Source organism: Bifidobacterium sp. ESL0682 (assembly GCF_029392815.1).
Classification (GTDB): domain Bacteria; phylum Actinomycetota; class Actinomycetes; order Actinomycetales; family Bifidobacteriaceae; genus Bifidobacterium.
On record NZ_CP113942.1, the window covers coordinates 57672 to 115342 of the forward strand.

Annotated in this window: 33 protein-coding genes, 1 tRNA gene and 11 pseudogenes (2 of these 45 cut by a window edge); 13 read left to right on the top strand and 32 right to left on the bottom strand. The window is 56.3% G+C overall.

Features of this window, described 5'->3' with window-relative positions; genetic code table 11:
- A protein-coding gene (locus OZX57_RS00205; protein ID WP_277163010.1) for a threonine/serine exporter family protein crosses the window boundary here: on the top strand, nt 1–1053 show its 3' portion. Its footprint begins 771 nt before the window's first position; 1053 of the gene's 1824 nt are visible here — the last part of the coding sequence; its start codon lies off the left edge, out of view; its stop codon occupies nt 1051–1053.
- 76 nt (nt 1054–1129) lie between these two features.
- Complete coding sequence (locus OZX57_RS00210) at nt 1130–1693, top strand: hypothetical protein (protein ID WP_277162243.1); 564 nt, start codon at nt 1130–1132, stop codon at nt 1691–1693.
- Between the two features lie 66 nt (nt 1694–1759).
- On the opposite strand, the gene trpS is transcribed toward OZX57_RS00210, so the two are convergent.
- Nucleotides 1760–2869: a tryptophan--tRNA ligase gene (gene trpS, locus OZX57_RS00215; protein ID WP_277162244.1), complete on the bottom strand. Its 1110-nt coding sequence runs from the start codon at nt 2867–2869 to the stop codon at nt 1760–1762.
- Nucleotides 2870–3023: 154 nt separating this feature from the next.
- Here trpS and OZX57_RS00220 point away from each other — a divergent pair, with 154 nt between their 5' ends.
- Nucleotides 3024–3428 (top strand): DUF3073 domain-containing protein, encoded by a 405-nt coding sequence (locus tag OZX57_RS00220; RefSeq protein ID WP_277162245.1) that lies wholly within the window; start codon nt 3024–3026, stop codon nt 3426–3428.
- A 7-nt stretch (nt 3429–3435) separates the two neighbouring features.
- Here the strand turns inward: OZX57_RS00220 and OZX57_RS00225 are convergent, their stop codons facing one another.
- Entirely contained in the window at nt 3436–3855 is a 420-nt protein-coding gene (locus tag OZX57_RS00225) for a sterol carrier family protein (RefSeq protein ID WP_277162246.1), read from the bottom strand.
- A 99-nt stretch (nt 3856–3954) separates the two neighbouring features.
- The gene (locus OZX57_RS00230; protein WP_277162247.1) at nt 3955–4170 is read right to left on the bottom strand and encodes a hypothetical protein; all 216 of its coding nucleotides are present in this window, start codon (nt 4168–4170) and stop codon (nt 3955–3957) included.
- Nucleotides 4171–4393: 223 nt separating this feature from the next.
- Here OZX57_RS00230 and OZX57_RS00235 point away from each other — a divergent pair, with 223 nt between their 5' ends.
- Nucleotides 4394–5161, top strand: a complete 768-nt coding sequence (locus OZX57_RS00235) for a rhomboid family intramembrane serine protease (RefSeq protein ID WP_277162248.1) — start codon at nt 4394–4396, stop codon at nt 5159–5161.
- Nucleotides 5162–5264: 103 nt separating this feature from the next.
- Here OZX57_RS00235 and OZX57_RS00240 read toward each other — a convergent pair whose 3' ends face one another.
- The 9 genes and pseudogenes from OZX57_RS00240 to OZX57_RS00280 form a co-directional block, all read right to left on the bottom strand.
- Nucleotides 5265–6368: a D-alanine--D-alanine ligase gene (locus OZX57_RS00240; protein WP_277162249.1), complete on the bottom strand. Its 1104-nt coding sequence runs from the start codon at nt 6366–6368 to the stop codon at nt 5265–5267.
- A gap of 65 nt (nt 6369–6433) precedes the next feature.
- Nucleotides 6434–7828, bottom strand: coding sequence for a PLP-dependent aminotransferase family protein (locus OZX57_RS00245; RefSeq protein ID WP_277162250.1), 1395 nt, complete (start codon nt 7826–7828; stop codon nt 6434–6436).
- A gap of 202 nt (nt 7829–8030) precedes the next feature.
- A complete protein-coding gene (locus OZX57_RS00250) occupies nt 8031–8339 on the bottom strand; it encodes a type II toxin-antitoxin system YafQ family toxin (RefSeq protein ID WP_277162251.1) in 309 nt (102 codons plus the stop codon).
- A complete protein-coding gene (locus OZX57_RS00255) occupies nt 8326–8640 on the bottom strand; it encodes a type II toxin-antitoxin system RelB/DinJ family antitoxin (protein WP_277162252.1) in 315 nt (104 codons plus the stop codon). Before OZX57_RS00255 ends, OZX57_RS00250 begins: the two co-directional genes overlap by 14 nt.
- Before the next feature lie 444 nt (nt 8641–9084).
- Nucleotides 9085–12234: a BspA family leucine-rich repeat surface protein gene (locus tag OZX57_RS00260; RefSeq protein ID WP_277162253.1), complete on the bottom strand. Its 3150-nt coding sequence runs from the start codon at nt 12232–12234 to the stop codon at nt 9085–9087.
- Nucleotides 12235–13247: 1013 nt separating this feature from the next.
- Nucleotides 13248–15854, bottom strand: coding sequence for a hypothetical protein (locus OZX57_RS00265; protein ID WP_277162254.1), 2607 nt, complete (start codon nt 15852–15854; stop codon nt 13248–13250).
- 169 nt (nt 15855–16023) lie between these two features.
- Nucleotides 16024–17960: pseudogene (locus OZX57_RS00270) on the bottom strand (lipid II flippase MurJ).
- Entirely contained in the window at nt 17957–20842 is a 2886-nt protein-coding gene (locus OZX57_RS00275) for a DUF6049 family protein (RefSeq protein WP_277162255.1), read from the bottom strand. Before OZX57_RS00275 ends, OZX57_RS00270 begins: the two are co-directional and overlap by 4 nt.
- A complete protein-coding gene (locus tag OZX57_RS00280) occupies nt 20800–21456 on the bottom strand; it encodes an NUDIX hydrolase (RefSeq protein WP_277162256.1) in 657 nt (218 codons plus the stop codon). The genes OZX57_RS00275 and OZX57_RS00280 overlap by 43 nt, the downstream gene beginning before the upstream one ends.
- Before the next feature lie 524 nt (nt 21457–21980).
- On the opposite strand from OZX57_RS00280, the pseudogene OZX57_RS00285 reads away from it, so the two are divergent.
- Nucleotides 21981–23407: pseudogene (locus OZX57_RS00285) on the top strand (CCA tRNA nucleotidyltransferase).
- Nucleotides 23408–23591: 184 nt separating this feature from the next.
- Here OZX57_RS00285 and OZX57_RS00290 read toward each other — a convergent pair.
- The 7 genes and pseudogenes from OZX57_RS00290 to OZX57_RS00320 form a co-directional block, all read right to left on the bottom strand.
- Nucleotides 23592–24221, bottom strand: coding sequence for a LytR C-terminal domain-containing protein (locus OZX57_RS00290; RefSeq protein ID WP_277162257.1), 630 nt, complete (start codon nt 24219–24221; stop codon nt 23592–23594).
- A 253-nt stretch (nt 24222–24474) separates the two neighbouring features.
- Nucleotides 24475–24973, bottom strand: a pseudogene (locus OZX57_RS00295) (rRNA adenine dimethyltransferase family protein); the annotation flags it as partial.
- A gap of 114 nt (nt 24974–25087) precedes the next feature.
- Nucleotides 25088–25492: pseudogene (locus OZX57_RS00300) on the bottom strand (rRNA adenine N-6-methyltransferase family protein); the annotation flags it as partial.
- A gap of 112 nt (nt 25493–25604) precedes the next feature.
- A pseudogene (locus tag OZX57_RS00305) lies at nt 25605–27145 on the bottom strand (G5 domain-containing protein).
- 546 nt (nt 27146–27691) lie between these two features.
- A tRNA-Thr gene (locus OZX57_RS00310) sits at nt 27692–27765 on the bottom strand.
- A gap of 183 nt (nt 27766–27948) precedes the next feature.
- Nucleotides 27949–28560, bottom strand: coding sequence for a thioredoxin domain-containing protein (locus tag OZX57_RS00315; protein WP_277162258.1), 612 nt, complete (start codon nt 28558–28560; stop codon nt 27949–27951).
- On the bottom strand, nt 28455–28919 hold the full coding sequence (locus OZX57_RS00320) for a hypothetical protein (protein WP_277162259.1): 465 nt from the start codon (nt 28917–28919) through the stop codon (nt 28455–28457). Before OZX57_RS00320 ends, OZX57_RS00315 begins: the two co-directional genes overlap by 106 nt.
- Before the next feature lie 294 nt (nt 28920–29213).
- Here OZX57_RS00320 and OZX57_RS00325 point away from each other — a divergent pair, with 294 nt between their 5' ends.
- Together OZX57_RS00325 and OZX57_RS00330 are read left to right on the top strand one after the other, a co-directional pair.
- On the top strand, nt 29214–29474 hold the full coding sequence (locus OZX57_RS00325) for a hypothetical protein (RefSeq protein ID WP_277162260.1): 261 nt from the start codon (nt 29214–29216) through the stop codon (nt 29472–29474).
- Between the two features lie 168 nt (nt 29475–29642).
- Nucleotides 29643–29819 (top strand): hypothetical protein, encoded by a 177-nt coding sequence (locus tag OZX57_RS00330; protein WP_277162261.1) that lies wholly within the window; start codon nt 29643–29645, stop codon nt 29817–29819.
- 362 nt (nt 29820–30181) lie between these two features.
- Here the strand turns inward: OZX57_RS00330 and OZX57_RS08600 are convergent.
- Both OZX57_RS08600 and OZX57_RS08605 read right to left on the bottom strand, forming a co-directional pair.
- Nucleotides 30182–30994: pseudogene (locus tag OZX57_RS08600) on the bottom strand (serine/threonine-protein kinase); the annotation flags it as partial.
- Nucleotides 30922–31350: a hypothetical protein gene (locus OZX57_RS08605; protein ID WP_348637173.1), complete on the bottom strand. Its 429-nt coding sequence runs from the start codon at nt 31348–31350 to the stop codon at nt 30922–30924. The pseudogene OZX57_RS08600 and the gene OZX57_RS08605, both read right to left, overlap by 73 nt.
- 317 nt (nt 31351–31667) lie before the next feature.
- On the opposite strand from OZX57_RS08605, the pseudogene OZX57_RS00340 reads away from it, so the two are divergent.
- Nucleotides 31668–34614, top strand: a pseudogene (locus OZX57_RS00340) (glycoside hydrolase family 3 N-terminal domain-containing protein).
- 205 nt (nt 34615–34819) lie between these two features.
- On the opposite strand, the gene OZX57_RS00345 reads toward OZX57_RS00340, so the two are convergent.
- The 6 genes from OZX57_RS00345 to OZX57_RS00370 all read right to left on the bottom strand — a co-directional run bounded on the left by OZX57_RS00345 (nt 34820) and on the right by OZX57_RS00370 (nt 41448).
- Nucleotides 34820–36901: a glycoside hydrolase family 2 TIM barrel-domain containing protein gene (locus OZX57_RS00345; RefSeq protein ID WP_277162262.1), complete on the bottom strand. Its 2082-nt coding sequence runs from the start codon at nt 36899–36901 to the stop codon at nt 34820–34822.
- Entirely contained in the window at nt 36898–37590 is a 693-nt protein-coding gene (locus tag OZX57_RS00350) for a sugar-binding domain-containing protein (protein WP_277162263.1), read from the bottom strand. Before OZX57_RS00350 ends, OZX57_RS00345 begins: the two co-directional genes overlap by 4 nt.
- A 66-nt stretch (nt 37591–37656) precedes the next feature.
- Nucleotides 37657–39219 (bottom strand): MFS transporter, encoded by a 1563-nt coding sequence (locus OZX57_RS00355; RefSeq protein ID WP_277162264.1) that lies wholly within the window; start codon nt 39217–39219, stop codon nt 37657–37659.
- Nucleotides 39220–39384: 165 nt separating this feature from the next.
- On the bottom strand, nt 39385–40044 hold the full coding sequence (locus OZX57_RS00360) for an ATP-binding protein (protein ID WP_277162265.1): 660 nt from the start codon (nt 40042–40044) through the stop codon (nt 39385–39387).
- A gap of 47 nt (nt 40045–40091) precedes the next feature.
- Nucleotides 40092–40733 carry a hypothetical protein gene (locus OZX57_RS00365; protein WP_277162266.1) on the bottom strand — a complete coding sequence of 214 codons (642 nt, stop codon included), beginning with the start codon at nt 40731–40733 and terminating at the stop codon, nt 40092–40094.
- Nucleotides 40723–41448, bottom strand: a complete 726-nt coding sequence (locus tag OZX57_RS00370) for a LytTR family DNA-binding domain-containing protein (RefSeq protein ID WP_277162267.1) — start codon at nt 41446–41448, stop codon at nt 40723–40725. Before OZX57_RS00370 ends, OZX57_RS00365 begins: the two co-directional genes overlap by 11 nt.
- Before the next feature lie 264 nt (nt 41449–41712).
- Between OZX57_RS00370 and OZX57_RS00375 the strand changes: the two genes are divergently transcribed.
- Nucleotides 41713–45000 (top strand): glycoside hydrolase family 3 C-terminal domain-containing protein, encoded by a 3288-nt coding sequence (locus OZX57_RS00375; protein WP_277162268.1) that lies wholly within the window; start codon nt 41713–41715, stop codon nt 44998–45000.
- A gap of 3 nt (nt 45001–45003) precedes the next feature.
- On the top strand, nt 45004–45489 hold the full coding sequence (locus OZX57_RS00380; protein WP_277162269.1) for a hypothetical protein: 486 nt from the start codon (nt 45004–45006) through the stop codon (nt 45487–45489).
- Between the two features lie 344 nt (nt 45490–45833).
- Here OZX57_RS00380 and OZX57_RS00385 read toward each other — a convergent pair whose 3' ends face one another.
- The 3 genes and pseudogenes from OZX57_RS00385 to OZX57_RS08610 form a co-directional block, all read right to left on the bottom strand.
- On the bottom strand, nt 45834–46448 hold the full coding sequence (locus tag OZX57_RS00385) for a glycoside hydrolase family 3 N-terminal domain-containing protein (RefSeq protein ID WP_277162270.1): 615 nt from the start codon (nt 46446–46448) through the stop codon (nt 45834–45836).
- Nucleotides 46376–47932: a glycoside hydrolase family 3 C-terminal domain-containing protein gene (locus OZX57_RS00390; protein ID WP_277162271.1), complete on the bottom strand. Its 1557-nt coding sequence runs from the start codon at nt 47930–47932 to the stop codon at nt 46376–46378. Before OZX57_RS00390 ends, OZX57_RS00385 begins: the two co-directional genes overlap by 73 nt.
- Before the next feature lie 112 nt (nt 47933–48044).
- A pseudogene (locus tag OZX57_RS08610) lies at nt 48045–48839 on the bottom strand (glycoside hydrolase family 3 C-terminal domain-containing protein); the annotation flags it as partial.
- Nucleotides 48840–49327: 488 nt separating this feature from the next.
- Between OZX57_RS08610 and OZX57_RS00400 the strand changes: the two are divergent.
- From OZX57_RS00400 to OZX57_RS00410, 3 pseudogenes are all read left to right on the top strand, one after another.
- Nucleotides 49328–52245, top strand: a pseudogene (locus OZX57_RS00400) (glycoside hydrolase family 3 N-terminal domain-containing protein).
- 319 nt (nt 52246–52564) lie between these two features.
- Nucleotides 52565–55013: pseudogene (locus tag OZX57_RS00405) on the top strand (glycoside hydrolase family 3 C-terminal domain-containing protein).
- Nucleotides 55010–55586: pseudogene (locus OZX57_RS00410) on the top strand (PTS cellobiose transporter subunit IIC). Before OZX57_RS00405 ends, OZX57_RS00410 begins: the two co-directional pseudogenes overlap by 4 nt.
- 117 nt (nt 55587–55703) lie before the next feature.
- On the opposite strand, the gene OZX57_RS00415 reads toward OZX57_RS00410, so the two are convergent.
- Together OZX57_RS00415 and OZX57_RS00420 are read right to left on the bottom strand one after the other, a co-directional pair.
- On the bottom strand, nt 55704–57041 hold the full coding sequence (locus tag OZX57_RS00415; RefSeq protein WP_277162272.1) for a GHKL domain-containing protein: 1338 nt from the start codon (nt 57039–57041) through the stop codon (nt 55704–55706).
- Between the two features lie 184 nt (nt 57042–57225).
- A protein-coding gene (locus OZX57_RS00420; RefSeq protein ID WP_277162273.1) for a LytTR family DNA-binding domain-containing protein crosses the window boundary here: on the bottom strand, nt 57226–57671 show its 3' portion. 277 nt of this gene lie beyond the right edge of the window; 446 of the gene's 723 nt are visible here — the last part of the coding sequence; its start codon lies beyond the right edge, outside the window; the stop codon is at nt 57226–57228.

Below are 57671 nucleotides of genomic sequence, written 5' to 3' on the forward strand. Positions count from 1 at the left end.
AACCCTTCTGCCGCAACGCAATCTGCTGCAACAAAGGCAAGCGATTCAAAGCCGTCGGTCAACCACGGCATCACCGTGCGGCAGGCGCACGAGCGTCTGAGCCTCATCCAGCACCGCAAGCCGCTTTACGCTCCGTGGTTCTCCGGATTCGCGGCGGCCGTGGCGTGTGCATGCTTCGTCTTCCTGCTGGGCGGTGGCCCGTTCGACATGATTGGCGCATTCGTGGGTGCGGGTATCGGCCAGTGGGTTCGCCGTCGGATGTTCGCCCACCATCTCAACCAGTTCTTCGTCACGTTCGTCGCCGTCGCCGCAGCCGCGTTCGCCTGTATTGGCACATTGCGGCTGATAGGGTTCATCAATCCGGTCGCGCTGCGCCACGACACCGCCTACATCGGTGCAATGCTCTTCGTCATCCCTGGTTTTCCGCTGATTACCGGCGGTCTTGACATCGCCAAATTGGATCTGCCGAGCGGTATTCAGCGCCTGGTCTACACGTTGTCGCTCATCTTGATGGCCACGCTCGCCGGCTGGATGGTGGCGTCCATCGTCCATCTCAATCCACAGGGCTTCGAGCCGCTCGGCCTCAACCCGTGGGTCAACGCCGGCCTGCGCGCGCTCACCGCGTTCGGCGGGGTCTGGGGCTTCTCGGTCCTCTTCAACTCGCCGCAGCGCATGTGCTTCACCGCCGCTTTCATCGGAGCGATCACCGATACCTTGCGTTTGACCGTGGCCGACATGGGCATGCCGCCGGAAGCCGCAGCGTTCCTGGGCGCGATGCTTGCCGGCCTGCTCGCCTCGCTCTGGCGTTCGGCGGTGCGTCACGGCTTCCTGCCGCCCTACCTTGGCTACCCGCGCATCTGCCTGACTGTCCCGGCCATCGTCATCATGGTGCCTGGCCTTTATATGTACCGCGCGATGTTCTACCTCGGCCAGTTCGACACCATGAACGCCCTCGATTGGGCCTTCCGCGCCTTCATGGTCATCCTCTGCCTGCCCATCGGCCTGGCAATGGCCCGCGTCATCACCGACAAGTCCTGGCGCTATGACGTGTGAGGCTAGTCAGATAATTTATATAATGAAATGAAGTCTTTATCGATAATTGATTGATTGGATAGGAACGAGGACGGCCGTGAATGCACTGATGTTGGGACTCGGCAAATTTGCTGGCGGATTGTCCTTAATCCCCCTTGGTTATGCGGGTTATAGCAGTAGTAGCGCTCCGCCGGAAGGTTCCAATTTCGCCGATCTAGATTTCATCCCATCGGATCTGGAAGAACTGAAAATAGCCTGGCTCACTTCCGTTGCCATGGTGATCGTTCTCCTTGTTTATATTGGTGTCGAATGGTATGACGAAAGAAAGAAGATTCGGAAGCTGAAATCCAACAAGTCCGTTTTCTTCGCCAAGCTGGTTAGGCAAGCAATGCTGAATTACGCATACTCTTTTGGCGTGCTGGAAGTCATCGTCGTGATTTTCGTTGGGATGTGGCAAAAGTCAAGCGTGGGAATGGGCTTCCTTCAGGGAGCAGTATATTGCGGTATCTTCCTTGGTATCGTTTGTTGGATACTCGGCAAAATTGCTGGTGTCCCGAGCAGCAGGAATAAAGCGAGTAACAGAAATAATACGAATAATCGGGGTTATTCGCATAATTCGAACAACCCCGATTATCAAAATGCTGACCAGCGTAATTCGTAGAACCTACTGCTTGCTGGTCATATTCTAAAAGCCTGGTTTCGCTGGCCGAAGTAAGCCGGCACTCACTCAGTAGTTCATGCCCATGGCGTCGCGGACCTGCTCGAGTGTCTCGTTGGCGATTTCGTTGGCGCGCTTGTTGCCGTCGTGGATGATGTCGCGGATGGCGTCCATGTCCTGCGCCAGTTCGGCACGACGTTCGCGGTGCGGGGCGAGGAATTCGTTGACGGACTTGATGACGTACTGCTTCAAGGCACCTGCTCCGGCGTCGCCGATCTCTTCGGCGATATCCTTCGGATCGCGGTCGGTCACCAGTCCGGCGGTGGTCAGCAGCGCTGAAACCTGCGGGCGGTTGACCGGATCGAAGGTGATGCGGCGTTCGGAGTCGGTCGGGCTCTTCTTGATGAGCTTGGCAGTCTCTTCGGCGGTGGCGCCGAGCATGATGGAGTTGCCGTAGGACTTGCTCATCTTGCGGCCGTCGAGCCCCGGAATCTCAGGCGCATCGGAAAGGATGGCCGTCGGCTCGGGGAAGACGGGATTGTTCTTGGCGTAGCGCTCGTTGAAGCGGCGCGCGATGGTGCGCGTGATTTCGACGTGTGGCAGGTTGTCTTTGCCGATTGGCACGACGTTCGCCTTGCAGAAGAGGATGTCGCAGGCCTGATGAACGGGATAGGTCAGCAAAAGCCCGGTCAGCGCATGGCCGCTTGCCTCGGCCTCGGCCTTGACGGTCGGGTTGCGCAACAGCTCGGCTTCGGTGACCAGTGAAAGGAACGGCAGCATCAGCTGGTTCTCGGCCGGCACTGCGGAATGCGCGAAGATCATGGTCTTGTTCGGATCGATGCCCGCCGCGAGATAATCCAAAACCATGTTGAGCGTGTTGTCTTGGATGTGCTCAGTGGTGTCGCGGTCGGTGATGACCTGATAATCGGCGATGAGCACGTTGGTGTGCACGCCCTTGTTCTGCATCTCCACACGCTCGCGAATCGAGCCGAAATAGTGGCCAAGATGCAGACGGCCGGTCGGGCGGTCTCCGGTGAGCATGGTGAACTTGCTCGGATCCTTCTCAAGCTTGGCCGAAACGGCGTCCGAACGTTTCTTCGCGGCGACGAAGCTCGCGCTGATTTCGTTGCCCGCCGCTGTTACGTGTTCGTTTTCTGCGCCGTTCTGTGCGTCCGCCATGACCTGCCCTCAAATCGTTTACCGCATTCGTTGAAAATGCCTTGAAAATCTTGTTTTTATCGTAAAAGTCTGAGCCGACAATGAAACGTGACAGATTGGGTGGTATTCTACTAACTGATGGATTACTGCAAGTAAAAGATATTCAGGGGGTCAAATGGGCCGCGGACGTCAAAAGGCGAAACAGAAGAAAATAGCCCGTAAGCTTAAGTATTTGACAACCGACACCGATTATGACGAGCTGGCCAAAGAACTCGGCTCTCAGGAACCGGGTAACGGTTCGGCAGATCCGTTCACCGAGGTCGAAAAAGAATATTCCCGCAATCACGGCAAAGTCGACGAAGACGTGCGTGAGAGCGATGCTAATCAGCATATTGATTCGCCGGTTGCCGACGATGATTTGGACGATTACGCCAAGTGGGCCGCTGAGGCTGCCGCCAAGGCTTCCAGCGGCGACCAGTCCAAGTCCGCTGACAAGAAGACCGCGATGTCTAAGCCGCACAAGCCCATCCACATGCCGGTTCCCAGCGCCCTGCGCAAGCCGAAGCCCAGCCAGGCCTGAGGGACCATTAATCCAACGGCAGCAGCGCGCTCAAATCGTCGCGCTCCCCTATTATTGCGCTGATACGTCCGGCGTCCTTTTCCTCGCTCCATTTGGTCAGGCCGCACGCCAAACGCAGCCACACATCCGGTTCGAGCTCGATAACGTCCGGCGGAGTGAGATTATGCGGGTCCGAGGCTGGGCCGTCGAGAATCTTCACCGCTCCCCAAGGGGCCACACGTACTTCGACGCCTGGGCCGGGCGCCTTGTTTTCCAAGAGATAGAGCGAGTACCGCACGGCCATGGCCCATGTGTTGCGCGGCATCCCGCTCGGTGAAAACGTGAGCCTTGCCTCAAGCGGTTCGCCACGATGCGCTTCCGTTGCTTTGCGCCACTGATCGAGCGCTGCCATGCCCTTCGAAATATCTTGTTCTCGTATCGCTGCCATAGCGTCATCGTCCCTCGTGTCGTGGACGGAAATGGACAAAGCAAAACAGCCGCACTCCCCCAAGGCAATGCGGCTGTTTTGATGATGAATAAGTACGGGTCAGGCGATAGCGGCTTCCGGGCCTTCTGCAGGCTTCGGATCGGCTTCCTTATCAAGACCCAAATCGACTGGCGAAGAGCTGTTTTCCCACGGCTCTTCCCACGGATCATAGTCGGGGTTCTGCTGCTTGTACATATACAGGCCGACGACTGCAGCGAGCAGACCGCCGAAGAGCAGTGCAAAGAACTTCCAACCGTTAGAAGACTTGTTCTCCATGACGGCTCCTTTCTTAAGTGCCGGCTTGCGCATCCAAGCCAACGTTGTTTCTATCCTAGCCGATATTTTGTGACAATTGAGTGCAAAGCCTTGAAAAGCGAAAAAGTTCAAGGTCGCCTGACGCTGAAAACCAGGGGAGTGGGTTCGGAAATCTGTTGGAATTGCAACGAAATCGCAGATTGTGTGATGCGTTCTTGTACCTGTTCGCCGATACCATGGAACAATGACCAATCAGAGCAATGACTTGCAACGCTGGTTCCGGAAACTGCGGTATTACTGGAAGTCCGACGGGCCGGTGTTTACGTGGGCGATTGTCGTCATCTGTGTGGCGGTGTGGCTCTTTGAAGTGCTTTTCTACTACGGTTCGCCGCAGCAGTTCAACGAGATGGTCTACAACGGGTCGTTTATCCCCGGCCAGGCGCTTTTGAAGCCGTGGACGTGGCTGACGTCGATGTTCATGCACGACCCCAATGTGCTGCATGTGCTGGGCAATATGCTCACGTTAGTTGCCATAGGGCCGTATCTGGAGAGGCTGCTCGGGCACTGGTGCTTCCTTGCGGTTTACATGCTTTGCGGGCTCGGCGCGGCCGACGGTATGATTGTATCCAGCTATTTCACCCACGATTGGGCGACGGGCGGGTACGGCGCTTCCGGCGCACTGTTCGGCCTTTTTGCGGTGTTGCTTCTGGTCTTCCGGCGTACGCATGCGGATATTCGCGCGATGGTGGTGTGCATCGTCATCAATTTCGCGATGCCGCTGTTTATCCCGCACGTGGCGTGGCAGGCCCACGTCGGCGGATTCATTATTGGGCTGCTTGTGGCCTGGCTGCTGCTTGACGGGATTCGCCCGCTGAGGCGCCGTCCGCTGTGGGTGCGCATGCTGGTTTACGGCGTGATTATCGCGGTGTTGCTGATCGCTTTGGCGGTGGCTCTGACCCCGTCGTGGATGCTGAACGTTGAGTTGTATGCGCGGCAGCTCAATCTGCCGTAAATCGGCGGCAACAAGCCTATATGAAGACAACAAGCCTATACAAAAATGTGCAACCCGAATAGTCAGGTTGCACATTTTTTAATGAGTCGATCAGTAAAAGCGTCTACTTATCGGCGCGATTCTGGTGCAGGACGGACTCGACCAAACGCGAGTAGAGGTCGGAGAGGCTGTAGCCTGCAGCGATGGCGGCCTGGGGGAGCTGCGAGGTCGCGGTCATGCCGGGGGCCACGTTCGACTCGAGGAACTGCGGGGTGCCGGATTCGTCGACGATGAAGTCGGTGCGGGAGATGTCGCGCAGGCTCAAGGTGTTGTGTGCGGTCAGCGCCGCGTCCTGAAGGGCCTTGAGCGTGGCTTCGGGCAGGCGTGCGGGAACGTAGAAATCTGTAGGGCCGGGGGTGACGCGGGCCTCGTAATCGTAGTCACCGTCGGGCGTAGCCACTTCCAGCGGTGGGAGGACGAGTGGTTCGCCGTCGATTTCGAAGACGGAGACAGAAACCTCGGTACCGGTAACGGCCTGCTCGACGAGCGCGACGTCGCTATACGCGAAGCTGTTCACCATCGCCTGCGGCAGCTCCGATGCCTTGTCGACGCGGGTGCAACCCATGGCCGAGCCGCCTTGGGTGGGCTTGACAAAAAGCGGCAGTTTCAGCGATTTGACGAGCAGATCGACCACTTTCTTCGCGCCGAGTTCGCGGAACATGGATTCAGGCAGCACCACCGAAGTCGGGGTGGAGAGGCCGCCAAGCTTGCGCACCACGTTTTTGGCAATGGGCTTGCTCCAAGCCGTGCGTGAGGCCTTCGCGCGCGAGCCGATGTAAGGCAGGCCTTCCATCTCGAGGATGTCGCGGATTGAGCCGTCTTCGCCGTTGGCGCCGTGCAGTAGCGGCCAGACGATGTCAGGGCGGGTCTCAGGATTGCTCAGATACGGCAGCAGCTCGCTGTCCATGTCGTGCATGGAGACGTTCCAGCCGGCCTCCTCAAGGTAACCGCCGACGCGATGGCCGCTGGCGAGCGAAACGTCGCGCTCGTGGCTCATGCCGCCGCAGATGACGAGTACCTTGGTCGCCGCGCGGTCGATGGGATCGTTCTGGTCTGCGCTGTGTTTGCCGTGACGGGCTTTGATAGACGCCGAATCTGAAGGGGACTTGGCGGAACTGGCAGCTTTGCCGTCGTTTGCGTTGCTGCTGGCTTTGATATGACGTGCCATGCTATCGCCTTTCAATGATTGCTATATATACGGTTTGAAGTGGTGACGAAAGTGAGGTGTTGCGCTCAGTCTTTCTTATCCGTGCCGGCGGCAGAGTGTGCGTCTGCGTCGGCCTTGGCGGTGCCGAAGAGTTCGGCGGTCTTGAGCTCGTTGTTCATCACGCCTGCAAGCCGCTGGATGCCGAGCGTAATCTTGTCCGGAGTCGGATAGCAGAACGAAAGGCGCATATGGTGCGTGCCGCTACCGTCGAGGTAGAAGCCGGTGCCGGCCACGTAGGCGACCTTCGCGGTGATGGCGCGGGGCAGCATTTCCTTGGAATTGAGGCCTTCCGGAATCTTCAGCCAGATGTAGAAGCCGCCCTTGGGCTTGTTCCACGAGCAATACGGCAGGTATTTCTTGAGTGCCGCGTCCATGGTGTCGCAACGTTCCTTGTACATGCCGCGGTACTGGCTGATCTGGTTCTTCCAGTCGAAGTTATCGAGGTAGGTGGTGATGGTCATCTGGCTCATGGCCGGCGGGCAGAGGATTGACGCCTCGTTGGCCAGCACGAGCTTCTTGCGGATTCCCGGAGGCGCCACGATCCACGCGATGCGCATGCCCGGCGCGATGATCTTGGAGAAGCTGGAAAGATAAACCACGTTTTCGGCGTCCATCGAGCGCAGCGCAGGGTAGGTCTGGCCGTCGAAACCGAGCAGACCGTAAGGGTTGTCTTCCACGACGAGGACGTGGTATTTGCGTGCGATTTCAAGGATTTTCGGACGACGCTCGACGCTCATCGTCACGCCGGCGGGGTTGTGGAAATTGGGGACAGTGTAGAGGAACTTGACCTTCTTGCCGGCTGCAAGCTGGGCTTTGATGGTCTCCTCGAACGATTCGGGAATGAGCCCGTCTTCGTCGGTTTGCGCGTTGACTACTTCGACCTGGAAGGACGAGAAGACGCCGAGCGCACCCACGTAATTCGGGGCTTCGGCAATTACGACGTCGCCCGGGTCGCACATGATGCGCGTGACCAGATCGATGGCGTTCTGTGAACCGTTGGAAATCACCACGTCGTCGGGCTGGACGTCCTTGATGCCCTCGAGTGCCATGATTTGCAGCACGTCCTCGCGCAGATGCGGGTCGCCCTGCGCCGAGCCATACTGCCAGGCCACGTCGCCCTTGTCGACGAGCATCTTGGCGATGAGCTCGGAAAGTTCCTTGAACGGCAGGTAGTCGAGGTAGGGCATGCCGCCGGCCAGCGAGACCACGTCCGGGCGCGAGGCCGTGGCGAAGAGCGCGCGGATCTCGGAGGCGCGCATGTTGTCGGCGCGGGCCGCGTAGGAGCCGTACCACGGGTCGTTCTTGAAAACCTTGGATTCCGTGGCTTTCGGCTCGGTGGCCTTCGCGTCAGCGGCTGCGGCCTTCGTGCTTGTGGCTTTCGGTTCGCTTGGGCTTCCGGAAATGTTCTTGGACTCAGACATTGATTTCATGCCTTTCTTCGGTTGCGGTCGGGTCGGCCGACCGTTGCCTGTCAATCAGTTACATCACGCGATTAAGAATATAAAAGAAGACTTTAGTCGCCATCCGTCGCCGAGTAAACGCCCAAGTAAAAACACCACCGCTTCAACACGCTTCCGGCGGTTCGCGGGCGTGGGGGAGCGGTGTGCGGCTGGCTAAAGATGGCTACTGTAATGGGCCCTGAAAGAGCTGGGCGTGCTCGCCTATGCGCACGAGGCGAATAATCGGATTTGATTTGTGGGGCAGGTACAGGACGACTACATCGACTTCTCCATCGGAAAGATGGAAATCAATGTGCCCGTTGTAGTTACCGCCTGGATTGCTCAACGGATGTGGGCGATATCCGGGTGACACCTCGCCATTCTGAGCCAGTTCATCGATAGCAGCTTGCAATTCCGAAACAAGATACGGATATCGTCGCCTGAATGTTGCGTAATCTTTGACGAACTGAGGGTCGATTTTAATCTGAAACATGATCGGCCTTTTGGTTTAGGTAAGCCATGGTGTCGGCGGCATTGGTGAACGTCGGTGAATCGTCGGATGTTTTGCCATTGGCTCGCTCTTGTGCGTATTGCATGGCTTCGATGGTGGTTTGATTGGGGTCATAGGATTCTGGTAGACGTACGGAGAACGGGAATCCTCGGTCTTCGACGAATTTCTTAGCCATAACGTTGAACGCAGCTGTTGCGGAAAGTCCCAAGGCGTTGGCTATGGCATCAAACTGTCGTTTGAGGTCGCTGTCCATGCGCATAGTAAAAGCAGTAGTGGTGGCCATAATAACTCCTTTGATACCTGATAGGTATATTTATGGTACCAAAATTATGATAAAATGCAATCCATTCCGTTTTTGGTATAGCGATTCAAATAGCATCTACGGAAGAAATCATGCCGACGTTGTCGTAGACGACTTGGTATGTGTTGCCGCCGATAGTAGTTGTTGCAAAATGTGCAATAACTGGGATTGTCTTAAATTCTTCGCGTTGAGTAGGGGCTTCATTGCCTGTGTGATGAGGGAAAGATAAGAGTGGGGCGGGCGCCAGTTGGTTGGTTGGGTTTGATGTTGGCGTCCGCCCCGGTTGGTGTTCCCGCCCAGGGTGTTGGGTTCCAAGCGGGAAGTCTTTGATTGTTGTCCGCGCGGGAGTTGTGGGTTTTCGCGCGGGGATTGAGGTGGACAGTATGGTCCAGTCTGAACTTGCGGACTGGACCATACCGCCATGGACTATCTGTTGCGGTGTGCTCGGCGGCGGTCGCGCAGCGCGGTGGCCGTGGTGAGTAGAAGGAGCAGGGTGCCGAACGCGAAGGCAAGAAGCGTTGCGAGGCGTTGTGGCCGTCCGCCGGTGAGCGGCAGGGCAAAGAGATAGTAGCCGTTGATCTGTGTGCTTGGACTGGAACCGTAGAGGGATGCAGCAGTGCTGGTGGTCTCTCTCCAACGATCGGGAACAATGAGTGCAGCCTTGGCGGTATAGCTACCTGCATGATCAAGCAGAATGCTGCGGCTGTACGTGTGTGTCCAGGAGTGGTTGGTCGATCCATCCCATGCCGGCGGGGTTCCTGAATCGTTCCAGCTGGCGGTCTCGCACTGGCCGTCGGGGGCTGGGTCTGGCTTAAGACATACTTGGATGCCATTGGCCGAGGCTGACGGTTTGGCGGTGCCGTTCACGGTGATCTTGTAAGTGCTGGAATTGCGCTGTATGCCGTCGCTACTGATCGAGGGTACGGGGATAGCCTTCCATACCGGGTAGAGGGTGAGAGCTGCATTCCCGTGTTCGTTGGTTTCGGCTTGGGTGACTGCTGCCGTGACCCTGCGGAAGTCGGGGTCTCCCATGCGATAGGACGGCTCTGAAGCTCCGGCGGCAGTGGCCCATCCGCTTATCAAGGCGCCAGCCTTAGCCATGCCGCCGTTGTCGGTGGTCTTGAGCAGGGGCAGAGTGACGCGTGTGTTGTTATTGCTGGTATCGGTGAATGTTTTGACGGGATCGGGCGGGTTGCCGCTGTTGGATCCGTTATCAGAGAAGGAAATCGTCGTATAGGGAAGCGTGCCTTCCATGGTTGCCGTTGTCACCATTTCGCCGGTGTTCGGGTCAACCAGAGCGTTTTCTTGCTGAACAGTCAGGCTTATAGAATACTGGCTGCCTACTGGGTACACAGTCGTGAATCGGTCTATGGCGAAATAGGTGCTCCAAGAGGAAATTGCGGTGGAGTTCGTCCTGTAAGCGTAGTTGGCTTTGAGAAGCTGGGGCTGTGAATGGTTGAAAGATTCGGACCAGATATAGAGATCGTATAAACCTGGCTGGTTCGGCACGCTAGTGTCGGGAGGATTGAAGCCGAGTTGGGCGAATTGGTTATCGTCAGTTTCGGCCTGCCAGCGCCACGTTCTACCGTTTGAGCATCCCGGACCGTTTGGAGGGTCGATGCATCCCGGATATCCTGGCCCACCCATCATTTCCTGGAATTGGTAACTTTGGGGTCGGTATCCGCATAGTCTGGGAGAAATTCTGCTGTAGTCTGTCCCGGCAGGGCAAGCAACAAATGTCAGTGTTCCTCCATGAAAAGAAGGGTCGCTACTATCTGTAATGATTCCCCTGGCTGTTATGTGGCCCGGGTCGTCATTGTCGACAAAAGCACCTTCAACGCCAAAATCGCCGCCCAGGTTAAAGGAAATCTCATCCCCTGGCGTAGAGGCATTTGCGCAATAGGTTGCGTTCAAGCAAACCTTCACTGTGTTGTATTGCAGCGCGGTGCCGCTGACCTCGATGAGGTCGTTGTCGCTGCTGTAAACCACTTTTGAATTTGGCGGCAATGTTTTCCATTGAGCGTAAGCAGTGGCGACATAGCACACGAGTGTGTGGTCAGAGTCGTATTGAGGCTGGTACTGTGTTTGGTCGAGTGTAAGGTTCCCGCCGGGGGAGGCGCTGGCCCCGCTGCCATCGATGTTAGAAGTCCATTTGGTGATTTCCTTGTTTGGTCTTTTCAAGTCAACGGTTTCGGGTATAGCGAACGAGACCGTGGCGCTGTCGGTGTCGATTGGCGATTGTATCTGATTAGGCGTTGTGCCGATTCCGTCGTGTGCATTAAAAGACAGCTTCGCATACGGTATGGGTTGATTCATGTCAACACTTGCGTAGACCCATCTACCAGTGGCAGGATCTGTATAACTTGTGTCGATTGATGTATTGTAAATTGTTGATCTGTCAAAGTTAATACCGGAGATGGTAATGATACCACCGCCGCCGTTGGCTGTGTATGTATAGCTTTTGTTCTTTGCCCTGATTGTCTCGCCAGCGTAGAACTCGTTTGGGGAGTTCATTTTGATTTCGGCAGTCGGTTCTTGACCTGCCAATGCATGTATTTTCATGCTATTGAACGTTGCTGCTGCAATTTTTTTCCATTGCGCATAGAAAGTGATTGTTTTCTTGGTTCCTTGAGGGTAGGTGAAGGTTTTTTGGGCGGAGGAGTATGAATCGCCTGTTCCGTCTGGTGCGGTGTTCCAGCCGGTGAAGATATAGATATAAGTACTGCGTAATATACCAAATTGGGGATTGACTAAGTTGCTGGCTGAGGGGACGGTCAGTGTGCCTCCTGTATTCGTGCTGTCGAACCCTGATCCGGCTGAGGTCATATATGCTCCATATTGTCCGTATCCATTACCCGATAATGGAATGGGTGAATTGGGGTTAATGGCAAATACAACGCAGGAGACATCCTCGGGCACTGTTACGTCGTTGCGAATATAAGTTGCTGGATAGTGTGCAAATATTTGCAGAGGAGACAAGGGAGTGCAGTAATCACCTACCTTGCGCCACCAGTGGCTGTCATCGAGTCCAAGGTTTAACCAGGGATCGGGATAATCATGGATGATGGTGTTTGCGCCAAGTGTAAGTTTTTTCAAGGCAAAGGGAAGCATCCAACGCATGTAGTCTGAGGTGACGTGGCTGGTGTCGAAGTTGCTCAGGTCAAGTGTGGTGAGTACGGTGTTTTGGAACATGTAGCTCATGTCAGTGACGAGGCTCGTGTTGAAGTTGCTCAGGTTAAGGCTGGTGAGATTGCTGCAATCTTGGAACATGCTGTTCATGTTGGTGACGTGGCTGGTATTGAAGTTGCTCAGGTCAAGGCTGGCGAGACTGGTATCACTGAACATGTTGCTCATGTTGGTGACGTGGCTGGTGTCGAAGTTGCTCAGGTCAAGGCTGGTGAGGTTGTAGCACAAGTGGAACATGTTGCTCATATCAGTGACCTGACTGGTGTTCCACCCGCTTGTGTCTATGCTTCTGGGGTGTGATTGGACAGCACTGGAATAAAATAAATTCTTCGCGGAGGTGCCGGTGAGAGTAAGCGTGTGCCCTTGCATTTCGAAGCTGTTGAGATTCATGCAGCTGAAGGCGCCTACGTTGTTGTAGAGTACGTGGCCATTACTGAGCTCTGACGGAAGAGTGTAATCGTTGTTGATGGTAAGGTTGCCTTCGATAACGAGTCGATTAACGCTGTACCCTATGGCGGTTCTGTTCGGTTCGTAATAGTAGGAAAAAGGTAGCCATGGGAAACCTTGTCTAGTGTCGGCTGGTGCGGTGCCGCCGGTGAGGTGGAGGGTGCAGCTGCCCCCGCCGTCGTCGCTGACCTTCCATTGAACGTTGGAGCTTCCCCATTGTTGCCAATCCAAGTTTGCGCATCTTAAACTTCGTGGGCCGAATAGAACTGGAGACTCGAGCCGTGGCTGGCCGGAGCGGAGCATTTGAGCAGGTTGCGCAAGCTGCGTGGAATCGTTGGATTTTATAGCATCTGCGGATTTGACCCCATGTGCAGCCGTAATGGGTGACGGTGCTGTGCGAAGCTTGGCTATGGCCGGCTTGACTGCTGGGGCGTCGGAAGAAGCCGATTGTGCGGTAGGAACGTCGGAAACGGTGGGCTGTGGCGCCGGAGTGGAAGAAGACTGGCTGTGATGGACGGCCTGAACTGAGGATTTGCGTGATGCCAGCTGCGACGGTGCGGTGGCGGATGCGGAAGTTGGCTGAGAACCTACTGAATTGTCATGAAATTGCGGGGGGTAGAATATTCGATGTTAATGTAATGCACAATGCGGTTGAAACAATACGTATGACAAAACCCATGACCAAACCCTAACCCTAGAACATAATAGGACGCACCATCTCGGCCGAGAGGCGGCGTCCCGTAAATTCATTTACCAAACCAGTATAGCAGATTTGCAATACAAAATTAGCGCGTTGTATTAGTTTCGGATATTTTTGCATATAGTAGATGGGGAATTTCTACTACTCGCTTCTTGGAAGAATCGATTGCGTCTGCCGATGCGGAGAGTCCTTTTTGGAGTCGCTGGACGTGGCCAATGCGGGCCGACACAAAGGACAGCCCGCATCGTTTGCAGTTTTAGTACAGCTGGACGTGGTTGATGTAGAGGGAATGGTTCGGCAGAGAGTCCATGGGGACCCAGAGCAGGAAGTCCTGCGACTTGACGGGCTTTTGCAGCTTGACGTCGGTGGTGCCGCTCGCGTCGAAGGTGAACTGCGCGACCTGCTGGCCGGCGTTCGGGTCCTGTGCAGTGTTGGCGATGAGGTAGCCTGTGCCGCCGGATGTGCGGATCTGGACCACGAATCGGGTGACGGTGCTGGGCTCGCTCACGTGCATGTAATAGGCAAGGCCATTCTGACCGGCCGGGCTGCGATAGAACTCCTGCTTGTCGATGGTCAACGGCGTATTGTTCACCGGAATCGAAGGTGCGGGCACGGCTTGGGCGATTTTGTCGTCATTCGAGACCTTGGGTGCTGCCTCCGACTTCTCTCCGGATTTGGCCGAAGAGTCGCCTTGCTTGTTGGCATCGGCTTTTTGATCGGATTCGCCGTTGCCATTTTCAGCCTCAGCGCCGTTGCCCTGGGAGCCGAAAGGCACCTTGTTGACGTCGATGTCCGGCCACGGGTCGGAACTGGAGTGCTGCGAAGTGCTGGCGCCCGGCTTGTTTTCGTTGTGGCTGACCAGCGCATAGGCCGCGACTCCGGCCGCTGCGATGATTACTACGATCACGGCGACGATGGCGACCACCTTGGTCTTGAATTTTCCAAACAGCGGGGTATCGGCAATATCCTCGTCGGTGGGATTGATGGATTGTGCGGCCGCTTGGTTGCTTTTCTGCGGGGTGAAGCTTGGGGGCGTGACCGTTGAGCTCGCGGCCTCGATGGCCTCTTGCTCAGCCTCGAGTGCCTGCGCGGATTCGTGACCAGGCTCGATGAGGTTGCCATTGGTGTCGAGCAGCGGGATGCGGCCTGTCGCTTCGGTCCGATTCATCGGGCCTTCGGCAGAGGACATGCCTCCGTTGGCCTTGAGCGCGAAGTCGAATTGCATCGTCGGATTCGTGTTCTGCGGGGCGCTCGGGTCGAAGTCCGGGAAGATGGAATCGTCGGCGGTCGAATCGAGGGATTTGAAGGCGTCGGCCATTTCCGCGGCGGTCAGATCGTGCAAATCGAGGTGGGGGAAGATGCCGTCTTCGTTCGTTTCAGAAGCCGCCTTGGATTGTTGTTCCTCATTGCGTGTGCGGTTGCGTTGATGCCACCACTTGTTGGGGGACTTTTCTTGTCGATCGGAGCTTGAAGCGGAGCCGCTTTGCTTGGCGGGATTCGGCTTGGCAGAGGTTGATTCGGCGGCATTTGCTGCTGTGCTGTCAACAGTATTGGCAGTGCTGGAAGCGTTGGCGGACGAGCCGGTGTTTGCGCCTGTTTTTGGCGTTGATGGAGTATTCGGGGTCGCCTTGGCTTTCCCATTGCTTGCTGCGTTTACGGAAGACGATTCGGTGTTCTTGTTGCCCTTTGCGTTCTTGTTGGCATTCGCTTTTGCGGCATCAGCATTCGTGCCATTGCCACGCTTGCCGCTACCTGACTTGGCGCCGTGATTGGTTTGAGAAGTCGATGACTTGGCAGTGGCCGACATTGCCGACTTTGAATTGGACCCGGAAGCTGCGGCTGCAGATGCGGCTTTTGATGCAGAAGTAGCCGCCGCAGCTTCGGCGCCCTTAGCTGCCGAAGCGGCCTTGTTCGCCGATTGTTGTGTTGCATTCGCTTTCTTGGCTTTTCCGGCCTTCGTCGGTTTGCCTGCGCCGGCGGCCTGCCGTGCCCTGAACTGCAGCTGGTTGGCCGAAAGATTCTGCGGGAAATCAAGCAGATTGCCATGGCGAGAGGCGCGAAGCGGAAGCCTCAGAATGGAAGCCTCGCCGTCGCTGGTGGGCCTCTTCACCTCGCTGGTCGGGAGCTTGGCAAGCGGCTTCCAGTCACCAAGCAGGGCGACGAGTTCGGAGAGCGAGACCATGGAAAGGGTGGATTGCCCGTCCATGTTCTGCACTTTCAAGCCGCGCTCGCAGATAATCCGGAACTCCTCGGGTACGTCGTCGGGCAACGCAGAAAGGTCGAAGCCCTTGATTTCCGAGGTCCATTTGCCGGTGATCATGGCGTAGAGCAACGCGGCCAGCTCATGCACCGCCAGCATTTCAGGATCCATGTGCGGCATGTGCAAGGTGTCGGCGAACATGGCCTCGATGGGGGCGTCGGCGATTTGCACGCCCTTTGATGTAATACGAATGATGTCCGTGTTCAGGGCGCTCACCTTCAGATCATCGTGCAGCAGCGTTTCCAGGCCATCAGCCGTTTCCGCGATGATGGATCGCATGGCCTCGTAGCCGAGTTTGTGCGTGCCGTGGCCGAGGTAATTGTTGAGCGATAGCCCTTGGTCGAGATGGGTGATGAGCACGGGAAGGTCGCCGACGTGCTGAATCTGAATGATCGGCGTGAAATGCGGGTTGCGCGAAAGCGTGAGCGTCGACGCGATGGCTTCGAATGTCGGAATGACGGATTTGTCGGTGACGATGAAGAGTTGGCAGTCGCGCGCGAGGATGCGATCGTTGGCCTTCCAAGCCTCGAGGCCGGGTACGCTACGCAGCGGCGACACCAACGTATACCTGCTGATGATGATGTCTCCCAGCTGTGGCTTCATAATATCCTCGACCCTACGATGCAAAACCAGTATGAACGGATGTCAGGCGACAAAGCGCCTCTTCCATTCTATCCATGGCCGTAGCCGGAGAGAAAGTTTTTCTGACAAGGTTTTGTGTCGGTTTTAGCGCCGTGTTGCGATTTTTGTCGCGCGAAAGGCGCCTGGAGGATTACTCGGCTGCGTGATGACGCGGCGCTTTCGCAATCGCATCGTCGCTGCCGACTGTTGGCTCAGGCTCGTCGGGAATGCCGTAATTGCCTGGAATGCCAGCGTTTTCAATCTCCTCCGCTTCTGCGGAGTCGTCGTCCTGGCTGCTATCCGAAGGAGTCTCGCCGCTGGTGATGTCGCTATTGGCGATGTCGCTGTCGACGCGGCTCTCGTTGGCTTGGGCGATGTCGTTGGCGGCGCCATGATTTTCCGCATTGCTGCCGCCGGGAATCCTGATGCCGAACTTGCCGGCCAACGAGCGTGCAATCGGCATTAATTCGTGTGTACGAAGTACCCACAACGTGCCCACATAAAGCAGGATGATGACGATGGCCAGCACGCAGCAGACGCCGACGGCCTGGAACCAGTTCATGTGTCCGCCGCGTACGCCCGAGCCCGGCTCGATATCCGCGCGGAACAGCGCGTACACCGGGTAACGCAGCAGCAGACCGCCCGCGATCGCGACCAGCGTGGCGATGATGCCTTTGGTGTAGGTCGCCGTGATGCGCTTGCCGTCGATGTCACCGTTGAAGCGTTTGCGGATCATCACCAGCAACGTCGGGAACGAAAGAATATAGCCGGCAGCGCTCGAGAACGCCAGCAACGAAGCCCAGTTCGAGGGCGAGATGAAGAGGCAGCCAACGAGCAGAATGCCGATTTGGATAACATTTTGGATGACGACGAACAGGAAGGGATGATAGCCGTCCTCGAAGCCGTAGAACGTGCGCTGAATGAGCAGGTAGGCCGAGGAAATCGGCAGACTCAGCGAGAGCAGGCTCATTGGCGTGGCCATCAGCACCGCTTCCTTGACGCTGACGCTAGGAAGCAGGGCCAGCGCAATCGGCGTGGGCATCACAACGAAGGCGACGGTGAAGAAGCACATCATCAGCCACACGTTGCGTAGGGATTCGCTCGATCGCCGCGCGCGGCATCGATGTTGTGCTCGGCGATGGATTGCGCGATTTTCGGAAAGACTGCCGTGGCCACGGAGACGGCGATGAGCGAATACGGCAGGATGTAAATGGTGTAGGCGTTCTGGTACGAGGCGTTACCGGCGACGTCGAACTGGCTCAGGTGCTGCGCTGCGGCGGCTTTCTCGGGAATGCTGGTGAGCACGCGGGTATTGACGATGTTCGAGATCTGCCCGGCCACCACGATGCCGAGGCTCCACGCCGCCACAGATCCCATCGAACGCAGGCCGATGCCGCGGATGCCCCAGCTCGGGCGGTAATGGATGCCGATGCGGAAGAGCGGGACGAACAGAATCAGCGCCTGGAAGGCCACACCGAGCGTCCATGTACCTGCCGTGAGCGCCATCTTGCCGGGGGTCCAGTAACCGAGCGGCTGATGGCTCGAGCGGCCGAACAGCACGATAAAGATGGTGAAGCCAATGCAGCTGATGACGTTGGCACCCACCGAGCTCCAGGCATAGGTGCCGAAGTGGTCTTTCGCCGCTAGAATCTGGCCGATGACCGTGTAAAGCCCGTAGAAGAAGATCTGCGGGACGCACCAGAAGGTGAACGAGGTGGAAAGTGCGAGCATGTCCGACCCGGCGTGGACGTAAAGCCGGATGAGCAGCGGGGTGAGCGCCGCAACCAAAATGGTGACGCCGGCAAGCAGGATGATGGCGAAGGTGATGAGCTTGTTGAGCCGGTCTTCGGCGTCCTTGGCCTTGAGCGTGCGCACGATTTGCGGAACTAGAACGGCGTTGAAGATGCCGCCGGAGACGAGTGTGAAGATGACCTGCGGAATCGTAGAGCCGGCCTGGTAGGCGTTCGCCGCAAGACCGGTGGTGCCTAGGGCTGCGGCGAGCAAAATGGTGCGAACTTGGCCGGTGACGCGGCTCGCGGCCGTGCCCACGGCCATAACCATGGAATTATGACCTACAGAAGAACTCATTCGTCAGGATCTTTCTTACGATTGAATTGGCGCCACAAGCCGATGACCCCAAGGACCAGCGCGATGGCTATGAAAATGATGCCGCTCATGTCGCTCAGGCGCAAGGCACTAGTGATGCGTGTCGATTGCGGGGTGGAGAACTCCTCTCCGTTGCGGTCCATAAGCGACAGATGTGCCGTGGCAGTGCCGGAGGTCGAGACGCGTACGGTGAACGTGGTCTGGGCCTCGCTGCGGGCAGGGATGGAAAGCGTGACGAAGCGCGTGGTGACGATCTCCATCGAATCGGAAAGCGACGAAATCTTGACCGTGACCGGGTAGGGATGGTTGTTGCTCACCGTCACCGGCATTTTCGCGGACTCGCTCAGTACGGTGATGGATTCCGAAGGGGTGATGGTGATGCCGTTCATCAGTTGGCTGGCGAGGTTTTGGGCGCTCGCGGTCATACGTTTGGCGACGGCGTTGTCGCTGGAAAGCGCATGTAGAGCCATGGTGTTTTGCATGGTGGCGATGGCGGTGATCCAGTCGCAACCGTTCTTGGAACGTTTCGCCGTCGTATCGGCGTCTTGGCGGGCCAGAGCCTGTACATCTCCGGTATCGGTCTTGTTGCTGGCGTTGCCGCCGCCGTTGGCATTGTTGGTCCCGTTTGCGAGCGTTGAGGATGACGCGTTGCTGGAAGCGTCGGACTTATTCGATTTGTCGGATTTGTCCGCGTCGCTGGAAGAGGTGTTGGAATCTGCCGACTGGCTCGATTTTCCGCTGGCGGCTCCACCTGATTCGGAACCTGAACTTGCGCCGGAATTTGACCCCGATCCCGAGCCTGACGAAGAGCCGCTCTGCCCGCTTTGCGCGTCGCTTCCCGTCGATGATTTGGCGGAGGATTCGTCGAGAATGGAGGTGCTGAAGCGATCGATGTCGTTTTTGCTGGCGGCAAGTCCGGCAAGGGTTTGCCGCATGCGGTTCAGCACGGAAACGTGGATATTCGGAGAACTCGGCACCAGTGCGACGGCCTTTTCGCCGGAAAGATAGGCCGTGCTCTGGTTGAGATCGTTCAGACTGCTCAGCTTGAGCCAAGGGGCCTGCTCCACCGTCTGCATCAAGGTGCTCGCATCCTCCGCGGCGTCCTCGGAAGTGGCGGTTCCGATGTCGAAGCAGACCAGCAGATTGCGGTCGGCATACGGGCTTTCCATCTGGTAGAAGGCGCTTTGGGCCATGAACCGGGCTAGCCTGCCCGCCGCGCTCGATTCGCCGTCCACCGTTTTGTCGGTGGGCTTGCCTTGCGCGAGCGTGCTGAGCACGTCCTGCGCGGTGAGCACGGTGACGTCACCTGCCGAGGTATGGATGATGTATTTGCCGGTGTGGATGGTGGAATTGGTGTTGCTGTTGCCGGCAGCGGACGTGTCGAGCGCGATAACGGTGGAATACCCTTGTTGCACGGCGGTTTGCAGTGATGCCATCGTCCATTGCCCGCGGCCCGGCCAGGCGTAAATGGTTGGGTTGGCTTTGGTGTCGCCGAGCGCTGAACGGAATTCCTGCACGCCGGTTTCTGCATTCCATGCCTTGGCCGTGACACCCGCCTTTTCGTAGGCAGCGCCGTCGTTGAGGGCCGAATATGTGGTGATATCGAAGTCGCCGGGCTGCATGATGCCGCTTGATGCAGGTGGCACGGAAAGGCTCTGCGCCAGCGTCGGATCGGTGATTACCTGCAATCCCGGATGCTTGCTGATGAGCTGGTCGGTGGCTTGGGGCAGCTTGCCCGCATTGACGATTTTGGCGGTGTCGCCCTCGCCGGTGGTCATGAATTGCGTCAGTTTGTCGTTGTCTGTCTGCCAGCTGTTGCTGGTCAGCGGCATGGCGATGGTGATGTTCAGTGGTGGGGTGCTGGCGCTACTGAGCCCATCGTTGGAGCGGGTTAGGAAGGTGTGGATGGTTTTGGTGCTCGTCGTCGATGAGGACGCGGAACCTGATCCGTTGTCGTTCGGATTTGCGGGGAACGTGTAATCGATGCGTACCGGCTTCGGCCCCCAGGAAGTCATGTTTTTGAGGCTTGGCTGATTAGGGTCGGCGTCGATGTTGACGCTCGTCTTGCTGCCTTTGGCGATTTGTGCAACCGCGACCTGACCGAGCTGGTTGGGCGTCTGAATCCGTGAATTTCCTTGCGCCCACTGCTGCAGATTCGAGCGTGAGGCGAAGGTGTAGGAATCGTTGGCAGACACGGTCAGCGTGCCGGCGGCGATAGTGGCATCGCCGGTGTTTTCGATGGTGGCGGTGAGGTGATAGCCGGAGGTCGAAGTAACTACTGGTGTCGAGGATTCGATGGTGATTTTGGCGGTTTTATCGTCGTCGCTGCTGGTCGTGCTCGTGCTCGCCGTGTCGTCTTGCGAATCGTTGGTTGCGGCGTTCTGGCTTGACGTCGATTTTCCCGAAGTTGACGAGGAACGGTTCGAAGCGTGTGGCGTCGTTGGTGACGTTTGCCGGTTGGATGATGATGATTTGGAAGACCCGTTTTGCGACGGTGTCGTCGGCTGTGTTGGCTGCGTCGAAGGTGCGGGCTGTGCCGGCGTGGCAGGCTTGGACTGCTCGTTGCTGTTGCCGGGGTTGCTGCTGGAGTCCGGTGTGCCTGTCGAAGTGCCTGGAATCCCGGATTCATCGGGTTGCGGCGTGGTTTCGGAAGGTGAATTCGCTTCCGGTGGATCGGCCGCCATGGCCATGTCCGCAGGCAGAACCAACGCGAAAGCGCACAGCATCGCAATCACCGAGGCCACAAATGCCGATACACGCTTGGATATGGTTGGCCGTTTGCCGCGCGTATTGCCGGCGGTGATGCAGGGGTGCGAGTGTTTCAACCTTCTGCCTGCCTGTTCAGTTTCTTGGCGTAAAGCCATGCGATTTTACGTTCGTTAGGATAACTCAGCACATTGTCAAGATCGTCGAAATCCACCCAAATGGCGTCTTCGGCCTCATGGTCGGGGTCGCCCTCCACCGTCAGCGTTCCGCCGATCTGATGCAACGCAAAGTGATGGACCAACTTATGCACGCGCTCGGACTGGCCGGTGAACCAATAGTCGATGGTAGCGATGGAATCCACGACTTCGCCCAGAATTCCGGTTTCCTCGTGCACCTCGCGAACCGCGGTCTCTTCCGGCGTCTCGCCCTTTTCGATATGGCCTTTCGGCAGGCACCATTCGAGGTGGCCGCTGCGCGAATGCCGGGCGATGAGCGCGACTCGGTTGTGTTCGTCGAAAATCAAGCCGCCGGCTGAATATTCGCGCGCGACAGGCAGCTCCTGGGCGTCGAGCGTGGCGAATTTCGTGGGTCCGTGGGCGGCACGATGATGCGGCATCATCTTCGGTGTGGGCGCCCCGTCCGGCTCGATGAAGCGGACGATGCGCTCCTCAGATTCCGAGGTATACAGCAGCTTGTCGTGCTGGTCGTCATTTTGGGCATGCTCGCCCGAGGCATTGGCTATCATGCGAGCCAGGTCTGCGGGCGTTATCATACAACCCAGCTTACTCAGACGGATGTGCAGGTAGGGTAACGGAATGCTTTTCGTTGTGATACGGCCATACTAATTCGTTGGCAGCTTTTGGCGGGCATGTTGCCAATCTCTATATAAGCCGTGAGGTTATGCTGGATTTGCAGCGCGGCATAGCACGGAATTCCGTTTAAGGTTCGCAACGAGTTCCCTGCTGCATGTATTACGTTATTGGAAATGAGAAATGGCTGAATACCAACGAATCGTATTTTCGACTATCGTGCATCTGCAGCACGGAACCGTTTTTATGACAGCTTCTTGCTTCCCTGCTGCGATGGCTGCGCGTATAAAAATATAGAATGGCGTGTTTTCAGCGAATCGTATTTTCGATGAATGACCGTGGGCAGCACGGAAGCCGTGCTGATGCCTTTGAATCCTTCAGTGCTGTGAATTGCTGTATGGATGATTGAATTTTCGGTTCCTGTGTGTGCGTGCAACGGTGACGGTATGCTGGAAAGCGCGTGAAATTCGAATGTTGGAGGCAAATCGTGGAGTTTGAGGTGTGGCCTGAGGCCATCGAGCTGGGGCACATGTTTGCAGAGCAGGGGTACGAGCTTTCGCTGGTGGGCGGGCCTGTGCGCGACCTGTTGCTGCATCGTAAAAGCCATGACCTCGACTTCTGCACTTCCGCGCGGCCCGAGCAGTTTGAGCCGATTTTGAAGCGTTTCGGCCATGATGGCTTCTGGGACATGGGCCGCAAATTCGGTACGTTGGGCGCGATGCGGCGCCGCAAGGACGGTACCGAAGTCAAGGTTGAAGTCACCACGTACCGCTCCGATACGTACGACCCCGATTCCCGCAAGCCCGAAGTAAGCTATGGCGATTCGCTTGAGGGCGACCTTTCGCGGCGCGATTTCACCGTCAACGCGATGGCATTGAGCGTGCCCGATTTGAAGTTCGTCGATCCGTTTGGTGGCGCCAGCGATTTGTCGAAAGGCATCCTGCGCACGCCGGTCGATCCGCGCCAATCCTTTGAGACGACCCGCTGCGCATGATGCGTGCGGTGCGTTTCGTCGCCCAGCTCGGCTTCCGCATCGAGCCGGATACCGCCGAGGCCATCACCGACATGGTCGACCGCATTTCCATCGTTTCCGCCGAGCGTGTGCGTGACGAGATCACCAAGCTGCTGCTGTCCGAGCGCCCGCACGAAGGCATCGAAGCACTGGTCGATTCCGGCTTGGCCGATATCGTTTTGCCTGAGATTCCGGCACTGAAGCTGGAGATTGACGAACATCACCGCCATAAGGATGTTTTCGAGCACACGCTGATGGTGCTCGACCGCGCGATTGCGCTGGAAACTGGCCCTGACGGCCCGGTGCCCGCGCCTGACCTGACCCTGCGCCTGGCCGCGCTGCTGCACGACATCGGCAAGCCCGCCACGCGCCGTTTCGAGCCGCACGGCAAGGTGAGCTTCCATCATCACGACGCGGTGGGCGCCAAAATGGTGCGCAAACGCCTGAAAGCGCTGCGTTTCGACCATCATCTCATTTCCGATGTCAGTGAGCTGGTGAACCTGCATCTGCGCTTCCACGGTTACGTCGATGAACCGTGGACCGACTCCGCTGTGCGCCGGTATGTCAAGGATTCCGGACACCTTTATGAGCGTCTGAACCGCCTGACACGCGCCGATGCCACCACGCAGAACAAGCGCAAGGCATTGGTGTTCTCCGAGGCGATGGATGAACTGGAAGCGCGCGTTAAGGAACTCAAGGAGAAGGAGGACTTCGACGCGATTCGTCCAGACATCAACGGTAACGAAATCATCGAAATCCTAGGTATCAAGCCGGGCCCGGAGGTCGGCCGTGCCTACAAGCACATGCTCGACTATCGCCTGGATCACGGCCCCGCCGACCACGACACAGCCGTCACTGAGCTCAAGCGCTGGGCCGCCGAAGAGGGCTTAATCGTTAAGTAACTGCAAAGAAAGCTTGTGCGGGCCGTTAACTGAAGCCAACGACCCGCACAAATCAAATTAATATAGGACGAAGTAATAGGCCGCCTTACCGGTGAAATCCAACGAGGCGAAGCTTTAAAAACCCGGCTGATGCCTCGAGGTTTCTAGATTTTGGCGATATGTGCGGGAAATCAATTTCGGGCAATTATTGATTGGTCTGGCGGAAATCCTTGGGGAGCTTGGACTGGTCGACTTTGCTCGGCAGAGTGCAGCCTTGGATATTCTTGATTTTCGAATTGAAGATCGGTGCTGATTCCTTGGGAGCCAGATCGGTGAAGGTCGAGCCGATAATCACGCTGACAACCCCGTCCTGCCTGCTGTCCATCACCAGTTTCGCGTCCGTGAAGTTGCCGTAGAGCGTGTAGGCCTGCCAGATGTTGTTCATCCCGTAGTAGATGGTCGTCCGTTCCTCTTTGCGAGAGGAGAAGTTGCCGACGGCGGTCACGTTGAAATGGCGGTTTTCCAAAGCGTCACCGACTGCCTTGGCAAGACCGACCGATTTGGTTCCGTTGAGCACATTGACTTCGACATCGCTGTTTTGCATGTACACCGCGGGGCTTTTGTCCGGGTCGTTGGAAGCGCAGACCAGAGTTGAACCGAAATTCGTTTGGGCCTGCGGCACCCCGGCGTTGCTTTTGCCGATGGTATGGAAAAAGACGAAGAACGAGATGACCAGCGCGACGACCATGATGGCTGCAAGCGTTGAAAACACACGCACCTGACGGTGATGCACATATTGCTTGCGTGCTTCGCGTTCATCACTAAATTGCTGCATTGTTCGTTCCTGTCAACCCGTGCCCGTTCCTCGTAAGCGCATAAAATTCATTTGACGCGCAGAAAGTTTGGCGAAATATCGACGTTTTCACTCTACCGTGAGAGTGTGACGCGCGAAACGGTGCCGAGCCGCGCGGCGAAGTCTGGTGTCGGAGCCGTTGTCAAAGTCTATTTTGCCTATCTTTTATCCATCTGCCCCATACGTTTTTCGGTTCGGACGGCCTTCAAATGCGCGATAGTGCAGCTAGTGTATGTCAGCTTTCCACAGCAGCGTCTAGCGCAACGAATTCGTTAATGGTGAGGGTCTCGCCGCGTCTCGTTGGATCGATGCCGGCGGCTGCGAACGCTTCATCTGGTACCAGTTTTTTCAAGGCTGCATGCAAAGTTTTGCGGCGTTGGCCGAAAGCGGCGTCAATGAGCTGGAATGCCTTCTGCCGATTGGCTTTTGAGGCTATATTGTGTCCGTCGCTTTCTTCGGCGTAACGCGTAAACGAAACCAGCGCAGAATCGACGTTCGGTGCAGGCCAGAAAACGTTGCGGCCGACAAGCCCGACGCGTTCGGCGCGGCCATACCACGCCAGTTTCACACTCGGGGTGCCGTAGATCTTGGAACCCGGTTTAGCCGCGAGCCGGTCGGCCACTTCTTTTGCACCATCACGAGGAAATGATCGAGGTTCTCAAATCGTTCGAGCAGTGTCAGCAATATCGGTGTCGCCACGTTATATGGCGGCAGTCGGAAACGAGTGTAAAAGAGTTGTTGGATGCAGTCGCGGATGGTGTCGCATTATCGTTCGCGGTATCTGCGCGGGAATTTTCCTTGGCTTCTGTAGACAAGACGTTATCGTTGCCGTTGCTCGCCGCGGTCCTGTTCGGAGCAAATTCTGGCAGAGTCTCAGGACTCAGGCTCATCGCGTCAGCATTGATGACCGTAAGACGATCGACCGCTTCTGGCATAAATTCGGCCACGGTCTCAGGAAGCCGTGCCGCCAGCGCCGGATCGATTTCTACTGCGGTAACGGCAGCTCCGGTTTCCAGCAATGCCAAGGTAAGCGATCCCAGCCCCGGCCCGACTTCAAGCACGCGGGTGTCAGCGGTTACTCCGGCCTCGCGCACAATGCGCCGCACAGTTCCGGGGTCGATGACAAAGTTCTGCCCGAATTTCTTGGTTGGGCTAATCCCAGCCTCGGCCGCAATCCGCCGGATATCCGCTGCCCCCAGTAGGTGGCCTGTGTGTGCTGTTTCAGTTGATGTGGCTTTTATCGTGTCTTCCATTTCCTGTGCCCCGGCTTCGGCCGGCATGTTCCTCGATGCTCGCTCGTTCATGCTTTTAACATACCCTCAGCTCACGAGTCATGGATTTCTGCCGTCCCGGTAATCATGCGTATCAGTAGCTGCCGGTTTGTTGCCAGTGGCGCCAAGCTCCTGTTGGGCTGCCGTACTTGTTGTGAATGTAGTTCAGGCCCCAGTCGATTTGGGTTCCGGCGTTGTCCAGCCAATCGTTGCCTAAATCGGCCATCTTGCGGCCGGGATATGACTGCGGGATGCCATAGGCGTTGTTGTATGGATCGTCGCGGCCGTTATTGTAGTACTGTGCATTCCAGCGCCAGCCAGATTCCTTGTTCCATATGTTGATGAGCGGTTGGCAATCCCCTTGGCCCCAGCCCCAGCCGCTATGCTGCATCACCATTGCGCAGGCGTAGGTCTGTGCCACTGTTGCGGAAGCGTGCCACAAACCGTTATGCCCAGGCGTTGAAGGTGCGGGGGCCGGAGCCGGTGCAGGGCTCGGCTGTTGCGGGGTCTGCGGTTGCTGAGGCTGTTGTGGTTGCTGGCTGGGTTGTTGCGCAGGAACGGAAGGCGTGCTCGGCTGACTGGGCTGCTGTGGTTGTGAGGGCGTTGAAGGAGCTGGCACAGACGAAGTTGAATTGTCATTCGAGTTGTCGTCTTTGCCGGAATCGTTATTGCTGCTCGACCCGTTGTCTGTACCTGTTCCGGTGTCACTGCCGTTATCGTTGCCGTTGCCGCCCGAAGGCGCGGGCGTGGTGGGTGTGCTGGGTGCAGCAGGGGCTGCCGGTGCGGCCGGGCCGACGGCCACAACTTGGTCGAGTGCTGCTTGTGTGACGGTTTCGGACTTAAGCGTCGAGCTTTCGGCCTGACCGTCGACGTAGGTGACGTCATAAACCTGCTGTTTGTTGCCGTTCTGGCCAGCCTGGCGAATCTCGGTCTGGCCGGGTTGCAGGTTTGAATCGACCACCGTGCGCGTAGAGAAGGGCAGACTGACGTCCTTCGTCTCCTGGCCGTGGGTGACGCGCTGGACGCGCAGGATGGTCTGCCCGTTTTCCTCGCTGACGCTGACACGATCGTCCTTACCGATGGTGATGTTCTTGGAATCGAGAATCGAGGCAGCCGTAAGCTTGCCGTTGGGCGCGACGGAGGTCTTGCCGTCGGCAATCACCGTGACCGGGCCGTCCTTGTTGATGACGAACCCGCCGGTGAGCTGGTTGTAGACGTTGCCGACGTTGACCGATACCTTTGCGGCGTTCTTGTCGTTCGCTTTGAAGAAGCCGAGCAGCTGGTCGGCGCTGGTGGCGTAGGTCCAGAAAGGCACTTCCTGGCCTTCGATGTTGATGGTGGTTTGATAGGCGCTGCGCACGGTGACCACGTCGTGGTCCTTCAGCCCAGCCCTGTCGTCGGTGGAGTCGATGAAATCGTGAGATTTGGTTTTGACGCCTGCTCTTGAAGCAGTCTGGGCACGCTCGTTGCATAGGTGACGACGGTTTTGGTCTCGCCGTTAACGGTCAGTGCCACCGTTTTCCTAGCCGTAACTGCAAACATACCGACGCTGGCGAGCGTCACCGCCGCCGCACAAATCGCCACGCGAATTCTACGCAACGTCACAAAGCGTCGCGGAGTCCATCGACGTGCCATCCAAGCCCCCTGAAGAAATGTTCAGGCATGTTTTGCATGCCTAGCCTTGCTATCTGCCGTCCAGTCTAGCGGCTTCACCTTAAAGGCTGCAATACGGAAAGAAAATATGGAGTCAAGATTTTGCAAAGACGATACAGGATTACAGTTTGCATGATATGAGAACGGCCAAGGTATTTGATTGCCTCGATGCAATTCCGGCAAAAGCCATGAATAAAAGATAAGAGGGAACAGGGGCGGGAGAGAAGGGGATGTTCCCGCCCCTAAAGGACGAAGCAAATTGGGGGAAGTTTCGCCCTTGGACGTTGTCTCCATCCAGAAGACAACGCTAACTTACTCGAGCTAAGAGTAAGACCAGCTCCCCTTTCACGCTGGAAATGCGGCAACCAACATGCCCGGTCGCCACAACGCACGCAACCCACTCTCGTGGGCCACTGTTATCACTACAAACTACATAACGATCAAAGCATATTGCCTGCCTTAATCGCGAACACAGCACTACTAATTGCTGCTTGTTTCTCTCCGTCTCACCGCTTCATTGCTCCGGTGAGCCTCCTGTCGGGATCGAACCGACGACCTGCCGCTTACAAGGCGGCTGCTCTGGCCATCTGAGCTAAGGAGGCGTTGGCTTCCTATCGTATCCGACAGAAACCAGACAGAGCATTACTTTAACAGTAAGGCTCGATTAGGCAGACATGTTGCGGGTCAATTCGACGCTGAGGAAATGAAAAACCGGCGGGCAGATACTCGCTGTATCTGCCCGCCGGATTGCATCAGGGATATACCGAATGCTCGTGGCTCCGTGACTACTGCAAGGACTCAGGCGCTCCCGCGCTGCCGATCTTCGGCAGCACACCCTTCTGGCCGACTTGGGATTCCTTGAGGCCCAGCGATTTCAGTAGGGCTTGCTGCTGAGGAAGTCGCAGCTGGGAGATTTCGGTCTGGTCGATGAGCGTGCCGTTGATGGTGACAGCAGGCGTGCTCATACTGCCCTTGTTCTGTCCGGACTGGTTCTGCAGCTCGGGGCGGCTGACCGTGTAATTGTAAACGGCCGTAAGCCACTTGTTGTACTGACCGTCGAACGCCTTGTCGATGACCGCTTCGGGGACACCGGCCTTAAGCGCCTGTGCCTTGATCTTGTCGTTGCCGGTCGCCTTGTAATCCGGGCCTTCGGAGGGCTGGTAGTCCTCGCTGTAAAGGTTGCTGACGAAATTCATCAGGTGTTCGGTGTTCGGGTCGTTGCTGGCGACATAGAGAATGGCGCCAGAGGCACGGGTGGAGTACTGGTCGGTGGAATCCTGATCGAGGAAGTTCATGGGGTGGTAGACCAGGTTGATCTGGCCGGCGTTGACCATTTTGTCAAGGTCTCCGTCGATCTGGCGGTGCAGTGAACCGCAACCGGGGCACAGCGGATCCATGTAGATCTCGACCGTAGGCGCCTTGTCGACCTTCTTGCCGTAGCCATCCTTGAAATGAGGATGCCGCCCTTCTTATCGGCGACGGTGGGCTTGACCTTTACCTTCTGCAAGGCGCTGTATGAAGCATCAGGCGTTACCTTCTTCGCTTCCGACTTCTTATGGATGGAGCGGAGCGAGACGATGGCGATGACGGCAACGAGCACCACGATGACGGCGACGACAATGCCTCCGATAATGGTCTGCTGCTTGCGTTCCTTGGCGGCGGCTTCCGCCTGCGCGCGTTCCAGCGCCTCTTGCTCGGCCTGGCGCCTAGCCCGGGCCTTACGTTTCTGCGACTTGTTAGTGCTCTGTTGTGCCATATGTCCTTCTTTGTGGTTACCTCGTAGCCGAGTGTCGTCAAACCTCAATACTTACGCGGTTTGAGCGGCCAAAGCAACAAGTTACTCAAAAAAAAAAATGAGTGCTCTCTTATTTTGCTCGTATGGGTAGATGAATCTCCGAGAGCTGAGGGTGGCGATATTGCGAAAAGTCAGAGTTGTGGGTTGGGCAGAGGAATCCAATCGATTTGATGATTCGTAAGTATCAAGGTGAGAGCAGCCACCGTGACGATAAGCCATGTAATTAGTAGGATCCAGTGCCAAGTCGAATGACGCTTGGATTTGACGGTTTCTTTGGTGTCGGTGTCTTCTTCGTCGTTCGGTTCGCTGATTTGGGAGCCGCCGTATTCGCCGTTTGGTGACGGGACGGTTGCGGCGGTCGCCCTGTTGGTAGCGGCGTCCGAACCGGTGCCGGATTTGGGTTTTGAGCCGCGCAGCTTTGCCAGCGCCGATGTCCAGCAATGTCGTTTTCGGGCCAAAGACGGCGATGATCCAAGCTGCGGCCATGAATATCGCGAGCAGGAGGCTCGAATATGAGAGAGAAAGATCGGCCGATAGGGGAAGCGGGATGTGCCACGAGCCGATGGTCAACTCGACCATTCGTGTGGGCAGGCCAGAGACGAGGCTGACCACGACTGGCCCCACACTGGCGATAAGTGCCATGATCAACGTTCTGGGAATGGTGAAAACTAAGGCTTTGAGGATATGCCATGGCAGGCTGGCCAAGCGCAAAAATATGTCGCCTCGCTTGCGGACGCCACCGTGCTTGGCCTCGCGCTCCAGCTGAGCCTCTTCGCTGTATCCAACCGCAAGCAAAAGCCACAGAAGGGCAGCGGCGCAACAGATGGAGACCATCGGGGCTGCGGCCGAAAGCAGCGCTAGCGGAATTGCTGCCAGCCATAGCAACAGCGTCGAACGTGAAATCAGTTTGTCACGTCTGACGCTCGCTGGGTTCATCGGCGGTGCTGGCGGTTGAAGGGGCACGTTCGGTTGCGCGTTTTGGTCATATGGATAAGGCGCGTAAGGTGCCGGTTGCATCTGTTGGCCTAAGGAAGCCTGCTGCGTCTGCGCTTCCGGCGCGACCGTAAGCGGCATGGTACCGTCTTCGCCCTGCTCGGCGGCTCGTAGATTCGCGGCGGGAAGCGCTGACGTCGGCTCTGGGCTTTGCGCTATCGCGGCAGTTGCGGAGTTTGACACTAATGGCATCGCCCTCGTGGAACCGCGCAACTGGCGGCTTTGTGGGGTCATTGGCTCTGTGGCGAGGTCGTCGTTTTCGGATTGGTCAGTATCAACTGGCGCCTCAGACGTAGGAACAACATCGTCTGTCCATGCGGTTCGAGGATTACTGGCTGCTCGGTCCGGGGAGCCGAGTCAGGCTGAGGCGTTTGGCCAAAAGGGGGCACCACCCCTTGGATGTTGCCGTTATCTTCATCGTCCAGCTCGCCGCTTTCGAACGGATTCAGGGCATCAAGTGTGATGGCTTGCAGCAGCTGATCGGGGCTGCAACGTTTCGCGGGGTCGGGGTTGAGCGCGCTACGCAGCGCCTCGACCGTATTGGGTGGGAGGCCGGCGAGATTCGCGTTGCCGCTCGCCTCACGTTCGAGCACGGCCATCATTGGCTTGCTGCCGAAAACAGGCCGGCCAGTAGCGGCGAAGGCGATAACGCTGGCCAGCGACCACCAGTCGGTGGCCTCGTTGCTCTCCGCTCCGTCGATGATTTCTGGAGCGATGAAACCTGGCGTGCCCATCACCAGACCGGTTCGCGTGACGTGGCTTTCGCCCTCCGTCATCGCAATGCCAAAGTCCACCAGAACCGGGCCTGACGCCGAAATCATGACGTTGGTGGGTTTGATGTCGCGATGGATGATGCCTTGCGCGTGCACCGCCCGCACGGCGTCGATGAGTTTGGAAGCGAGGCGTTGCAAATCGTTGCCGACGTACCGACCGTTTGCCGCCACGTCATCCCGCAGATTCTTGCCTTCGATCAGTTCTGTGACAATGAAGGCGAGGGAATCATCAGTTCCATATCGACGATGGCGCAGACTCCGGGATGGTGCACCTTGCGCATGGCCACCGCCTCGCGTCGCATGCGCTCGCGGGCCGTAACGTGCGGGTCGCGGCTGTGATGATGAGTTGTATTATCGGCGTCTGCATCGTTGCCGTTGTAAGCGTCCGCATTGCCATAGTCCCCGGGATTGCCGTCTGATGACATTTCCGTGTTTTGGTAATTCTGCTCGTCGGTTTCGCTGTCGTCCTTGAGCGAATCCCGTAAAATCTTCATGGCGTAAATCTGCCCACCGTCGTCGCGCACGCGCCAGACCGAGCCCATCGCGCCGCCGCCCAGCCGTGAGATCAGCGTGTATCCGCCGACGATCTCTCCAGGTTCCAAATCCAACGCGTTCAAGTCGCTCATGACTTTAATACTACCTAGATAGGCGGAGTGTGTGGCCTCGCAGTCATTTTGAAAGCAATGGTTGGCAATAGGCGTGAGATATCGGCGGTTATTGCACTTATGTAGCAAGCTATGCAAATTATGCATAGTAAGCTACAGAATAAGTATCGGCGGTTGAGCGTGTACCGGCTAGACGCACAATGGTGATGAGTCTGAAGCGTAGGAAGCTACATTTCTGTCGTTGGCAGCAAAGACGGCTTGATGGTCATGTAACTCCATTTGGCAAAGTTGTCGAAGCGATGCGCTTCATACAAGGATGAACAAAGGAGAGACTCGACATGCTGCAAATCAACATGGCTGATGTCATCAATGTCCTGAAATCGCTGGTGCCCTATCTTGTGGTCGTCGGCGTGATCTTGGTGTTGGCGATTGTCATCAGCGTCGCAGTCAATAAAAAGTCGGTGCAGAATACGGCGGTGCGCAAACTGGTGCGCAGCGAGACCTGGCTGGTGGTCCTGGTGGCCATGGTCGTGGCGGTTTCGATGATGCTGACCGGCCCGGTGCAGACGCTGCTCAACAACGCAACGGCGCAGAAGCACGAACTGTCGCAAGGCACCGTGGACCATGCCAACAAGTTGGCGGCGAAGGTACAGACTGAAGCGGTCACGATGCTGCAGAACGACAGCGACAATCTGCCGTTGAAGAGCAAGAAGGTCAACGTGTTCGGCTGGGCTTCGACCAATCCGATTTACGGCGGTTCCGGCTCGGGTTCCATCTCCGCGCAGTATCCGAAGGTTTCGATGCTGCAGGGCATGAAGAACGCCGGCATCCAGACCAACACGCAGCTTTCGAAGCTGTATACCAACTATCGCAAGACCCGTCCCGAGTTCAACATCTTCAAGGCGGATTGGACGCTTCCCGAAGTGCCGGCCAACCAATATTCCAGCGACGTGATTAGCGGTGCCAAGAAGTTCTCCGATCAGGCCGTCGTGGTCATCTCCCGCATGAGCGGCGAGGGCGTCGACCTGCCGACGGATATGAAGAAGCCCGGCACGATCTACCAGGACAATTCCAAGAGCTATCAGGATTTCCAGAGCGGACAGTCCTACCTGCAGCTGAGCAAGACCGAGCAGGACATGCTCGACATGGTGACCAAGAACTTCCAGAATGTCACTTTGGTCTACAACGGCGCGAATACCTTGCAGTTCGATTTCCTGAGCAAGTACCCGCAGATCAAGTCCGTGCTGTGGTGCCCGCCCGCCGGCCAGACTGGTTTCACGGCCCTCGGCCAGGTGCTGAGCGGCGAGGTCAACCCCTCCGGCCGCACATCCGACACGTTCCTCAAGGATCTCAAGAAGGCCAATAACTACAACAACTTCGGCGATTTCAAATACAGCAATGTTGACGAATTCGCACAAACCGTGCCGAGCCCGATGGGTGGCACCTCGACCGTCAAACCGACGTTCGTGAACTATTCCGAAGGCATCTATCTGGGCTACAAGTTCTATGAGACCGCCGCCAAAGAAGGTCTCATCAACTACAACGACGTCGTCCAATATCCGTTCGGTTATGGCCTGAGCTACACGAAGTTCAAACAGTCGATGGGCCCGATTTCCGATTCCGGCGACAAGGTGAGCTTCGATGTCACGGTCAAGAACACCGGCAACAAGGCCGGCAAGGACGTTGTTGAGACCTATTACAACCCGCCGTACACCAACGGTGGCATCGAAAAGGCTTCCGCCAACCTCGTGGCGCTCGAGAAGACCAAGCTGATCAAGCCCCACGAGTCGCAGAAGGTGAGGATTTCCTTCAAGAAGTCCGACATGGCTTCCTACGATTCCAAAGGTGCGAAGGCCTACGTGCTGGAGAAAGGCGATTATGATGTCTCCATCAACGCTGACTCTCACACGGTTCTCGACCATGCGCCGGTGAATATCGCCTCGACCGTCGCCTACAACTCCAAGAACAACACGCACAGCGGCGACAAGACCCCGGCCACCAACCGCTTCGACGACACCGCCGGCGATGTGACCTACCTGTCCCGCGCCAACCACTTTGCGAACTATTCGCAGGCCACCGCAGCCCCGGCAAGCCTGGAGATGAGCAACAAGGTGAAGTCCGAGTTCGTCAGGTCAACAACGGCAACTACAAGCCGACTGATCACGACAATGCCAATGACAAGATGCCGACCACGGGTGCGAAGAACAACGTGCGCTTGGCCGATCTGCGTGGCAAGTCCTATGACGATCCGGAGTGGAACAAGCTGCTCGATGAGATGACCTTCAAGGACATGGATAACCTGATCGCCAACGGCGGTTACGGCACTCCTGCCGTGAAGTCCATCGGCAAGGTCCAGGTCTCCGACGCCGACGGCCCCGCAGCGCTCAACAACATCTTCACCAAGGTCGGTTCCATCGGCTTCCCCTCCACCACGTCGTTCGCGTGCACTTGGAGCAGGGACCTCAACCGCCAGTTCGGCGAGATGATCGGCGACATGGCGCATGACATGCACGTGGACGGCTGGTACGCCCCGGGCATGGATATGCATCGCAGCGCCTTCTCGGGCCGCAACTTCGAGTACTTCTCGGAGGATGGCGAACTCGCCGGAGTCATGGCCGCAAGCCAGATTCAGGGCGCCAAGTCCAAGGGTGTCTACGCGTTCATGAAGCAGTTCGCGCTGAACGATCAGGAAACTAACCGCACCAGCATGCTCTGCACATGGGTCAACGAGCAGGCGCTGCGCGAGGTCTACCTCAAGCCGTTCGAGATCAGTGTCAAGACTGGCGGCACCACTGCCGCGATGAGCGCGCTCAACTATGTCGGCCCGGTGTATTCGGGTGCAAGCTCCGCGTTGCTGAAGAGCGTCCTGCGCGATGAATGGGGCTTCCACGGCTTCGTCATCACCGATTACTTCGGCGGTTTCGGCTACCAGAACGCTGACCAGATCATCCGCGCGGGCGGCGATACGATGCTCGCCACCACCAAGGTGACCAACAACGTCACCGACCATTCGGCCACCTCGGTGATCGCAATGCGTCAGGCTTCGAAGAACATGCTCTACACCGTCGCCAACAGCTGGGTCTACCAGAATGGCGAGCCCAAGGAGCCTACTCCGATCTGGCGTACGGCCAGTATGTGGTCTGGGTTGTCGCCGCGATTGCGGTCGCCGGACTTGAGGTCATCACCATCATGCGCTACATGCGTCGCCGCAAGGAGGCCACGGTCAAGGTCGTGTCGGGAGCGGATGCCGATGCGGGCGATGATACCGATGCCGACCAGCAATGACCAGTGATGGGCGAATATAACTGAACACCAACACCATATAACTGAATATCAAAGCGGCGGCCCGGCGATACTTTGTGTATCTGCCGGGCCGCCGCTTTTTATTTGAATGATGAAGTCAGCTGTATGGTTGCCGGCAGCCTGTTTGGGCGTGGGGGCTGAAACGGTTCAGATGGTTGAATATCTTGATATTGATACGAATGGGCTGTTACGCCACCGTGATGGCGAGGCTGGTGCTCAGATTGCCGTCCGTGATGCTTAGGATTACCGGCGATGTTCCGGCGTTAGTTTGTGGAGTGTCCTCGGAGCCGGGCATTTCGATGATGGCGAGGGCTTCGCCGTAGTAGGTGTCGGTGCGACCGATGACGAAACTGCCCGGATTATATGGTGCTGCGCTGCCGAACGCGACCAGTCGTCCGGCGCTGACCGTCGCGCGTAAAGTTCCGCGTTCCAATGGTTTGGTAATGCCGTTGGCGTCGGTATAGCGCACGCGCACGTATGCTAAGTGCCCGGAGCGGCAGGTGTTACGGTTGTGGGCCCTGCGGTCCTCTGTCTCCTGTCGATGTTGCTGCGCAGTAGCATCGGCCGAATCGGATTGCGACTCCTCGAACCCGTCTTGAGGCTCCAGAGAAGCTGTCAACTGTGTCGGCCCTTGGGCGCTGGTCAATGCGCATCGCCCGATTTCCTTGCCATCTTCATCGAAGCTAATGGCCTCAAGGATGCCGGGTTCGTAATTGCAGCTGAAACGCGCCAAGCAGTTGCCGTGCAACGGTTTTCGCCCGATTTCCCGGCCGTTCAATAGCAAAGCGGCGCTCACCGCCCGTGCATAGACCTCCACGTTCGCCTTATGCCCTTCGCAGCTCTCCCAGCTCCAAGAAGGCATGGCGTCGGTCATTTTCCATGCACTAGGGGAGTGTTTGTCACCCGTATGATTCACTGGACGCACGGCGAGATAAGGGCCTTGGCTCTTTTCGAGCGCGACGCGGGTGTACAAGGCCTCACCAGTCACTCGTCCGGTCAGGTCGAGACGGCCGGATCCTGCGGTGAGCCAACCAAAACCGTTTTCCTCTGGTGCGTAATCCTCGTATTCCCAGGCTCCAACGCCGGTTTCGCCCATGTAATCCATGCCGGCCCATACGAAATCTCCGATGAGGCGAGGATTCTGTTTGGCCAGTTCTCGGAACTGGTAGGCGTCGCTGCAGAATGTTTCGGAACCGAGGATGAGGCGGTGTGGATAACGGCGCAGGTCCTTTTGGTAGCGCTTGATGCCGTAGTTGTAGCCGGCGATATCGAGCTGTGCGAAGGCATCGCGGGTCTTGACGTCGCAAGCGTGCAATGTGGCACCGGTTTTCATGAAGCCGGAGCCCATGATTCCTGCCAGATTGTTGAAGAATTCGCTGCCCACGGCTCTGTGTTTGGGCTTTGCCGTTTCGTCTTCAGGGCGGGAAGACATGCACGCTCCCGGTACGATGGCGCTATTGTTCTGGCCCTTTCGCGAACGTTCGAGAGTGCGTTCGCTGGATGCCAATTTGGCCTCTTTGCGCGCCTTGTCGTCGGAATAAACCCCGAAACCGATAGAACTGAGAAAATTGAAGAAGATGTTGATTCCGCAGGTCACCGGTCGGCTCGGGTCGAGCGTGTGCAGCAGTCCGACCATGGAACGGGTCAGCTCAATGCCTTTCTTTTCGGCGGTTTCGCTGACCTCGTTGCCGATCGAATACATGACGACACTGGGGTGGTTGCGGTCTTTGAGCACCATGCCCTTCAGATCGTTGCGCCAGTTGGTTGGGAAGTGATCGACATAGTCGTACAGGGTTTTGTGAATGTACCAATGGTCAATGTATTCGTCCAGAACGAGCATCCCCAGTTCGTCGCACGCCTCGAGCAGTGCCTTGGAGCAGGGGTTATGGGCCGAACGTATAGCGTTGTAGCCTTGCGCCTTCAGCTCTTGGACTTTCCGCCGTTCGGCGTCGGGGAATGCCGCGGCTCCCAGTATGCCGTTGGTGTGGTGGACGCACGCGCCCTGCATAATGGTGCGCTCGCCGTTGATGAGGAACCCGTCATCGCCCCAGACCAGTGTACGCACGCCGAATGTTGTGCTGGCAACGTCAAAGATGGGGGCCTTTGTAACGTCGGCAGAAGTGTTGTCGCTTGTATCTACGGTAGCGGTATCGTCACCGTCGGCTGTGATATCGATGGCAGGTTCGTGGCTATTGGCCTGATAACTGACTTGGCAAGTATAAAGATTGGGATGTTCCGGACTCCACAATTGAGCATCGGGGATATTCAACGTGACGGTTGCGTTGCCTTCTTCGTTGGTTTCGCAGTCTGCAGATACGATTGCTGGAGCTGCCCAGCGACCTTGGATGTAATACGTTTGGATGTCGGTGTTGAAGTGGCCGTATCGGCATTCTGTTGCTTTTCGAAGATCTCAATATGCGCTTTGCCTGCCCCGGTGGTCTGCAACGAGACCTCGATGCCCGTCGGATCTGTAGATAGTGTGCGCACGCCGATTCCGTCAACGTCGATATGCTCGCGCGGCCCAGTCCAAAGGGTGACCGGACGATAAATGCCCGCCCCTGAATACCAGCGGGAATTGGGCTGGTCGGCGTTATGCGCCACCACCCGGATTTCGTTGTCCTCGCCAATGGCGACCAGATCGGTGATGTCGACCGTAAACCCGGTGTACCCGTAGTCGCATGAGCCGGCTTTTTGCCCGTTGACAAAGACCTCAGCAAGTCGGTAAACGCCTTCGAATTCCAGAATGATGGCTTCTCCGCGCAAGTCTTCGTCGGGCCTGAAGCGTCGGATATATTCGTAATCGCATCCGTCGAACCACCCTGTGTTACTGCCTCCCGGCGCGTTCTCCAGACGAGGCTCGTAGAGCATGGCATCATGCGGCAAGGTCACCGGTGTGAACGCTTCCTCGCTGTTCAGATGCCTGTAGGCCCAAGAATCGTTGAATGGTGTGGCTTGCATGATTTCTGCTTTCTGCTGGTATACGAATAGTACGCGAATTCTGCGTCGTGAACGTAAGTTTCTATATCATTGCTGCGATGTCGTTGGCGCGGCCCATGTGCCACCCTGCTCTTCAACCGACTGTTTCTGATGCTCGACAATAGCCGCCTGATCCTCCTCGATGTGCTTCTCCACATTAAGAGGCACCATCAGAACTGCAATCAGCGTATAGCACACCAATTCGGCACCCAGATAGCAAACGACCAGAACGGTCTGCACTCCGGTGTTTTGGGCAGTCAGTGCAGGGTTGTAGCCGGCCGAAGTCAGCAGCATATTGATTATGCCGTTGCCGAGTCCGGCCATGCCGACCATGATCGCCCCGTAAACCGACATGGTGAAGCCGTCGGAGCGGAATCCGTTTTTTGCCTCGAGGTGGTCGAGCACATCGGAAAGCAGGGCGAGAGTAACATACATTGCTGGTATGGAGCCTATGCCTTTGAGTACGACGCCGATGCATACCACTACAAAACTGTGGATGTTGATGAAGCTTACACATCCGCCAATCACGGCGATGACCATGCCGATACCGACCGCATTGCGTTTGCCGATTTTATTGGCGATGGGCCAGGCGAGCAGCATGCCGATGGCTGTAGGGATGCCGCCGATTAGCCCAAGTGCGGACATAGCCGCACCTGCTTTGGCTTCGGTGTTGATACCGGAGAACATCCAGCGGCTGTAATAGCTCATCGAACCGTTTTTGATCATGCCAGAGAGCTGGAACAAGAAGAAATAGATGATGATGATCCACCAGTAGCTGTTGGACATGCAGGTCTTTGCTTGGGTGGAGACTGGGAGCTTTTCCTCCTTGATATTGAGATTCATATTCTCTTCAGTGATGCGCTCGCGGGTGAAATAATACTCGCAGAGAATGCCCAAAGCGGTCAGTACGCACAGGCCGATGGCAAAGATGCGCCAGTGAGTGTAGCTTTTGGCCACGTCGATTTTGCCGTTGGTTTGGACGAAAAGGAAGCTTTGCAGCACAATTGGCACCACAATACTTGCCCCGATTCCGGTGGCGGCGACATTTGATGCATTGGAAAGTGTAGCTAAAAGCCCTCTCTGGCTAGTGTTGCGTGTGGAAAGCCCAACCATGGAGCTATGCGAGGTGTAATACAAAGGGTAGGCAATCGCGTAATAAAGGTTATAGGAGATTGCGATCCATGTCATTTGAACCAGAGGTGATGTATTACGTGGGTCAAGGAATAGTAAAACAATAGCCACTACCAGGAATGGTGTGGACAGGAGCATGAAAGGCCTGGCTTTGCCCTGCCGGGTTCGTGTGTTGTCGATGAAATGGCCGATCACAAGATTGCCGATGACAACTGCAATCACTGACACGATCGGCAGCGCTGCTGAAAAACCTCCAAATTTTGCGGTGTTAGTCCAACCCAGAACGTCCGAATAATATCTATTGAGGTATGAGGCGAAGATTGCGTTGGAGATAATGGCGCAAAATGGCCCGACAAGATAACCCAACAACATTTCCGGGGGCTTTACGGTGCTGCTGGTGATGCGTGTTCGGATGGATTCGTGTTCGAAGAACCGTTCAAATCGGTTTTGCTCCCGCGGGTTTGCGATATCGTTGATCATCAAGCCTTCTTTTATGTTCTGCAGACGTGTGCGGCATCCATGAACCGAACACGTATGGGTATTGATAATCAGTCTGCTCTAATTTCAGGGTTCTGTACAACGCGAACGTCGTGAAGCGCGGTTTTGGATTCACGAATTGCAGGTCTGGTATTTGAAACCTAGCGTTTATTCTTTCGAGAGAATAATATTGAGAACGAACAGATTATTTTGTGTCTCGACGCTCAGTGCCCCGTGGTAGTGTTCCGCTACCATTTGCATGGAGCGAAGGCCGAAACCGTGGTAGCGCTGATCGTCTTTTGTAGTCATCGGCAGGCCGTTGTTGAGGGTTATTTCGCCGTTGTAGGGATTGCTTACGTGAATCACTGCCATCCCTTTTTCGGTCTTTACCTGCATGCGGATGAAACGAGGGGACGAGGTGTCGATTTTGTTCAATGCCTCCATGGCATTGTCCATGGCATTGCCGAAAAGGGCGTAGATGTCGCTGGGCTTCATAAAATCGATGGCTTTCCCGTCAATGAGTCGTTCAAACTGGATGCCGCGTTGCTCACAGATCAGAGATTTTTGTGCCAATAGCACGTCTAACGTCTCGTTGCCAGTGCGTACAGAGGAATCGTAGACGTCGGCTAGGTTTTTCAGGTCGTTGATTTCGTCGGCCTCTAGATGGTTGCCGAATGTGGATAACTGTTTTTTTAGATCGTGCGTTTTGATATTGATGAGGTCAACGGTTTCCTTGTCCCTTATCATTTGTGATTTTTGCTGGTTCAACAGTTGCTGGAGCACGATGCTGTCATGTTCTGCCTCGTTGCGGTCTAAGATTTCTCGCAAAAGTACCAGAAGGAAACAGCAGGTCACGAGCCGGGTGAGTACGCACATCATGTAGGCAAGTGGGGGAATGGTACTTTCGCTACGAAATCGTCGAAGAGACAGGCGAAAACGTTGACGCACAACAGTACTCCGACAAGTAGTAGAAGGATTCGAGCATTGAAGGCAATATCTGGGGCTTTACCTTCCAACGGTCTGGCAAATACCAGATAAGACAATATGAAACAGGGAATGAGAGTCAACGGGTAGACCAGCGAATTCGATAATGTTCCTATGGTCAAATGTCCCGGATTGATCAGCAAGGTGACAATGATGCCAGCGCAATAGCAGAGATGTTGTGTAGCAATGCCTGCTACCAGATAAAATAGTGATTGCCGTGTGTTCAGTTTCAGACAGCAAAACAGGCTCAGATAGCACATCAGATAGAAGACTGTGCATCGAAGGATGAGGGTCCAGGCGTTGGTGGGTACGAAAAGTGACCAGCAGCAGCCGATAGAGAGCATCAGTAGCAGGCAGAGTATCAGACGTCTGGCAAAGTGCGGCCTCCGCTCGAGTTTCCAAGTGAACATTCCAATGGCGATGCACATTTCGATGAGGAACCCACAGGCATTGAAAAACCACAGGATGTGTCCGATAATTGGCTGTGGCGGCAGAGCTGCGCCTAAGGTGACGGGATCGGCTTCATAGAACATGGTCGTTGCCGAGACTTTGCGCAAGTTGGGTGAGGAATGTCTTATGGTACGAACGCCCTATGGGTAGTTGTGTCCCACCGGTCATAGTGATGGTGGATCCGTGCACTTGCTCGATGAAGCGTTGATTGACCAGATAGGATTTGCCGTTGCGCAGGAACCCTTGTCCGTCAAGCTTTTTGGCGATATCCGTAAGGCTTCCGGTGCCGGTGAGGTCAGCTGATTCGGTATGGAACACCAACGTATGCCCTTTGACCTCGATATACGACAGATCCTGTAGCCGGATGATTCTCGTATCGCTCCTTTGCGTGATGGCGATGGTTTGGCTGCTTTTGCGGCACAGATTCACGGCTCGTGAAAGTTTATGTTCGAAATCGGTGTAGGAAAAGGGTTTGATGATGTAATCCAGAGCGTCGACCTCATAGCCTTTGGCGGCAAATTGCGACATATTGGTTACGAAGATCAGGATGGTGTGTTTATCTATGGTCCGAAGGCGCCGTGCGGCCTCCATCCCGTCCATATTGGGTAGCTCGATGTCCATGAATACAATGTCATAACAGGCTTTGTAAGGGTCGAGAAAGGCAGTCGGCTCAGTGAATTCAGTGACTTTGAATTCGATATCCTCGTTTCCCGGATTTTCGCTGAATTGATTGAGACAATTCTTTAGATGGTTCGCCGCCGAAGGGTCATCTTCGATCACTGCGACGGTCACCAACATGTTTGCAATTTCCTTTCGCGGCTGTGCAAATCAATTGCGCTGCGTGGCGCGAATTGAGCGTATCCCAGCGATGATAGCGTACATGCCGATTTATTGATATTATACGTGCGTCTTCTTCTATCGAGAATAGCGCAGAATAATGTCGTTTACGCTTTCAAAAAGTTGTTTTACGCTTGTTGGGTTTCGTTTTGCCGCTCTTTTTTACTCTTAAAAGGGAGAGTCCACTGTAGGCTCTTTATGCTCTACACAAGGGAGTAGTGGAAGATGAACAATAAAACGGGAGGGGCTCCACAGTCCGGAGCTCCGCAAAATGAGGGCAATAAGGCTCTCGCAGGCTCCGCGGCACCGTTGCGAAAATGGCGTGGTCTTTTTACCGTCGGTGCGTTCCTGTTATCGGTTGCCATGATTGCCGGAACGGTTCTGGAAACCTACCGTACTTCGGTGGATGCGTTTACTGGCACGAGAAGCGAGGCGCAAATCACCGACCATTCCGCAGATAAGGCGGATAGCTGGAACTATAAATCCGAATTCAAGACGGCGAAGAGTGCTTACGAAGGCTTTAAGTCCTTCGCTATCAACGAATCTCAGGAGACTATGGCGTTGCTGAAGAATGAGAAGAGTGCATTGCCCATCTCGAAGAACGCCAAAATCACCATGTTCGGGGTGCGCAGCTATGCACCGGTGTATGGCAGCTCCATGGGCTCGCAGTCCAATGGCGCGTCCGTGGTAAGCATCACTGATGCTTTTAAAGAACGTGGCTTCGATTTGAATCCTTCCATGACGAAGGCCTACCAACAGTTCTTCAGTGGCAAGAAGTGGGCCAAGCCCAAATTCGGCGGCGGCGGTCCAAAGCCTGAGTATGAAGAAATCACCAAGTACAACGACCCTTCGGAATTGAGTCTTGACCAGTTGGCCAAGCTTAATCCGCAATATGCTTCGCAGTACGACCAGTACAATGACGCCGCAATCGTGGTGGTCGGCCGTCCTGGTGGAGAAAATGGCAATGGCTATCTTCCGGGCAAGGCTGGTCGCGCTGAGGGCGTGGACACCGTCACGGGCAATATTCTGAGCCTCGATACCAATGAAATGGCCATGGTCCATGAGGCCGAGGCTCATTTCAAGAAGGTCATCGTGCTGGTCAATTCCGTGCATCCGATGGAGATCGCGAATCTGAAAAGCGACCCCAAGGTCAATGCCATCATGTGGATCGGCTATCCGGGATGCTATGGATTCTACGGTGTCGCTGACGTGCTTAATGGTACTGTCTCTCCTTCGGCCCATCTCGGCGACGTGATGGCTGTGAACTCTGCTTTGGCTCCTGCCATGGCCAACTATGGCAATATTCCTTGGAAGAATGCTTCGAAGTTCGCCAAGACGGCCAATGTCAACTCCTATCTGATTGAAGCGGAAGGCATTTATACCGGTTATCGCTATTACGAGACTCGTTATGCGGATACCGTAGCTGGCGGAGATGCTGCGCAGAGCGCCAAGACGGCCAAGGCTGGTACCTACGCCAATGCCGACGGTACTCCTGCCACAGCAGATGGCACTTGGGAATACGGCAATGAGGTCTCCTATCCGTTCGGTTATGGCCTGAGTTACACCAAGTTCTCTCAGAAGCTCGACGGCGTCAAGATTCGCGGTGACAAGAAAGCCGCCACGGTCTCCGTCACTTCCACCAATACAGGTAACGTTCCGGGTAAGGCGGTCGTGCAGCTTTATGCTTCCGTGCCATATACCAAGTATGACAAGCAGTATGGTGTTGAGAAATCCGCGATCCAGTTGATGGACTTTGAGAAGACCAAGACGTTGAAGCCCGGTGAATCCCAGAGCATCAGCATGAACGTTGATATGGCTAATCTTGCCAGCTACGATTCCCAGCACGCCAAGACCTACATTGTTGATCCGGGCAGTTATTATTTCGCGATTGGCGATGATGCACATGACGCTCTCAACAACGTGCTTGCAGCCCAGGGCCACAGCACCTCTGACGGCATGACCGCTGCAGGGGACAAGTCCAAGACCTATACGTGGAAGTGGGACGGTAATGTGGATGCACGTACCTTCTCCACTTCTGACAATGGCAAGAAGATCACCAATCAGCTTTCCAAGGGAGATTACGCGACTGATTTCAATGCGTTTGAGCCGGGAACCGTAAAGTATCTGACTCGTTCGGATTGGAGCGGAACCTTCCCGAAGACCTATTCTGGCCTGTCTGCTGACGCCAAGCTCACCAAGCTTTTGAACAACGACTTCGTTCCGCTTACCAAAGGAGACACTTCGGCTTACAAGGTGGGTGACAAGTCAAGCCATCTCAAGCTCAGTGACCTCAAAGGCGCTTCGTTCAACGACAAGCGTTGGGGCGCATTGGTCAGTCAGGTGAGCATACCTGAATTCATGAAGTTTGCCGAGAAGGCATTCCATGCCATTGGTGCTATCCCCTCCGTCGGCCTGCAGAACCAGACCACTGATGACGGCCCCGGTGGTTCGGATTCCCACACGTTGAGTGAAGGCAAATATCAAGGCAAGGCGTTCCCAGATGCCAAAGACCCCAAGTATGCGAACAAGGGAACTACCGTGGCTCCTGCCCCCACCAATCTGGCCTATAGCTGGAACAAGGAACTCGGATACCGCAACGGGCAAGTCATCCTGGGCGAGACCGGATTAATTTTCAATCTGCCTATCGTCATTGGACCGGCTATGAATCTGCATCGTCATGCCTACAATACGCGTGCAGTCGAGTACTATTCCGAAGATCCGATTCTCTCTGGTTTCATGGGAAGTTCCGTCACTCAAGGCGAGCAGTCCAAGGGCACGATGGCCAATGTAAAGCATTTCGCGTTCAATGATCAGGAAATCAATCGTTCCGGTGTCGCGCCGTTTATGAGTGAGCAGCGTGCGCGTGAAATGGAACTGCGTAATTTCGAGCAGGCCATTGAAGCTAAAGGTGAGCCTGCCTCATTCAAGGGCAATGAGAAGCAACTGAAGCAGGCCGGCGCAAAGACCATCTTGCCGGAAGGTATCGTTGGATCCTCCGTTGCTCCTTACAAGCAAGGCGCATTGGGCATTATGACTTCCTACAATCGTGGAGGCGCTGTCCCGGTGAGCGCGAATTATGCGGTCTCCAACAGCATCCTTCGCCAGGAATGGGGCTTCACTGGATATGCCGTCACCGATTTCACGTCGGTTGCGCCTCTGGCCGCGCCTAAGGAATCGATTCTTGCTGGGACGATGGCCTTCTGTGGGTTTGGCAACATGGGTGTGCCTTATTGGAACGCCGATACGCTGGGCAGTGATCCGAAGATGGTCAAGGCCATCCAGACTGATTTGCACTATGCCTTGTGGGCGATTGCAAATTCCAACGCCATGAACGGTGTCAACTCCACCACCCATACCAAGGAAATCATTACATGGTGGCGTGCGGTGTATATCGCAGCTATCGTCGTGACCGCATTGGTGACCTTGATTGGCATCATCGGCTATGTCATGGTTTGTGTACGTAGGAAAAGCTCGTCGGTAGCCGACGCGCAGCCCGCAAAAGGGAAGGAGTAAGTCATGACGGAAGCAACGATTGAGACAGGAAAATCATCCGATTCGACGTTCTCGCTCAAGGGTTCTGTACTTGAATGTATTGCTGTTCTTGCCGCATTGGTGGGTGTGATCGTATATGTTTATACTTCCACAACTGGCTATATGTCTGGCAGTGGTATGAGCGTCTGGCCTCTGATTCTAACCATCGTGGCGATGATTGCTGTAGCGTGCAAAGTCATCTTCATGCCTCGAAGCAGGATGTCAGCTGCCGATTCTAGCCGCGACATTCTGTCCGACGTGTTGGTGATGGGTGGTGAAGTGCTGTTGGTTATTTCGTTCGCGTTGTTCGTACTCGCGCGCGTGCGTCTTGCGGCTGACATCTACTTCATTCCTGTTAATTATCCGCACAGCGAGGTGACGGCACTCAACATTTCCGTGGTGGGTGTGCTGTTCTATCTTGTGGCGATAATCGCTTTGATTATCCGTGTCTGCCGTAGGGGCCGCCGGTGATTTTCGGCAACCTTTAAGGCTGGGTGGGAATCCATCCTGTAATAGTGGCCGGGCCTTTGTTTTGGTGACCGTTGTTCGACGGGTGCTGAGACGGAGATCTGGTCACTATTTAATTTGGAGGCCATGAGGTGCATGTTTTTAACGGTAGCGTGACAGGTTTGCCGAGTAGCCGCAAGATTGTGCGGAAAATGGCAGGCTGAGTGCGTCGGCGAAGGTTTCAGAATTCGTATGTGCAGTGACAATGAGCATGAATTACGCGAATACAGCAGTGGCCCGGCGGATACTTGCATATCTGCCGGGCCACTGCGCTCTGCGGTAAGGTCGCGGACGAGCCGCGTCAGGCCTTACTCAGCGGAGGTCGTCGTGCCTTCCTTCTTGCGCTTGAGGTAGCGACGCACGATCACCACTTCGAAGCCGATGGCGAGGATGGCGGTGATGACATCGACGATGATCATCGCAGTCTTCCAGGCCGGCGTCTTCTGGGCGTCGCTATTGGCATCGTAGGCACCGCTGTTCACAGTCGTGTACAGGATGTGCTTGCTCGCGTTGCGCAGCCACTTTACGGAGGTGGCGGAGGACTTGTCCTTCACGACATTGTCGCCGTCGCCGTAGGTGGAGAGCATCGCGTCGACGCCGCCTTGCAGTGCGTTGTTGGCGTTCATGAAGCCACGTCCGTCAGCGCCGAAGGAGTCGGTGAGGGCCATGCCCTTGAAGCCCCACTCGTCGCGCATGATGGTGTTGACCCAGCCCTGCTCGCCGCTCCACTTGGTACCGATGTAGTCCCAGCCAACCATGGTGGCGTCGGCCTTGCCCTGCTCAACAGCCATCTCGAACGGGCGCAGATAGACCTCGCGGGCCGCCTGCTCATTCGACCAGATGCTCACCATCATGGCGTTGGCATCGTAGAGCGCGAAGTGCTTGATGTAGGCGTAGACGCCCTTCGACTTGGCCCCGGCCACGGCGTTGGCGGCGCGATGGTGCCGGCCAGCTCGCCGTCCTCGGAGTAGTACTCGAAGTTACGTCCGCCGACAGCGGTGCGGTGCGTATTCATAGCCGGTGCATACCAACCGACGATGCCCATTTCGCGCGCCATCTGGCCCATCATCTCGCCGTACTGGCGGGCGAGCGTCGGGCTCCAGGTGTTCGCCAGAACCACGGCGATCGGGAAGCCGAGCGAGCCCTGCTTGGTGAAGTTGTTGTTGATGGCTGCGGGGCCGTCGGCGTCGGTGGTGGCCACCTTGCCGATGGAATCGACCGCAGGAGTCTGGAAGCCGGCCATGGAGCTCAACTTGGACATGTCGTCCACGCTCATCTCGTCAAGCAGCTTGTCCCAGCGTGGGTCGTTCGGGTCCACGCCGCGCAGATCCTTGAGCTTGATGTTGTTCTTCGCTCCGGTCGTCGGCATCTTGTCGTTCTTGTTGATGTAGGTGTTGCGATCGAAGTTCTTGTTGACGTGGTACTGGTTCTTGTACTTGTCGGGCATCACGTCGCTTGCCGGAGCGGCGGTGGCCGCAGCGTAGTTCGCGAAGTGGTCCTTGCGGGACAGATACGTCACGTCGCCGGCGATCTCCGAGATCTTGTTGGTCGCGGCCTGCTTGTCGGTGGAACGCGGGTTGGACTTGTCGAAGGTCACCTTGTTGGCCACGGTGTAGGTCTGCTTGTCAAGGATGTTGTGGGAATCGGAGTTGACCGAGAGCTGGTAATCACCTTGGTCGAGCACATAACCCTTGGTGTTCAGGTAATCGTAGGAGGCGAGCTGCTCGAGCGGGAAGGAAATCTTCACGTTCTGCGATTCGCCGGGCTTGAGGAGGTTGGTCTTCTTCATCGTTACGAGGTTGGCGCTGGCCTTCTCGATGCCTCCGTTGGTGTAAGGCGGGTTGTCGTAGACTTCCACGGCGTCCTTGCCCGCGACGGAACCGGTGTTCTTCACGGTGACGGTGAACTCGAGGTTCTTGCCGTTCTTGGTGACCGGGCTCATCTTTTGGGTGAAATCGGTGTAGCTCAGGCCATAGCCGAACGGATACTGCACGGTCTTGCCATAGTCGATGGTGCCTTCGGCGGCGGCCGTCTCGTAATACTTGTAGCCGACGTAGATGTCCTCGACGTAATTGGTGAACGAAGGAGCGAGGTTGAAGTAGACGCCCTTGGCGACCGGCAGCTTCAATGCCATGTCTTGCATGTTCGTGTACTTGGTCGCGCCGGAGTTGTTCCACCATGGGGACTTGGTCAGGTCATAGAGGAAGGTGTCGGTGGTCTTGCCGGAGGGGTTGATTTCGCCGTTCAGGATCTTGCCGAGCGAATCGAAGCCGACGTTGCCCGGAGCCGGATCCCAGATGGCCGCCTTGATTTGCGGGTGGTCGTTGAGGAAACCGAGCTGCATCGGGTTCGAGCCGTTGTAAAGGAAAATGACCTTGTTGAAGTTCTTGCAGACCAGGTCGATCATGTTGCGCTCGGTCTGGTTGGGCTGCAGGGTGCTCGCCCGGCTTGAAGTCCTTGTATTCCTTGGAGTTGTCCTTGTACTTCACCTTGCTCACGTCGGTGGGCATGTCATCGTAGCCTTCGCCGCCCACGCGGGCCAGTGAGATGACTGCGGTGTCGGAGAAGTCCTTGGCGTTCTGCATCACGTCGCTGGTGTACTTGTCGGCGGTGAGTTCAGGCAGCGACCAGCCCGTGCCGAGCGCGCTGTTCTTGCTGTCTCGGGCGCCGAGCTGCTTGTAGAGCTTGCTCAGGGAATCGTTCGTTTTGAAGCCGGCGTCGTGCAGGCCGTCCTTGAGCGAACGCATCTGATAGTTGGCATTGATGGCGCCGGAGCCGGTGCCGCCGTAGACCGGGTTCTCGGAGGCCCAGCCGAAGAGGTTGAGCTTCTTGGTGTTCTTCATCGGCAACATGTTGTCGTCGTTCTTGAGCATCACGAAGCCTTCGCCGGCGATGTCCTTCGCCAGCGTGGTCGCCTTGGCGGTGGTCTCGGCGGAGACCGTCTTGGCCTTGGTGCCAGCCAGGTTCAGCAGTGTCGACATAGGGCCGGCAAGAATCATGCTGACCACGGCGACGACCGCGACCAGCGGGATGACGATGGTGTTCGAACGAATCAGCTTGCGTTCGGCTACATTGACTTTCCTTACCGCGATGGCCACGATAATGGCCACAACGATAATCGCGAGCAATGCGTAAATATACCATTGAATGGAGTTCCAGACGCCTATGACGTCGGACCATGCAATTCCTAACATTTCTCTTCCCCTCCGTGGGAAACGGTGCAGAGCCACGGTGCAGTCCGTTCGGCATTCAACAGCTGTTGTTGTGCTGTCGAACAGGCTGAGACACTCTCTCTTTGAGCATCTCCTCTGCATTGGTGACTTGATTATACGCGCAGGTCTATGCGGTCATGAACGGTGTCAAGATGGTATGTAGTCTCCGATCCAGGCTCTCTTATGCCTTTTATAGTGCGGTTTTGGGGGATGGCGGATGAAAACGGACAGCCATGAGGAATTCATCGTTGACAATAATATGCACCAATTATCTGTATAAATTTAAAGAAAATTCGAGTTCTGACGACAAGAACCAGAACAAATTATGCTTGCGTTGTTGCAGTCTAGGGGAATCGCCTTATGTTGTAGCACGATTTTTGATGAAATGAAATCCTTGGCATAATGAGGTGTTTGTTAACGCCAACGGACGGGTCAGGGACGATTTGAACGGTCCTGGCGTGCAGTCCATAGGTTTTGCTTCACCCCTGGCGGGAAGTGTGGCGTATTGTCGCACGGTTTCGCTCGGTTGCCGGTAAGAGTTGCCGGTGCCATGCCGCTGTTTCGAAAAGAAACAAGGAGGAGGACTTCTCATGTTGCAAATCAACATGGCTGATGTCGTCAACGTCATCAAGTCTCTGGTGCCCTATCTTGTGGTCATCGGCGTCTTGCTGGTTCTGGCCATTATCATCAGCTTTGCCGTCAACAAGAAGACGGTGAAAAACGTAGGAACTCGCAAGCTTGTGCACAGCGAGACATGGCTGGTGGCCTTGGTGGCCATCGTCGCTGCAGTGTCAATGATGCTCACTGGCCCGATGTCTACGTTGCTCAACAACGCCAGCGCGCAGAAATACGAGCTGTCGCAGAACACGGTGAAGAAGGCAAACCAGCTGGCAGAGGATGTCGAGAACGAAGCTATCACCCTGCTGAAGAATGACGACAGCACGCTCCCGCTCAAATCCAAGAAGGTCAACGTGTTCGGTTGGGGCTCCACCAACCCTGTTTACGGTGGTACTGGTTCTGGTTCGATGTCGAAGCAGTATCCCACCGTCTCCATGCTGCAAGGCATGAAGAATGCTGGCCTCCAGCCAAACGCCAAGCTTTCCAAGCTTTATACCGATTATCGTAAGGAACGTCCGGAAGTGGGTATGTTCGCCCAGGACTGGACCCTGCCTGAGGTGCCTGCGAACCAGTATTCTCAGAGCCTCATCAACCAGACAAAGTCCTATTCCGATCAGGCCGTCGTGGTCATTAGCCGCGTGGGCGGCGAAGGTGCGGATCTGCCGACCAACATGAAGTCCAAGGACATCAAGTACACCAATAATTCCAAGGATTATGAAGATTTCCAGGATGGTCAGTCCATCTTGCAGCTTGACCAGACCGAGAAGAACATGCTTGATCTCGTCACCAAGAACTTCAAGAACGTGACCGTGGTTTACAACGGGGCGAATACCTTCCAGTTCGATTTCCTCGACCAGTATCCTCAGATTAAGTCTCTGGTGTGGTGCCCGCCCGCTGGCCAGACCGGCTTCACCTCGTTGGGCCGTGTGCTCGCAGGCGATGTCAATCCTTCCGGCCGCACCTCCGACACCTTCCTCAAGAACCTGAAGCAGTCGGTCAATTACAACAACTTCGGCGATTTCAAGTACAACAACGTCGACGAATTTGCGCAGACCTTTGCTGGCTTCACCGGCAAGAATGAGACCGTCAAGCCGCGTTCGTCGACTACACCGAGGGTATCTACGTCGGTTACCGTTTCTATGAGACCGCCGCCAAGGAAGGCCTCATCAACTACAACGATATGGTGCGTTATCCGTTCGGTTACGGCTTGAGCTACACCAAGTTCAGCGAGAAGATGGGCGCGATCAGCCACGAGAACGGCAAGATCAGCTTCGATGTGACCGTGAAGAACACCGGCGATAAGGCCGGCAAGGACGTTGTGGAAACATACTACAATCCTCCTTACACCGACGGCGGCATCGAAAAGGCGAGCACCAATCTGGTAGCCTTTGCCAAGACTGACAAGCTCGAGCCAGGCGCTTCGCAGACTGTTAAGATTTCCTTCAAGGACTCCGACATGGCTTCCTACGATCAGAAGAAGGCCAAGTCTTACGTGCTCGAAAAGGGCCAGTACGATATCTCCGTGCAGTCCGATTCGCACACGGTCATCGACACCAAGCCGGTCACCATTGACTCCACCGTGACTTACAACACCAAGGGTCAGACGCATAACGGCGACAAGATCCCGGCGACTAACCAGTTCGATAACGCAGAGGGCGACAACGTCACTTATCTGTCTCGTGCAGGCCATTTCGCCAACTTTGCCAAGGCCACCGCAGCCCCGACGAACTTCGCGATGAGCGACAAGATTAAGTCCGAGTTCACCAATAATGGCAACTACAAGCCGACTGATCATGACAAGGCCAGCGACAAGATGCCGACCACCGGTGCGAAGAATAACCTGCGTCTGGCGGCTCTGCGCGGAAAGTCCTATGACGATCCGACGTGGAACAAGCTGCTTGACGAGTTGACGTTCAAGGACATGGACAACCTGATCGCCAATGGCGGTTATGGCACGGCCGCAATTGCTTCCATCGGCAAGGCTCAGGTCACTGACGCTGACGGCCCGGCCTCTCTGAACAACAACTTCACCAAGGTCGGTTCTATCGGCTTCCCCGCTTCCATGGCGTTCGCTTGCACCTTCAACAAGGATCTGCCAAGCGTTTCGGCGAGATGATCGGCGAAATGGGTCATGACATGCATGTCGCCGGTTGGTATGCACCGGCTATGAACGTTCACCGCAATGTCTTCGGCGGCCGTAACTTCGAGTACTTCTCGGAGGACCCGCTGGTGGCAGGCACGATGGCTTCCAACCAGATTGCTGGCGCACGTTCGCAGGGCGTTTATGCGTTCATCAAGCACTTCGCAATGAACGAGCAGGAAACCAACCGCACCAATATGCTCTGCACCTGGGCCAACGAACAGTCGATTCGTGAGGTATTCCTCAAGCCCTTCGAGATGAGCGTGAAGACCGGCGGCGCACAGGCCGCGATGAGCTCCTTCAACTACATCGGACCCACCTATGCGGGCGCGAACCCGGCACTGCTCAATGGAATGCTGCGTAACGAGTGGGGCTTCAAGGGCTTCGTCGTTACCGATTACTTCTCCGGTTATGGCTTCCAGAACGCTGACCAGATCATCCGTAATGGCGGGACACGACACGATGCTCGCTACCACCAAGGTGACCAACCACATCACTGACAAGTCCGCTACTTCCGTCATCGCAATGCGTCAGGCTTCCAAGAACATCCTCTATTCCGTGGTTAACGGCTGGGAATATGAGCATGGTGAGCCTAAGGCTGCCACCCCGATCTGGAAGACGGCTATGTACGTCGTCTGGGTTGTCGCCGCAGTGCTCTTCGTCGGCCTTGAGGTCGTAGCGGTTCGCCGTTACCTCCGCCGCCGCAACGAAGCCAAGATCACGGTGACCGACGATTCGGCCGAAGAGTGATTGACTGATCGATTTCGTTGATTCGGAATCGTGAGATGAAGCCCCGCCGTTTGAGTAACGGCGGGGCTTTGTCGTTTCTTTATATAGGGGATATAAGGGTGCGCCAATCGTGCGAAAGAAATGACAGCTTAGGTTTCTTGCGGTTCCGCTGTTGGCATTTGTTGATTAAATAGAAATAGTAGTGGGTGGAGGTATGCGATGTGGCACAGGCTGTGCAGCGCCGCATATATGTGCCGACTATTGTTTGTTTCGCAATCCGTTGAGTCCAAGCTTCGGTGAAGAGACAAAAGACATCGGCAACATTGTTATAAGGAGGACTATGGAACTCGAAGAACTGACGGTCACGGAAAAAGCCGCAATGCTTTCCGGTGGCTCTGAATGGGATTCGCGCGGCAATGAACGGGCTGGCATTCCCAGCTTCGTGATGAGCGATGGTCCCCATGGTGTGCGTCGCCAGCTTGGCGCAGGCGATCACCTGGGCATCGGCGCATCCAAGCCCGCAACATGCTTCCCGACGGCTGGAACCGTGGCCAATTCATGGGACCCGGAACTGGCCGAGGAAATGGGCAAGGCGCTGGGGCGCGAGGCACACGATCTCGACGTCAACGTGCTGCTCGGGCCGGGCATGAACATCAAGCGCAATCCGCTGTGCGGACGCAACTTCGAGTACTATTCCGAGGATCCGCAGGTCGCCGGCCGCATGGCCGCGGGCCTGGTCAAGGGCATCCAGAGCAACGGCGTGGCCTCCTGCCCGAAGCATTTCGCCGTTAACAGCCAGGAGCTGCGCCGTCAGGCTTCCAACTCCGTGGTCGACGAGCGCACGCTGCGCGAGCTGTATCTGACCGGCTTTGAAATTATGATCCGCGAGGCTCGTCCGTGGGCCATCATGACCTCTTACAACCAGATCAACGGTACGTATGCCCATGAGAACAAGCATCTTCTGACTGAGATTCTGCGCCAGGAGTGGGGCTTCGACGGCACAGTCATCTCCGACTGGGGCGGCTCCAACTCCGCCGTCGCCGCCGTGAAGGCCGGCGGCTCGCTTGAGATGCCGTCGCCTGGTTACACCTCCGTGCGTGAGCTCACCGGCGCTGTGAAGGCCGGCACGCTGGCCGAGGCCGATATCAACGTGCGTGCCCGCGAGGTCGCCAAGTTGGCCGAGCGCACCCGTTTCGAGGGTGTGGGCCGCGATGACCTCATGGCCGACGACGTCGCCAAGGATCATCACAAGGTTGCCCGTCGCGTCGCCGAAGGCACCAGCGTGCTGATGAAGAACGGCAGCGCGGACGGCAAGATTGCCCCCGTGCTTCCTCTCAAGCCCGGCACCCGCGTCGCGGTCGTCGGTGATATGGCCGAAACCGCGCGTTATCAGGGCTCCGGCTCTTCCAAGGTCAATGCGACCGACGAGGAGAACCTGCTCGACCAGCTCAAGAAGATCGACGGCGTTGAAGTCGCCGGCTATCAGCAGGGCTACGAGCGTCACGGCGGCAAGAACAGCGTCCTGGTTGAAGATGCCGTCGCGCTGGCCGCGGCCGACACCACCGATGTGGTCGTCGCCGTTGTCGGCCTTGACGAGCGCAGCGAATCCGAAGGTCTTGACCGTTCCACCATGGCCATTCCTGAAGGCCAGAATGAGCTGGTGAAGGCGCTGACTGCCACCGGCAAGCCTGTGGTTATCGTGCTCGTTGCCGGTTCTCCTGTCGAAGCTGCCTTGGTTCGACGATGTTTCCGCCATTCTTTATATCGGTCTCTCCGGCCAGGCAGGCGCTTCTGCCACGGCCCGTGTGCTCACCGGTGCGGTCAACCCGTCCGGCCACCTCGCCGAGACTTGGCCGCTCAAGTATGATGATGCCCCCAACTCCGGTTGGTATCCGGCCATCGGCCGCGACGCCATCTACCGCGAAGGCCCGTTCGTTGGCTATCGCTATTACGAGACCGCCGGCGTTCCGGTGCGCTTCCCGTTCGGTTACGGCCTGAGCTACAGCACGTTCACGTATTCCGGTTTGGCCAGTGACGAGAAGGGCGTTTCCTTCACCGTCACCAACGACTCCGACGTTCCTGGTGCCACTGTGGCCCAGATGTATGTCCGCGGCCCGCAGGGCGGCGCGATGCGCCCCGACCGCGAGCTCAAGGGCTTCAAGAAGGTCTTCCTCGACGCACACGAGACCAAGACGGTCACGATTCCGTTTGACCGCTACACGTTCCGTCATTACGACGTAGTGCCCGGCACTTGGAAGACCGAGACCGGCGAACGCGAGATTCTCGTTGGCGACAGCGTGGAGAACCTGCCGCTCAAGACCACTCAGATGGTCCAGGGCGACATTGACCTCTGCCCGCCGGATCCGCGCCTCGGCCACTATCTCAAGGGCCAGGTCAAGGATGTCACCGATAACGAAATGACCGCTCTCTTCGGCCACGGCGTCATCGCCCCTGGCAAGACCGTCGTCTTCGGCGAGAACGACCCGATCTCCTCTTGGGTTGATTCGCGCGGCTTCGTGGCACGCACCATTGCCAAGAAGCTGACCAAGCACGAGGCCAAGGTCCGTCAGAAGACCGGCCAGCCCGACCTCAACACCCTCTTCATCCTCAACATGCCGCCGCGCGCGATGTGCAAGATGACCCAGGGCATGATCGACTCGGCGATGGTTCAGGCCGTCGTCAAGATCGCGAACGGCCACACCTTCCGCGGTGCCGGTTCGTTCATCGCCGGTTATTTCCGCAATATTTCCGCCAACAAGCGCGTAGCGAAGGAGCTTGAAAACAAATGAGTGACAACAATAACGAGAACGCACAGCAGGTTGAGGGCAAGGGCTTTGTCGCCGCGTGTAAGCGCCTGATCAAGAAGTACCCGAACCTCTGGGAGTTCATCAAGTTCAACGTGCTGTCGAACATCTCGACCATCACGCGCTTCGTGGCCGTATGGATTCTGACGGCGCTGTTCGTGCACGCCCTGCACCTGACTCAGCCGTTCAGCTTCCTCATCTTCAACTATTCGAAGCCCAGTACCAACGGCATCGGTGGCTTCCTCACCTTCCTGATCGCCGAGATCTGCGCGCAGGCCGTCAACTTCGTCGTGCAGATGAAGTGGGTCTTCAAGTCTGACGCGAGCTTCAAGTCCACGGCTTGGAAGTACACCATCTTGGCCATCATCATCGTCATCGTCGGCCTGTTGCTGCCTGGTTACATCTCCACGATTTAAGAGCTACGGCTGGAATGACGCCGTTTCCTCGACGCTGACCTCCGTGGTCAACACCCTGCTCGCAGTGCTCGTGAGCTACCCGCTGCTCAAGTGGTGGATCACCCCCGACAACTCCAAGAAGGAAGACAAGTCCGAAAAGTAAGCGAACGCCGTCGGCTCTGAATGAATGCGAAGGCCGGCCGGTAGGGAACCAGTATTGGCGCAATGCCACTGATGCTGATAACCTACCGGCCGGCCTTCGCGTTACCGGTGATTGCTTTTACTTCGGCAACAACACGGTCAGTACGAACCAGTGATTATGCGTTTCGATGGTGACATTGCCATGGTAGAGGCCGGCGATGTGCTTGATTGACTTCACGCCGTAGCCGTGCGAGTGCATGTCCGATTTGGTGGTGCGCAGGTTGCCCTCGTCGTCCTTTTTCAAGGCGGATTCATAGTAGTTTTCGACGCGGATGACGGTGAATTGCCCGTGCTCGTGAAGTGCGAGCTTGATGAGTCGCCGTTCCGGTTCCTTGACCTGCGAGGCCGCCTCGATGGCGTTGTCGAGTGCATTGCCGAAAAGTGTGGCGATGTCCATCGAGCTCATGTCGCCCAGCAGTTTGCCGTCGGCGACAGTCGTCAGGGTAATGCCCTGTTGCACGCAGGTCTTCACTTTCGAAGTCAGGATGACGTCGAGCACGGAATTGCCGGTGTGCTCCTGCGCGCTGTATTCCTGTACCGACTCTTCAATCTGTTCGAAGCCGGCGGCCGCATGTTCGGGGTCAACCTCGGCGCGAAGCGCGGTGAGCTGATGCTTTAAATCGTGCGAGATACGGCCGAGTGATTCGATGTTTTCTTTGGATTGCAGGTATTCCTGATGCTCGCTCTGCAGCTTGGCATCGATGGAGGCGAGCTCGATGTTCGCCCGTGTTACCCTTGCCTGTTCCTGTTGTGCGCCGAGAATTGCGTAACCGCAAAGGTCAACGAGCGTGCGGATGTAGAAGATTTCCTGCCCTACGGATCCTGAGAAGGGCGTATTGGTCGAGACGAAACTCAGATTGCTCATCGCGAACGTGACGATGGTGATGATGATGGAACCAGCGACCGCTGTACGGCTGGGGTTCATCGCGCGGTCTCGCTCGAAATTCCGCCGTTCGACGGCCCAAGCTAAGCCAAACCCGACCAAATAGATTACCGTCGCCAGCATTGCGGTAGACAGATCCAGCCCCAAAACGGAAGTGTGGCCATGGTTGTATCTGTCGAACCCAATGAACGCGGCGATTTGCCAATGCAGTGAGGCAATGAGTTCCGCAAGCACGAAAGCGCGGGCGGTGATGTAAAGGCTTTCGCGTGATGTCGTCTGCCCGCCCAGAAAAATAACAAGATACATTCCTGCAACCGCCAGCAGCATGCCGAAAACCCAGAAGTCAAGGCTCATCGCTCCGGCAAAATATTGGATTCCGATAATCGCCGGCAGCCCGATTGCCGCCACAAGCACGCTTCGCGATTTCGATGCTCGCCGATAGATGACCAGCAGATAGACCATGCAGGCCAGCCATTCGCAGATACCGGTGTAAAGCCGCGGAATGTTGGGCAGCGCGTTGGTGATGATATTCATCGGTTATCTCCCCAGTTGCAATGGCGCATGCCCGCCTGCTGCTTGCGCTTCGGCTGTATGCTCCTGCGTTTGCTGCCGTCGTTAAAGTGCATTTTGACGAAGCTAAGCTGCATGTTTTTGACGCTACTGTTAAGAAAGTGCACTTTAGTCTGGCTAAGTTGCATATTTTTGACAGCGAGTGTGCTCATTGCAGCCCGCCGTTGATGTAGCTGGCCAGCGCGGCGACAAATGCCTTCTTGCGCGGCCGGCTGATACGCAGGCGTTCTCCGTTGCTCATAACGCAGTCCTGGTCCTCAATGCCGGTGACGTGCCGCAGATTGACCAGATAACAGGAATTGGAACGGAAGAAATCATGCTCGGCCAACTGCGCTTCCAGTTCCTTCAGCGTCGAAGTGATGGAGAGTGCCATGCCATCGAGCGTATGGATGATGATGGTGTGACGAATCGATTCGATATAGACGATGGATTTGAGCTCGACGCGTGTGCGCTGCGACCCGGCTTCAAAAAGCATTGAATCGTCGGCCTGACGCCGCACCGTTTCGATAGAGCGTTTGATTTCCTGGCTGAATGCAAAATATGGCACAGGTTTGAGCAGGTAGGAGAGTGCCTGTACTTCGTAGCCGTTGATGG

Excerpts from the sequence above, each read along its gene's own strand:
- trpS (WP_277162244.1), bottom strand. The coding sequence starts at position 2,869 with ATGGCGGACGCACAGAACGGCGCAGAAAACGAACACGTAACAGCGGCG.
- OZX57_RS00220 (WP_277162245.1), top strand. The coding sequence starts at position 3,024 with ATGGGCCGCGGACGTCAAAAGGCGAAACAGAAGAAAATAGCCCGTAAG.
- OZX57_RS00225 (WP_277162246.1), bottom strand. The coding sequence starts at position 3,855 with ATGGCAGCGATACGAGAACAAGATATTTCGAAGGGCATGGCAGCGCTC.
- OZX57_RS00230 (WP_277162247.1), bottom strand. The coding sequence starts at position 4,170 with ATGGAGAACAAGTCTTCTAACGGTTGGAAGTTCTTTGCACTGCTCTTC.
- OZX57_RS00235 (WP_277162248.1), top strand. The coding sequence starts at position 4,394 with ATGACCAATCAGAGCAATGACTTGCAACGCTGGTTCCGGAAACTGCGG.
- OZX57_RS00240 (WP_277162249.1), bottom strand. The coding sequence starts at position 6,368 with ATGGCACGTCATATCAAAGCCAGCAGCAACGCAAACGACGGCAAAGCT.
- OZX57_RS00245 (WP_277162250.1), bottom strand. The coding sequence starts at position 7,828 with ATGTCTGAGTCCAAGAACATTTCCGGAAGCCCAAGCGAACCGAAAGCC.
- OZX57_RS00250 (WP_277162251.1), bottom strand. The coding sequence starts at position 8,339 with ATGTTTCAGATTAAAATCGACCCTCAGTTCGTCAAAGATTACGCAACA.
- OZX57_RS00255 (WP_277162252.1), bottom strand. The coding sequence starts at position 8,640 with ATGGCCACCACTACTGCTTTTACTATGCGCATGGACAGCGACCTCAAA.
- OZX57_RS00260 (WP_277162253.1), bottom strand. The coding sequence starts at position 12,234 with ATGAATCTCAACAGCTTCGAAATGCAAGGGCACACGCTTACTCTCACC.
- OZX57_RS00265 (WP_277162254.1), bottom strand. The coding sequence starts at position 15,854 with ATGAAGCCACAGCTGGGAGACATCATCATCAGCAGGTATACGTTGGTG.
- OZX57_RS00275 (WP_277162255.1), bottom strand. The coding sequence starts at position 20,842 with ATGGCTTTACGCCAAGAAACTGAACAGGCAGGCAGAAGGTTGAAACAC.
- OZX57_RS00280 (WP_277162256.1), bottom strand. The coding sequence starts at position 21,456 with ATGATAACGCCCGCAGACCTGGCTCGCATGATAGCCAATGCCTCGGGC.
- OZX57_RS00290 (WP_277162257.1), bottom strand. The coding sequence starts at position 24,221 with ATGCAGCAATTTAGTGATGAACGCGAAGCACGCAAGCAATATGTGCAT.
- OZX57_RS00315 (WP_277162258.1), bottom strand. The coding sequence starts at position 28,560 with ATGGATCCGCTGTGCCCCGGTTGCGGTTCACTGCACCGCCAGATCGAC.
- OZX57_RS00320 (WP_277162259.1), bottom strand. The coding sequence starts at position 28,919 with ATGGCACAACAGAGCACTAACAAGTCGCAGAAACGTAAGGCCCGGGCT.
- OZX57_RS00330 (WP_277162261.1), top strand. The coding sequence starts at position 29,643 with ATGCCATGGCAGGCTGGCCAAGCGCAAAAATATGTCGCCTCGCTTGCG.
- OZX57_RS08605 (WP_348637173.1), bottom strand. The coding sequence starts at position 31,350 with ATGAGCGACTTGAACGCGTTGGATTTGGAACCTGGAGAGATCGTCGGC.
- OZX57_RS00350 (WP_277162263.1), bottom strand. The coding sequence starts at position 37,590 with ATGCAAGCCACACCATTCAACGATTCTTGGGCCTACAGGCATCTGAAC.
- OZX57_RS00355 (WP_277162264.1), bottom strand. The coding sequence starts at position 39,219 with ATGATCAACGATATCGCAAACCCGCGGGAGCAAAACCGATTTGAACGG.
- OZX57_RS00365 (WP_277162266.1), bottom strand. The coding sequence starts at position 40,733 with ATGTTCTATGAAGCCGATCCCGTCACCTTAGGCGCAGCTCTGCCGCCA.
- OZX57_RS00370 (WP_277162267.1), bottom strand. The coding sequence starts at position 41,448 with ATGTTGGTGACCGTCGCAGTGATCGAAGATGACCCTTCGGCGGCGAAC.
- OZX57_RS00375 (WP_277162268.1), top strand. The coding sequence starts at position 41,713 with ATGAACAATAAAACGGGAGGGGCTCCACAGTCCGGAGCTCCGCAAAAT.
- OZX57_RS00380 (WP_277162269.1), top strand. The coding sequence starts at position 45,004 with ATGACGGAAGCAACGATTGAGACAGGAAAATCATCCGATTCGACGTTC.
- OZX57_RS00390 (WP_277162271.1), bottom strand. The coding sequence starts at position 47,932 with ATGATCGACCTGGTCTGCAAGAACTTCAACAAGGTCATTTTCCTTTAC.
- OZX57_RS00415 (WP_277162272.1), bottom strand. The coding sequence starts at position 57,041 with ATGAATATCATCACCAACGCGCTGCCCAACATTCCGCGGCTTTACACC.